Raw genomic sequence first — 50,272 nt, 5'->3', positions numbered from 1 at the left:
AGTATTATAATTATATCCTCTTAAAATAAATTTAGTAAAGAAAAGCAACTATACTTTAAATAAATATTTTAATTTTTCAGTATAACTTAATTTTCTTTTAACTTTTTTTCTATTGGTAACTTTTATAGTCATCAAATTAGAATCTATATCACAACATTGTTGAGGTTGAGTTGGATTATCACCAAAAAATTCTAATAAATAACGACGTCTACATTGATCTAGGGATGTATAACCGATCATTCTTTGATAACCTAATTTTTTTCGAATTAATGAATTATCAAAAATTGTTTTGAGTACGTTGGATGAATATCTTTGGCTCAATATGGTTAGTATTTCTTGCTTTTGAGGAGGTAAAAAAGCACCTATATCAAAAGCATCGATGTCTTCAGTAGTTATCGCATCACTAAACAATAATGTCTCTAATATATAGCTATCGTCTGGTTGATATAGACTAATTGCTTGGCTTTGCAAATTATCTCTCCCGGCTCTACCAATTTCTTGTAAGTAATTTGAAGGACTTGTTGATAAATGAAAATGGATGACTGTTCTAATGTCTTTTTTATTAACGCCCATGCCAAAAGCACTAGTAGCCACGATGACGGGTATAAAGTTCTCCATAAATTGATTTTGTACAGTATGTCGTTCTTGATAAGATAAATCACCATGATAAATACCGGTTAAATAACCATGGTGGTATATCATATTGGCTAATTCTAAACAGACCTTTTTAGATGAAACATAAATAATAGTTGGCCCAGATTGATCTAAAAAGTTTAACAGCCACTTAATTTTCTCAGCATCATTTTCAAAATTGAGATGAGAAAAAGATATATTCTCTCTATTCATTGAAGTCTTAATTACATTTAATTTCCTAGATAAGATAAGATTTAAGTCATTTTCTAAATGAGGTGGTGCTGTAGCTGTTAAAGCCAGTATCGATGCATTTTTATAATGAGATGTTATCTCCCCTATTAATGCATAATGAGGTCGGAAATCATAACCCCATTCAGATAAACAATGCGCCTCATCAAGTACAATTAATCCGAAGTCAATATTCCTAATTAATTTAAAGTTTTGTGTTTGTAAAATAAATTCTGGACTTAAAAAAACAAAGCGACTTTTGTGTAACGAATTTATATTTTGTTGTTTTTCATTTTCATCCATGCCTGAATGAATAGAAGTAACAAATTTCTCACCTTGAGCTTTCAATTGCATCACTTGGTCATCCATAAGAGAAATTAAGGGAGATATTATTAATGTTGGCTTTCCTTTCATATAGGTTGGCATTTGGTAACATAAGCTTTTACCACTCCCCGTAGGAAGAATACCTAGAGTATCTTTCTTATTAACTACACTTTCGATTATTTCTTTTTGACCAGGATTAAATGATGAGAATCCGAACCATTCTTTCAATTTTTCTTCAAGCAATCAATTCACCTCTTTCAATACCGACTATTAACAATTTAATTTGAAAATAAGTTAATCGATCAAATTCTTCTTTATATAATTTTAATCTTTGTCCTCTGTTTTGATCATAAAATGCTATAAATTCACTTGTTTGTGGGCCATTAACAAAGGTTTGGTATTCTGAAAAATATCCTTTTATAAATAATTCAAGAACGTGATCTTCGATTGTGTTAATTTTAACATTTTGGGTCACTGCAACCTCATCCATAGAAAGCCCTTTGAGTAATTGATGATACGTAATTGTCGTTTTATTTAACAAAGTCGGTAATATGATGGTTTGAGTTAATATAGGAAATTGTTTATCATTTTCTAATGCGAACATCATCTGCACTAAATTATTGAGTTCAAGTACAAATAACTTAGTTACAGGTATACCTTCTATTAATGAAACCTGCTGTCGCGTATACATAGGTTCTTCATAACCTTGTAGGTAATAATGGATTAAACAGTTGTTACTACATTTTTCATCAATAAAATGAAAGATTTGCTCGATTTCTTTTTCAAAATCATCAACTAAATTTTGTTCCAGTATTTTTGAATAGATTTGTTTCACTCTACTTTGAACAGTTATTTGTTGTGTAATTGGTATAAAGTTCAAGTGGTTGTTTTTAAAATGGGTTATAGTTTGTATTAGTAATTGAATACAACTAAAAGTTTGAATCATACTATCGTATGTATATCTTGGATGTATTGAAATGTCAGTATTTTGATTATCATAGGTATCTAAAAATCGCTCAAAAGACGGATATTTTAATTTAGGTAAACTATGATATAATGATAAAAGTTGTTGGGAACATGCATCAAAAAATGTTTGATGTGATTTTTTTCCATTCAAAATGTTATAAATACTTTTATTGGTTTTATAATCGAATGAATGATTTGATGCATATGTAATAATTGAATGCATTAATGAATCCTCACTTTATATAACTAATAGAATAGTAAATAAATTAATCGAAGTGTTATTAAACATTTGTTATACTAGTGTAGCATTTTTATCAAAGGAGGCGAAGAATTTGGCAAAGTATACAATCGTTGATATGGATACATGTATTGCTTGTGGAGCATGTGGTGCTGCCGCACCTGACATTTACGATTATGACGACGAAGGTATTGCTTTCGTAATCCTTGATGATAATCAAGGTACTGCAGAAGTACCAGAAGAATTATATGAAGATATGGAAGATGCACTTGAAGGTTGTCCAACTGATTCAATTAAGATTGAAGAAGAACCATTTGATGGTGATGCTCTTAAATTTGAATAGTCACTTATTATGAGTGAATCAATAATGAAACCTCCTAATGTTGAATAATAAGTTCAACATTAGGAGGTTTTTTATGATAATACGCGTTTTAATCTTCTGTATAAAAGCGCAAATATAATTGAAATCACGATACCTTTTATAATATTGAAAGGTATAACACCTGATAAAATGATAATTTTTAGATTATTAAAGACATCACCTAAATTAAAAATCATTCCATATAATGGAAGTAAAACAAAGTAATTCAGTATACTAAGTACGATAGTCATCACTATAGTACCTATTGCTAGCCCCACAACCAATGAACGTGGTGTATCTCCCTGACGCTTAGTTACATAATAAGCGGATAACAAGAAACTAACACCTGCTAAAAAATTGGCAACTGGACCAACCGGATCTCCCATATTGAATAAAAAATTAAGTATATTTTTGATAAGTGCTACTAAAATACCAGCAACGGGACCTAAAAGAAATGTTGCTAATAAAGTTGGAACATCACTAAAGTCTAATGTTAAGTATGGTGGTAAAAAAGGTAGCGGAAATTTAATGAATGTTAAAATAAACGCTATGGCACTTAACATGCTAATAGTGATAAGACGTTTGTTTTGTTGCATATTTAATTTTCTCCTTCCATTCATCTTACATAGAATAGGAGATAATTTTGCACAACAAAAAAACCTCCATCTTCTTCCATCCAGACTATACTGTCGGCTTCAGATTTCCACTGAATCAGCCACTTCAAAGAAGCGGGTCGCAGGCTTAATTTACTGCCGGTTGGGAATTGCACCCTACCCCGAAGATGAATTATATAATTGATTAATTTAATTTTTATATTACCTTATATGAAAGCATTGCGCAATAATGGTGCTTAGACTTATTTAAAAAAGAGCAATACACCATTCTTAAGTTGATGATGTTTGCTCTTAGTTAAAATAAACATATTAATAGGCATATTAATTTTTAGGCTTTGGTAACTTAATTATGAATGTTGTACCTTTGTTTACTTTACTTTCAACTTTAATAGTACCACCATGTTCTTCGATTATCATTTTACAGATAAATAGTCCTAAACCAGTTCCCTGTTTACCTCTAGTTCTTGAAGCCTCTACTTTATAAAATCTGTCGAATACGAGTTCAAGATGCTCTGGAGATATGCCACTACCAGTATCTTTAATGTACAACGTTTGATAGGAATCATCCGTAGTTGTTGTAATTGATATTGAATCACCTGGTTGAGTATAACGTGTGGCATTGTCAATTAAATTTGTTAGAACTTGGTCTATGCGATCGGCATCGTATTCCCACAATTCATCATCGATGTTTGGTTCTAATGACATATTCAATTCTAAATCCTCAGCCTGTTGTCTATATTTCATTTGCATTTTAGATAGTAAAGGTTTAATAGGTTGTTTTTCTTTATTAACAGTTAAACCCTCTGCATCCATGCGAGCCACATTTAATAATTCATTTACTAATCGATTTAAACGTTTCGTTTCATCTAATACAATTGATAAAGAATCTCGAATTTCTTCTGGTTCAGTGACAATACCATCTACAATTGATTCAGTGTAACCTTGTAATAACGAAATAGGTGTACGTAATTCATGTGAAACATTGGCAATGAAATCTTTCTTCATCTGATCTAAATTATGTTCATTAGTCATATCTCTTATAATGACTACAATTCCACTACGGCCATCTTGTTGAATTCTCTCTACATAACTCATGATAATGACGTAATATTTATTGTTAATCTCATATTCTTGGAATTCGGTGTCTTTTGAAACAAATGTAGCTTCAATTTGCTTTTCAATTTCTTTATATACAGTTTTGTCTATTGATTTAATAATATCGTCAGCCATTTTATTTGAAAGAATAACTTCCCTCTTATCATTTAGACCCAATACACCTTCAATCATAGAATTAATCAAACTATCTCTTATATTTTTTTGAGTTGAAAGTGCCTCTATATTCTCTTGTATTTCAGAACTCATATTATTAAACGTATGTGATAATTCGCCTATCTCATCTTTAGTTGAGACACTTGTCTGTTTTGAATAATCACCTTTAGAAATATTAATAGCTTGAGTTCTAAGTTGTCGTAAAGGTTTAGTAATTCTATTTGATAAAAAGAATGCAAATACTGTTGAAACAGCGATAAATATAATGGCGGTGATTAAAATGATAATGGTAATTGCATTATTAGTATCTTCAATAGACTTTAAATCTTGATAAATGAATACTGCACTATATTTTGAATTTGCATTTTCTTGAGCTTTCATAGGATAGCCTAACAAAATATAAGAATGGGAATTACCATTATTACTTATTGTTATATTTTGAGTGGTAGACTTTCCTTGAGAAAAGACGCGTTGGAATTGCGAATTCTTGTGTATCTCTTCAAGCATTTTGTCTTTAGTATTGCTATTTGAACTTTTAATACTTGAAGACTTATTAGCCATTATAATAACGCCACCTGATCCATCTATTAATTGTTGGCTGTGTTCTATGGCTAAAGTTTTATTATCAGCTTGTTCAACTAAGTGGCTGATTCTAGACGCATCTTCTCTTATAGCATTTTCAGTTTGTTGTGTGTAGTAGTATTGTATAAAAGTAATTAATGCCGCACTTAATAAAATTAAAACTGTCGTTACTATAAAAAGTATAGTTAACCACAGTTTTATTACCACACTATTTAGTCGGTTCGTCATTAGACTTTACCTCGAATTTGTAACCAACACCCCAAACAGTTTGAATCATATGTGCAGCATCTTCTGATACACGATTTAGTTTCTCACGCAGGCGTTTAACATGAGTGTCTACTGTTCTTAAATCACCATAAAATTCATAATGCCATACTTCTTTTAAAAGTTGTTCACGATCAAACACTTTATTAGGTGTCTTAGCTAAATAAATAAGTAATTCGTACTCTTTAGGAGTTAAATTAACTTGTTGGTTATCTGCTAATACACGATGCGCATCATTATCAATAATTAAATGATTAAATTCAATAACATCTCTTGCATGAGGTTCACTTTGTTCAGGTTTAGAAGATTGCGTTCTACGTAATAATGCTTTTACTCTTAAAACAACCTCTCTTGGTGAGAATGGTTTGACGATATAATCATCTGCACCAGACTCAAATCCTTCTACCCTATTCGTTTCTTCGCCTTTAGCTGTAAGCATAATAATAGGTGTGTCTTTATGTTCACGTAACTTGGATGCTACTTCAATACCATCCATTTCTGGTAACATCAAGTCTAAAAGTATGCACGCATAGTCATTTTCTATAGCAAGATTATAAGCTTCTTTGCCATTACTTGCTTCATGAATCGTAAACGATTCTCTCTTTAGGTATAGTTTTAATAATCTTCTGATTCTATCCTCATCGTCTACAATTAATATTTCATTTGTCATTTTGTTTATACCTCCTACACATGCTCAATACACTCATTATTATAGCATACAGCATGATTGAAAGCTTTACTTTAAAGTTAACTTTGTGAAAAAAATAGCAAGAGAAATTAATATCATTTAATTTCTCTTGCTATTGTAAAATATACTTCATTTATTTTCCATTTTCTGCCATATGTCTTAGTACTTTAACTTCATGAGGTGTCAGTACTCTGCCCTCACCTGCATTTAATCCTTTAAGGTTCAAGTTGCCGAACTCAATTCTTGTTAATTTATCAACTTGATGTCCAAAATGCTCGAACATACGACGAACTTGTCGATTTCGTCCTTCACTAATAGTGATTTCTACAAGTGTAATATTTTTATCTTTATCTTGCTTTTTTACTTTGACTTGAGCTGGTTGCGTAAAACCATCTTCAAGTTCAATCCCATTTTCTAAAGCTTTAACTTCTTCTCTCATGAGGTAACCTTTTAATTTAGCCACATATTTTTTTTGAATATGATATCTTGGGTGAGTCATTAAGTTTGTAAATTCACCATCATTAGTAAGTAACAATAATCCTGATGTATCATAGTCTAATCTACCAACAGGATAAATTCTTGTCTCTAAATCTTTAAAGTAGTCAGTAACTACAGTTCGTCCTCTATCGTCAGACACACTTGTAATAACTTGAGTTGGTTTATAGAACAAAATATACATTTTGTCTTCTTGTTCAATTTTAATTCCTTCAACCTCAACTGTATCAGAACTTTTTACTTTAGTACCTAATTCAGTAACGGTTTGCCCATTAACTTTAACTTTGCCTTCGGTAATTAAAGTTTCAGCTTTTCTTCGTGATGTGTATCCACTATTAGCAATTCGTTTTTGAAGCCTTTCTAATTCTTTACTCATTTTGTATCTCCTTTTTGATTCACTAAATTACTAAAGAAATCATCCATTTCTTCTTCATCTTCTTCAGTTGTTGGTAAATCCTCAATTTTTTCTATTCCAAATACATTTAAAAACAAATCCGTTGTTTGTAAAGCATGACTACGAGAATTTTCTACATCTTTAGCTTCAATTAATCCACGTGCAATTAATGTTCTAACTGCACCATCAGAATTAATTCCTCTAATTAATTCTATGTCACTACGACTCAATGGCTGATTATATGCAATAATTGATAATGTTTCCATTGCGGCTTGAGATAATTTCATATTAGATTTTTGTTCAATTAATTGTTCAATATAAGGTGAAGCTTCTTTTTTTGAAGTTAAAATATATGTTGAACCAAATTTTTGAATTATTAAACCACTAGAGGTGTATGATGAAATTAATTCAGATAGTTTAGCTTGATTAATCTCGAGAATTTCTAATAACTGTTTTTCGTCAAGCCCTTCATCCCCAGCTGTGTATAGTAATGATTCTATGATTCCGTGTTTATCCAATATTAAAATTCACTCCTCTAATGATACGTATATCATCAAAACTTCTAACCTGTTCAATGTTGATTACTCCTGATTTAGACATTTCCAATATAGCTAAAAAGTGAGTAACCACCTGTTCTATTGGCTCGCTAAAAGTAAATAAACTGAAGAAGTTAAAAGATGTATGATGCCTTAATTGTGTCGTTACCTTTTCAGTAGCTTGTTGAATAGTGAAGCTTTCTTTAATTATTTCAACTGTCTTAGGCTTATTAAGAGCTAATCTGCTTTTAACACGTTGATAAGCAACAATTAAATCCGTTAAATCTAAGGTTTGGCATTCATCCCATGTGACGTTTTTCTCAAGATGGGATAAGTCAGTTGGGTGTTTAGTAAAATAGTGCTCTCGCTCTTCTTTTTTCTCAGTTAACAATTGTGTGTATTCTTTATAATTTTGATATTCAATTAATCGACCTACCAAATCTTCACGTGGATCTTCTTCAAGATTATCGTCTACATCATGTTGAGGGAGTAATAATTTACTTTTTATCATTAATAGCTCTGAAGCCATAACTAAATATTCACTAGCTACATTAATTTCTAGTTGCTTCATAGCGTGGACATATTGCATATATTGTTCTGTTAATGATTTCATTGGTATATCATAAATATCAATTTCATATTTTTGAATTAAGTGGAGTAGCAAATCTAACGGGCCATTAAAGGCATCTAATTTTACTTCATACATATTAATCGTCCTCATTTTGAATCTCTATCGTGCATAATTTACTAAAATATTATAGCATGAATAATACAAACATTAAATTAAGGATGAGATGGATTGGACAGAGCCTTAATCGATTTTTATTATTATTTTCACAAACAGCAACATTATTTCTTATGTCATGATATTTTGGAAGAAGCATGGAAATCAAATATAAATTTTTCTAAAAAGGATGGCATAGTGAGTTTAATTTTATTTTCAACTGCTATGTATCATTATAGAAGAGGTAATACAAAAGGTGCACTTGTAACTTTGAAAAAGTCATTGAGCACGTTTGAAAAAGCAAGGGATAAAGCGTTGTTGCAACTTAATGAGCAAGATTATAAAATATTAATTTTAAGTCAAATTAAATCCATTGAAGATTCAAAATCATTTAAACCTGTATACATACCGGTAAATAATGTTTTTGAAAAACAGATTATTAATACTTATCCAGATTACAAATTTACAACACTTTCAACTCAAGATGAATATATAGTTAATCATCATAAAAATCGAGATAGAAGTGATGTAATCAGTGCAAGACATCAAGCGATGATTAAAAAACAAAATATTAGGAGTGGAAAAGATTTAAAATAAAATGTAGTGTAGCTCTACTTACATTAATTATAAAATATCTTTTGGAAACTTTTATGAAAGTACTCTTAATCCACTCCCAATTTAAGAGTATTTATTTGTGTACTAGGCTCTTGGATGAAATTGGTTATACATCTGTCTGATTTGAGTTTTAGAAACATGTGTATATAACTGAGTGGTAGAAATATCAGAATGACCTAACATCTCCTGAACTGCTCGTAAATCTGCGCCATTTTCTAGTAAATGTGTAGCAAACGAGTGTCTTAATGTGTGTGGGGTCAAAGTTTTATTAATATTCGCTCTTAAACCATATTGTTTAATTAGCTTCCATATACCTTGACGTGTCAAAGGTCGACCATGCAAGTTCAAAAACAGTACATTCGTTACCGTTTTTTTAAGTAATTGAGATCTAACATTATTGATATAAGTATCTAAATATTCAATGACAGTGTCACCTAATGGAATGATTCTCTCTTTGTTCCCTTTACCGAAAACTTTAACAAATCCCATAATTAAGTTGACATCATCTATCTCGATTTGTATTAATTCAGTAACACGCATGCCTGTTGCGTATAATAACTCTAAAATTGTACGATCGCGATACCCATTATTTTTAGTTAAATCCGGTGTTTCTAGTAACTGAATTACTTCTTCAACATCTAAAACATCTGGAAGTTTTTTCTCGTACTTAGGTGTTTCAATTAAAACGGTAGGATCTTTAGCAGCATATTTTTCGCGTAAAGCAAATTGATGAAAACTACGTATTGTTGAAATAAATCTTGCAATGGATTTTGCGGAAGCACCTTGATCTATTAGAGAACCAAGGCATTCTTGTATTGTTTGTCTATCTATAAAATCAATATGAGCAATTTTTTGTTCTTGCATATATAATTGATATTTTTTCAAATCTCTGCGATAAGCGCCAATCGTATTTTCACTTAACCCTTTTTCAATTTGTATAAATTTTAAATATTCCTCGATAATTGTTTCCATGACAACACCTCTATTTGAATAAACTCAAATCATTTTCATGTAATAGTATTAAGAAAGACTAAGACAATGATTTAAAATTGTCCTAGCCTATTAGTTAATCTATTTTCCTTTAGCTTGGCATTCAGCGCAAACGCCGTGAAAAGTTAATCTGTGATCAAGAATTTTAAAGTTATATTCTGTTTCTACTCTTTCTTCAACTTGAGGTAATAAGTCTTCATGAATTTCATCAACTTTACCACATTCCATACACACTAAATGGTGATGGAAGTGTTTAGCACCCTCTTTTCTTAAATCAAAGCGTGCAACACCATCACCAAAATTAATTTTGTCAACTACTTTTATTTCAGCTAAAAGTTCTAATGTTCTATAAACAGTGGCTAGTCCTATTTCAGGTGCTTTGTCTTTCACTTTTAAATAAACATCTTCCGCGCTTAGGTGATCCTTTTCATTTTCAATTAGAACTCGTACTGTGGCTTCTCTTTGTGGTGTTAATTTATATGAAGATTGTTGTAATTGTTGTTTAACTCGATTTAATCGTTCTTCCATGGGAGCGACACTCCTCTATCAATAATTATAATCATTTTAAATTGAAAATATTTCAATTACTAAACTACCAATATTTTCAATTAAATGCAAGAGATTTACAGCACTTAATTAGAATGATTATAATTTAGTAATATATATTGTAAACCAATTATGGTTTTAGCATCTTCTATTTCATGATTATCAAGCAATGCTTTTATATCTGAAATCGGTACTTTATGCAATTCAACAAATTCATCTTCATCTAGGTTAAGTTGCCCTTCGCTTAGATTATTGCTGAAGTATATAGTGAGTTTTTCATTAGTGAATCCAGGACAACCATACATGTCTGTTATAAATTTTAAATTATTTGCCACATAACCTGTTTCTTCTTCTAATTCTCGTTTGGCAGCCTCTTCACGAACTTCATATTGTTCTAATTTTCCAGCGGGTATTTCTAACAAAGCTTTTTCAACTGGTTTACGAAATTGCTTAACAAGTAATACTTCGTCATTAGACGTTATTGCACAGACTGCCACTGCACCGTTATGGTAGACTAATTCCCTTCTGGATGTATTGCCATCAGGCAACTCCACATCATGAATTTCTAAATCTATAATTTTGCCATTATAAATTACTGTTCTATCAAACGTCTTTTCATTAAATTCCATTAAATTCACGTCCCTTTTAATTCATTATATAAATTGGTAAGATGAATGCGTTACCTAAAGTGTATCGAAAGGAGATTGGACATGCAAAAGAATATTTTAAAGAGTGGCATCGAAATTTCAGAATTAGGGTTAGGTTGTATGAGTTTAGGTACAGAGTATGCTAATGCTGAACCTATCATTGAAAAAGCAATCGAAAGTGGTATCACTTATTTTGATACTGCTGATATTTATGATAAAGGGACTAATGAAGAAATTGTGGGCAAAGCTTTAAAAAAATATCAAAATCGTGATGATATTGTAATTGGAACAAAAGTTGGAAATCGCCCTACTGAAGATGGAGGTACAACATGGGACCCTTCTAAGAAATATATTAAAGAAAGTGTAAAGGGATCATTAAAACGATTAGGACTAAATCATATAGATCTATATCAATTGCATGGTGGTACAATAGATGATCCATTGGATGAAACGATTAGTGCATTTAATGAATTAAAGCAAGAAGGTATCATTAAGGCATATGGTATTTCTTCAATACGCCCAAATGTTATTGATTATTATTTAAAACATAGTGAAATCGAGACAATTATGTCACAATTTAATTTAATTGATAATCGTCCAGAACAATTATTGAATGACATCCATGCGAAAGGCGTTAAAGTGTTAGCACGCGGACCTGTATTTAAAGGGTTGTTAACTTCCAATAGTATTGATGCTTTAGATCATAAATTTAGTGAGGGCATATTTGAGTATACACATCATGATTTAGGAGAAACTATTGCCTCTGTTAAAGAAATAGAAAGTAATCTTAGTGCTTTATCTTTTGAATATTTAAAATCTCATGATGCACTTGGCGCAATTATCGTTGGCGCTAGTTCGCCACAACAATTAGAAGAAAACGTTAATAATTACAATAAAAAAGTAAGTCTTGATCAAGTGAAGGCAGCTCGAGAAAGAGTTAAGAACTTAGAATATACTCAACATTTAAAATAGATAACATGCTTAATTAATTTTTAAATAATCACTTAGGTGTTTGGGACATTAAATTAAAAACTTGTCCTAAACACCTTTTTGTTTCAATTTGAATTAATTTAATACTGCTTTAAATATCTATGTTTATCATGTTCACTTTCTTCTTTAATGACTACATTCATGATTTCCCCTCTTAATATTAGTTCATGAAATTTAAAATCTATAAATGATTGTTCGGCAGAATCTAATGAATCATAATAGTCTTGCCCTAATAAATCTGTAATAGTAAAAATTGATTGTGGTGATAGTGCATTCACATTCTCAATACATTGTTTAACATCTCGGTTCACACAACATAACATACCATCACTCCTATTTACTGTTTGTTTTTAAATAAAAATGGAAAAAGCGATTCAATAAATCTAGGAAATATTTGATAAAATTTTAAAGTGGAGTGCATCCATTTAGGTTGATTGATTTCACATTTACGTTTAATAATACCGTCAATAATATCTTTAGCTAATAAAGTTGGATCTAACATCATTGCGTCATACTTGTGTGCATATGCAAGACTTGGGTCTGCTTTTTCGTGAAAAGGCGTTCGAACAGGTCCGGGATTAACTGACATGACATGGTAAGATGGATGTTCTAAACGAAGTGCATTTAGAACTGCATTAAAAGCCGCTTTAGATGCACCATAATGAGCCGCATTTGCTTGTGTGATGAATGCTGCTTGACTCGAAATTCCTACAATACTCGCATGTTTGGATAAATATGGCAGTAAAGCATGCAGTAATAAATTAAAACCGATGATATTAACTTCGTAAGTTTCTAACATTTCATTAGTGGAATGTTGACTTATCGATTTAAAATACCCAAGCCCAGCACTATAAATGATACCGTCAATTTGAGTATCGATATATTGTGGTAACATGCTAATAGCATTTTTATCTTGCAAATCACAAGTTAGCATTTGTACTCTCTTTTCAAATGGTTTGAAGTTGATTTGTTTATACTTTTCTTTGTTCCTAGCAAGAATTGTAACATGAGCCCCTTTTTTGATAAGTCGCTTAGTGATTTCAAGCCCTAATCCACTAGTGCCTCCAGTAACGATATAATGTTTACCTAACATAGTAATACCCTCTTTAATTATGATTAAGATTATAATAACTTAAATCATTTCATTCATAAAGTTATCTATTGATATAAAAAGAAGTGCCCAGGGACCACCTGAGCTAAAGCTCATGCGTATAGTAGCACTAACTTTTATAAAAAGAAGTGCTACTTATATGTTACTATGGTTTTATAAATTAAAAAGTGAGGATGATGTTGTCAATGAAATTAGTATTTTATGGTGCAGGAAATATGGCACAAGCAATCTTCAAAGGTATAATTAATTCAAAAAAATTAAAGTCACATGATATTTACTTAACGAATAAATCGAATGAAGAAGCTTTAAAAAATTTCGCTGAGGAATTAGGTGTTGAATACAGCTACGATGATGAAAAATTATTACAAGACGCAGATTATGTCTTTTTAGGTTCTAAACCTTATGATTTCGAAAAAGTAGCACAAAGAATTCAACCATACATCAATGAAAACAATCGCTTTATTTCTATTATGGCTGGTTTACCTATCAATTATATTCAGGAACAATTACAAGTTGAAAATCCTATCGCTCGAATTATGCCTAATACAAATGCACAAGTTGGTCATTCTGTAACAGGTATTAGCTTTTCAGGAAATTTTGGACCTAAATCAAAAGAAGAGGTTAACGATTTAGTAAATGCTTTTGGTTCAGTAATTGAGGTGGATGAAGACCACTTACATCAAGTAACTGCGATTACAGGAAGCGGTCCTGCATTTTTATATCATGTCTTTGAACAATATGTTAAAGCAGGTACAGATTTAGGTCTTGAGAAAGATCAAGTTGAAGAATCAATTAAAAATTTAATTATTGGTACAAGTAAGATGATTGAAAGATCAGATTTAAGTATGGAACAGTTGCGTAAAAATATTACTTCTAAAGGTGGAACAACTCAAGCGGGTTTAAATGCATTAGCTCAACATGATATTGAAGCAATCTTTAAGGATTGTTTGAATGCGGCAGTTCATCGTAGCGTTGAATTATCTAAAAATGAAGATAATTAAATTTTAATGTAAAAGAGACTAGGATAATGATTTCTATGTGAATTCTAAATCCTAGTCTCTTACTTTGTAATTTTAATTATACTTATTTTAAAAAGTTAAAGTATTAGTAGTATTTAAATTATAAACGTATCAAAATCTTTAACAAATTCAAAATTTGGAACATCCTCATGTGTTTTTAATTGTTGTTTAATAAGTTGAATATTCTCGTGATTATAGCGATTACTTAAATGTGTGATTAAGCATCTTTTAACATTAGCTTGCTTTATTAATTCAAAAACATCTTCAATATGACTATGGTGATAATTATTTGCTAATGTTTTTTCGCCTTCAATGTATGTAGCTTCATGAATCATTACATCAGAATCTTTAGCAATGCTCAATTCTGACTGACATGGTTTTGTATCACCAAAGATGGATATAATTGGTCCGGGTTTAGCTGGTCCTTTAAAATCATCCGAATTATATACTTGTCCTTCATGTTCAAAATTATCATAAGATTTTACTTCTTGATATTTTGGTCCAGGATATAAACCAATTGATTTAAGTGCCTCAACATCAATTGTTCCTGGTGTTGTCGGAGATTCAATGCGATAACCATAAGAAGGGATACCATGATTTAACAAATGTGCACTAATTGAGAATCCTTTATGATGATATGTGAAATGATTATCAATTTCTATATAAGTAATCGGATAGTTTAGATGAGATTCAGATAATCTTAGAGTAGTCTCAATAAATTGTTGTAAACCTCTAGGACCAATAACTGTCAGTGGTTTGTCTTCTCCACCTTGAAAAGAACGGCTTGTTAGTAGTCCAGGCAATCCAAAAATATGATCTCCATGCATATGCGTTATAAAAATATGGTCAACTTTTCCTAGCTTAATTGAATGATGTAATATTTGATGTTGTGTGCCTTCTCCGACATCAAATAGCCATATACTATTCGAAAAAGGCTCAAGGTTTAAAGCTATAGCTTGAGTATTTCTCTCTTTAGTAGGTAACCCAGCACTTGTTCCGAAGAATGTAACTTCCATGCATATGCCTCCTTTTCCTTCATTATATTTTATCATATGTGGTTATTTTTGCTATAAAAAGACATAAATTAAATGCATGAGATACATTTTGAGTTATAATGATATTAAATTGTGCATCATTCCATTATATAAATGCCCTAGCAAAATAAGAAAAATTAGGCAAATAAGTTTGAAGCGGTGCAAATATAATTTATAATAATACAATCATAGTATTAATAGAATTGAGGTTTTGAACTTGAGTAAACATTCTAAACATATTCCTTGTTTAATTACTATTTTCGGTGCTACCGGAGATTTAAGTCATAGAAAATTATTTCCATCACTATTCCACTTATTTCAACAAGATAATTTAGATGAACATATTGCAATAATTGGAATTGGACGTAGAGATTACACGAACGAAGTCTTTCGTGAACAAGTTAAAAGTTCTATCCAAAAGCATGTCAAAGATACGGATCAAATTGATGCATTTATGGAACATGTCTATTATTTTAAACATGATGTAAGTGATGAACAAAGTTATGATTCATTATTGAGTTTTTCAAATGAATTAGATTCACAATATCAGTTAAAAGGAAATCGCTTGTTTTATTTAGCAATGGCACCTCAATTCTTTGGTATTATTTCGGATTACTTAAAATCATCTGGTTTAACCGATACTACTGGTTTTAAACGATTAGTTATTGAAAAACCATTTGGCAGTGATTTAAAATCGGCTGAGCAATTAAACAATCAATTAAGACGCTCATTTAAAGAAGAAGAAATATACAGAATTGATCATTATTTAGGTAAAGATATGGTTCAAAATATAGAAGTCTTGCGCTTTTCAAATGCGATGTTTGAACCATTATGGAATAATAAATACATTTCAAACATTCAAGTAACGTCTTCAGAAGTATTAGGTGTTGAGGACCGTGGAGGTTATTATGAATCTAGTGGCGCATTAAAAGATATGGTACAAAATCATATGTTACAAATGGTTGCCCTTTTAGCTATGGAAGCGCCAATCAGCTTAAATAGTGAAGATATACGTGCTGAGAAAGTTAAAGTATTGAAATCACTTAGACAGCTTGATCCTCAAGAAGTAAAACAAAATTTTGTACGTGGACAGTATGATGAAGGATTTGTTGAAGGTGAAAAAGTCATTGCTTATCGAGATGAAGATCGAGTAGCCGAAGATTCAAATACTCCAACTTTTGTATCAGGCCGACTAACAATTGATAACTTCCGTTGGGCTGGCGTACCTTTTTATATTAGAACGGGAAAACGTATGAAATCTAAATCGATTCAAGTTGTAGTTGAGTTCAAAGAAGTACCAATGAACTTATACTATCAGACCGATAAATTGTTGGATTCAAACTTATTAGTTATTAATATTCAACCCAATGAGGGTATATCACTTCATTTAAACGCGAAAAAGAACATCCAAGGTATTGATACAGAACCCGTTCAATTATCATATGCAATGAGTGCTCAAGATAAGATGAACACTGTTGATGCCTATGAAAATTTACTATTCGATTGTTTAAAAGGTGATGCTACAAACTTTACACATTGGGAAGAATTAAAATCTACATGGAAGTTTGTTGATGTTATACAAGATGAATGGACAATGAATGAACCTAACTTCCCTAACTATGAGTCAGGTACAAATGGACCATTAGAAAGTGATTTACTATTAAGTAGAGATGGTAATCATTGGTGGGATGATATTCAGTAAACAGAGAATTGATAAGCCTATAGTGAAGCCTTTTGGACTAAAGTAATATTTTGAGTTAGTATTATTTTAATAGTCGCTACCTAAATTGAGCATGTGCTCATAGCCATCCTCTATCAACTATATTCATTCTTATGGTGGTGGGACAATGAATTGATTTTAAATTCTGTCCTACCACCCTTTTTTATTAAAAAATTTTCAATATGGCACATGTTAAGATGTATATTTTCTAAAAATAAGGTAAAATAAAAGTTAATGATTGTAAATTTATTGGGGTGAGAGTTTTGGACGTTATCAAGCAGATACAACAGGCAATTGTATTTATCGAAGATCGTTTATTAGAGCCGTTTAATTTGCAAGATTTGAGTGATTACGTTGGTCTTTCTCCTTACCATCTTGATCAATCATTTAAAATGATTGTTGGACAATCACCTGAACAGTACGCACACGCAAGAAAAATGACTGCAGCTGCTAAAGAAATGGTTCAAAGTTCTTCGAGGTTAGTAGATGTCGCAAAAAAGTATAACTATCATAGTTCAAATGATTTTGCGAATGATTTTAGTGATTTTCATGGGATTTCACCAATTCAAGCATCTACGAAAAAAGATGAATTAAAATTACAAGAACGTTTATATATAAAGTTGACAACTACTGAACGAGCACCTTATCCATATAGACTAGATACCACGGAAGATATAGCATTAGTAGGTTATGTACGTTATATTGAATCAAATAATTTATCTAATCCTTATAAAGTTCCTGATTTTTTAGAAGATTTAATTCTTGATGGTAAAATTAAAGATTTAAAAAGGTATAATAATATAAGTCCATATGAGTTATTTGTAATCACTTGTCCATTAGATAATGGATTGGAATTATTTATTGGTGTTCCAAGTGATAGATATCCATCTCATTTAGAAAGTAGAATATTACCTGGAAGACATTATGCGAAATTTAATCTCCAAGGTGAAATAGACTATGCGGTTAATGAAGCTTGGTATTATATCGAATCAAGTTTACAACTTACTTTACCTTATGAAAGAGATAGCTTATATGTTGAAATATATCCCTTTGATATCTCATTTGAGGACCCATTCACTAAAATTCAATTATGGTTGCCAATTGAACAAGAAAATTATGATTTGTAAAAAATCAAAGAAATACATTCTCTAATCAAAACACCATATCTTTTTGCAAATCTATAACGATAAATGTTATAATTTAACTAACAAGAATATCTGCATTTTATGCACCAATCCCCTCACTATGCCAGTAGTGAGGGGATTTTTTGGTGTGGCTTGTCGCCTATTTACTTATTGTTACGGTTTCGAAGCCAATACGAAAATAACGTAACAATACAACCACTTGTTACTGTGGCTATGATGTGCACAAGAATATCTGCCATTTTAGCACCCCCTCCCTGCGTATAGATAAACGCCTGAGAGATAGGCGACTTATTTATTATATCATCTCTAATATATGAGTCATGTAATTATTTATGGCTGTAAAATGATTTTTTATTCTTCCAATGAAAAAGAGGTTAGGACAAAAATAGTATGTCCTAACTTTGCTTATAAATTATATTTCTGCTACAAATGCTTCGAATGGCTTAAGTGATGTTGCATCTAATTGACTATTGTAGTTATGTAATTTGATTGCATCCTCTTCGATATCAAAAGGTAATGTTAATGAACTTTGTTTATCAGTTAAATTACCTGCAACCACTACAGTTTTGCCTTCTAATTGTCTAGTATAAGCAAACACATTTTCATTTTCTGCATCAATTAAATCAAACTGTCCATACATATATATATCATGCGATTTTTTTAATTGAATCAATTTTTTGTAAAAATTAAGTACAGAATGCTCGTCTTCTAATTGATGAGCTACATTAATATCTTTATAATTTGGATTAACTGGGAACCAAGGTTTTCCCTCTGTGAAGCCACCATTTGTAGAATTATTCCATTGCATAGGTGTACGAGAATTATCACGATTTTCCATTCTATACTTATCTAATAATTGATCAACGTCTCCACCTTGTTCTTTTACAATTTGATATTCATTTCTAACCGCAACATCATTAAACGTTTCAATACTTTCAAAAGGATAATTGGTCATACCAATTTCTTGTCCTTGATAGATAAACGGTGTACCTTGCTGTAAGAAATACACAACGGCGTGGCTTGTAGCAGATTCAAACCAGTAATCTTTATCGTTACCCCAAGTTGATACACGACGAGGTTGATCATGGTTTTCTATGAAAAGTGCATTCCAACCAATTCCTTCTAGTCTCTTTTGCCAGCGGTTTAACACCTCTTTATATGATTTAACGTCAAATTGAGAATCACCTGTACTCCATAAACCTAAATGTTCAAATTGGAAGATCATATTGAATTTACCTTTATCTTCTCCAACCCACTCTTCTGCATTATCTGGATTTACACCATTCGCTTCTCCAACAGTCATAATATCATATTGGCTTAGTGACTCATCTTTCATTTCTTGTAGCCAATTCTGAATACCAGGTTGATTCATATCTACATCAAAGGCTGGAGCATATTTTTTTCCTTCTGGTGCAGGTAGGTCACCAGCTTCAAATGTTTTCTTAATATGGGTTATAGCATCGACACGGAATCCATCAATACCCTTTTCAAACCACCAATTCATCATGTTAAATACTGATTCACGTACTTCAGGATTATCCCAATTTAAATCTGGTTGTTTTTTACTAAATAAATGGAAGTAATATTGATTAGTGGTTTCATCAAATTGCCATGTTGAACCATTAAAAATGCTCTCCCAATTATTTGGTTCAGAACCATCATCCTTAGGGTCTGCCCATATGTACCAGTCTCTTTTTGGGTTATCTTTACTAGATTTTGATTCAATAAACCAGGGATGCTCATCAGATGTATGGTTAACGACTAAATCTAATATTAGTTTCATACCACGGTCATGTACACCTTTTAATAGACAATCAAAATCTTCCATTGTACCAAATTCATCCATAATATCTTGATAATCACTGATATCATATCCATTATCATCATTAGGTGATTTATACATTGGACTTAGCCAAATAACATCAATACCTAAGTCTTTAAAATAGTCTAATTTTTCGATTACACCTGGTAAATCACCAATACCATCATTATTACTATCATTAAAACTTCTTGGATAAACTTGATACGCTACTACTTCTTTCCACCAATTTTTATTCATAATTATGCTCCTTTATATTTTTGTAGTTGATACCCTTTCAACTATTTGTGTTGAAATCAATTTTTCTCTAAAAGAAATAGTTTCATTTCTTAATACATCAATGATTGTATTCCCTGCTGTGAAGCCTAATACATCTGGGTTAATGTTTACGCTTGTTTGAGATGGTGTTGCATTTTCAGTGAGAAAAGATGTATTAAACGTGGCAGTTTGTATATCCTCTGGAATGCGTAGTTGATATTCATAAAGCACATTTAATAATTGCATATTTAACATAACATCAGACGTTATAATCACTGAAGGCATATGACTAGCATCAATACAATATTGCTTTATAAAATCACGTAAATCATTCATGGACTTTATTACGACACAGTCATTTGAAATTTTAACGTCGTCGCAGTATTGTTTAAATCCTACTGATCTGTCTTCTGTAACTGCATAATGTCCAGATTCTTGTAAAAATAATATATGTCGGTGTCCTAAATGATATAAATATTGTGTTAATTGATAAGCTGCATCGATATTATCATTATCAATATGTATTATATTTTCGTAGTTCAAAGATTTCCCAACTATAAGATAAGGAACTTTAAACTCATTAAGTAGGTGCTCAATAGGATCATCTTTCAGTGAATATAAAAGAATAAATCCATCCACACTTTTAGATTGAATCATTGTTTTTACTTCATGATATAAGTCCCCGCTATTTTCCGACACAGTCATTCTAGTTGAATAGCCTCTTACATTACATGCCTGATTAATACCATTAAGAACATCACTATTAAATGGATTTTGACGTATTTCAGGGGCGGAACTTTTCTGTATTAATCCAATGGTCAATGTTTTATTTGTTATTAATGTTCTTGCAGCTTGATTAGGTATGTATCCTAATTTGGACATAGCTGCTTTGACTTTATTTGAAGTTGACTCACTAATTTTCGCATTGTTCCGTATCACCCTCGATACTGTTGATGTAGCTACATTTGCCTCTTTGGCAACATCTTTAATTGTAACCGTTGCATATCACCTCAATCTTAAAACTTTAGTAAACGCTTTCAATTAACTTATATTTTCATGGTATAGAATTCATATTAGGAAGTCAATCATTTAATGCAATCGTTTGCATAATTTTTTAAAAAAGAAGTAAACCATTGAATTGGTTTACTTCTGTAACTAGTATGCGATTACTCTTCAACCCATTGAGTATGGAAGATACCTTCTTTATCTTTACGTTCATACGTATGTGCACCGAAATAGTCACGTTGTGCTTGAATTAAGTTCGCTGGTAAATTTTCAGAGCGGTAACTATCATAGTAGTTTACGCTGGCAGAGAATCCAGGTGTTGGTACGCCGTTACGTACACCTGTTGCTACTACATCTCTCAATGCATCTTGATATTCTGTAACAATACCTTTGAAATAAGGATCTAATAAAAGGTTTTGTAATTCTGAGTTGTTATCATAAGCGTCTTTAATTTTTTGTAAGAATTGAGCACGAATAATACAACCTTCACGCCATATCATTGCTAAATCGCCTAATTTTAAATTCCATTCATTTTCTTCACTAGCTTTACGCATTTGCGCAAATCCTTGTGCGTATGAACAAATTTTACTCATATATAAAGCTTTACGGATTTTTTCTAAGAATTCCTCTTTATTACCAGTAAATTCTGCTTTAGGACCGTTTAATTCCTTAGAAGCATTCACACGTTCTTGTTTAATTGATGAAATGAAACGAGCAAATACTGATTCAGTAATAATCGTTAAAGGAATACCTAATTCTAAGGCATTGATAGAAGTCCATTTACCTGTACCTTTTTGACCCGCAGTGTCTAAAATCTTTTCGACAAGTGCTTCATTGTCATCATCTAATTTAGTAAAGATATCACCAGTGATTTCAATTAAATAACTTTCTAACTCACCAGCATTCCATTCTTTAAATGTCTTAGAAATGTCTTCATGTGACATACCTAATAAATCTTTCATCATCGCATAGCTCTCTGCAATAAGTTGCATATCTGCATATTCAATGCCATTATGAACCATTTTAACGTAATGTCCAGCACCATTTGGTCCAATATATTCTACACATGATGCACCATCTTTTGCTTTAGCAGCAATTGCATCTAATATATCGCTCACTTTATTATAAGCTGCTTCTTGACCACCTGGCATTAATGAAGGACCAGTAAGGGCACCTACTTCACCACCAGATACACCCATGCCAATAAAGTTAATACCACTTTCAGCTAAGGCTTTATTACGACGGATAGTATCTTGATAATTAGTGTTACCACCATCAATTAAAATGTCATCATCGTCTAACAATGGAAGTAAACTGTCAATTGTTGCATCTGTTGCAGGACCTGCTTTAACCATTAATAAAATTTTACGTGGTTTTTCTAATGAATTAACAAATTCTTCCAAAGAATATGTTGGGTGGATTTGTTTACCTTTAGATTCATTAACCATTTCATCTGTTTTTTCGCTTGAACGGTTATATACAGAAACGCTATAACCGCGTGATTCAATATTCCAAGCGAGGTTTTTACCCATTACTGCTAAACCTACTACACCTATTTGTTGAGTCATATTACTTACCTCTCTCATTCAATTTTTCAATAGTATTGTATCATAAAACTTGAAAGTACTTCACTAAACTAAATTACGATTTAGCTACTAAGTCAATAATTTTGACAATTTGTTTAGCCAATTGATTAAGTGAATTTACTGAAATACGTTCAGATGTCGTGTGAATATGTTCGTAGCCCACACCTAAAATGACTGTAGGGATTCCAAATGTATTAATAATACTGCCATCTGAGCCGCCTCCAGCAATAACAGTATCCCCTGCTAATCCAAGTTCTCTAGCACTATTGATAGCAAATTGAGTTACTTTGTCATCATTTTCTAATTTAAAACCAGGGTAGCTCTTCTCAATGATAACTTTTGCTTCACCACCTAATTCTTGTGCGGTAGTCTCGAATGTTTCCTTCATATGAATAACTTGTTGTTCAATACTTTGATTATCATGTGAGCGTGCCTCAGCTTCTAAAACTACTTCATCAGCAACGATATTTGTAGCAGAGCCGCCATGAAATTTACCTATATTAGCAGTAGTATAGTCATCAATTTGTCCTAACTTCATGCGACTAATAGCTTTTGCAGCAATGTTTATTGCACTAATTCCTTCTGAAGGTGTACTAGCATGAGCTGTTTTCCCTAAAATAGTCGTGTTTATGACCATTTGAGTTGGTGCTCCTACTACTGTTGTGCCAACGGGTTGACTAGCATCAACTGCATAACCAAACTCAGCGTCAATGTATGTTGAATCTAGTTCTTTAACCCCTTTAAGACCAGATTCCTCACCAACAGTAATTATAAATTGGATTTGGCCATGTGGAATTTCATTTTCATTAAGATATTGAATGGTTTCAATTATTGCTGCTAATCCCGCCTTATCATCAGCACCTAGAATGGTACTACCATCAGAATAAATATAACCATCCTCTTTAATTTGAGGTTTAATATTTATTCCAGGTACAACAGTGTCCATGTGACTTGTGAAGTAAATTTTAGACACATCTTCTTTCGCACTAGTGGCTGGTAAAGTACAGATAAGATTATTAGCACCTAACCATGACTTTTCTGATGCATGATCTTCAGTTACATTTAAACCTAGTTCTTCAAATTTCTTTTTTAAAATGGGTTGAATGACTTCCTCATGTCCTGTTTCAGAATTTATTTGGACTAATTCTAAAAATGTTTCAAGTAATCGTTGACTGTTTATCATTATGACAAAACCCCTTTCTCATTTGATTTCTATTTTAACTAATTTTCTACAATATCAAAAATAAATTGATTGCCATTTGTATAAAAATCATTTATGGTTAATTTATATATTAAGTAAAGTGTATTATGTAAGTGTTTTTAAATAAGGAGCGTTAAATAGTGAATAATAAAGTATTAAGAATTATAATAATTGTAATGTTGATTGCAATTGTTGCAGCATTACTACTCACAAGTTTAGTGCCACTAATGCATTAATCTTCGCAATAAAAAAGAGTTCAGGACATAAATTTCCAGGATAAGTAAATAAAGACAATTTCTATTGGAATTATATAGAAATTGTCTTTTTTATAATGTTTTTGATTAATTTCAGCTCGTTGAGCTGCTACTTTTCTTATAGTAAGTGCCATTAGCGCAAATCCTAGTTCTCTTTTGGCTTTATTTATCCCTCGAACGGACATTCGAGTGAAACCCAAAATAGCTTTCATAAATCCAAAAACAGGCTCCACATCAATTTTTCTTTGACTGTAGATGGTTTTTGTTTTTGGTTCTGAAAGCTTTTTATTAATTTGGGCTTTAAAATATTCCCAATTATAATTCTTCATTATTTTTTTATTTGTTTTTGAATTGAAGTTCATACATTGATGTTTCAGAGGACATTCTGAACAATCATCACATTCATATAATTTGAAGTCTCGCTTAAAACCATACTTATCATGGCGATAGGCATATCTTTTAAAACCTAGTCGTTTATTGTTCGGACAAATGAATTCATCGAATTCAGTTTCAGGAATTGTTTCAACAATATCATTTACATGTCGTGAAATATCATTTGTGGGGATAAGAACTGAAGTTTCCATTGGTAGAGTAAGTTGAGTCATGTTATAATCTTTATACATAAGGCACCTCGTTAATTTAGTTTAGTGATATTTATTAAATTATACGAAAGTGCCTTATTTTTTTAAAGTATTTCAATGTAAAATTACATATAAATACAAAGTATTTTGGCGAGACTCTTGAGGGAACAGGACAAGCTGAAGACTACAGGCTGAAGCTGTCCCCTAAGAAAGCGAGCCAACAATACGTAGTATTGTAAATAAAGAAGCCAGTAAATGAATTTATAATAAACTCATTTACTGGCTATTTTGTTAGGAATTATGTCCTAGCCTCTTTTTATTTAAGTACTAATTATATTTCATTGTGTAATCGTAGTGATCCAAATTGAGATTTAATGTTTAAATACTCTTCTAGTTCATTTAATATTTGCATCATACTTGAACGTGATTTTAAAGATTGATGAGATTTAGGAAGTGGTAATTCGTCTAGTGATAAACGGATTTCATACAGTGAATGTAATCGTAAAGCAGTATAATCATTACTATTTACGTTATTACCAATTTCTGACATTAAATGAGATACATCAGTCAATAATGGGTCATCGACAGTGACTTGATTTAATAACGGTTTAATTCTACGCAATAATTCAAGTTGTTCTTGTCTCATATCAAAATAGTGATAATATGAATTTTCATTTCTAATAAAATGATTTTTAACATCTCTAAATGCGATAGATTTGGCCTTTCGAATGTCTAATTGAAGTTTTTCGAAAGATAAAGTAAAATCATTATTATAATTTGAGCAAGCTTCGCTATATGTCATAAAGATTTCTTTAAAGCCTTTTTCTATATCTTTCTTAAAAGAAACTAATGTTTTGTCTAAACTTGGCATAATTAAATTCATAATGAATGCGATTCCTAATCCAATAGTTAATAAGAGTAATTCATTAATGATTAAATGTAAATTAATCGTTGTTGCATTGAAAACATGTAATAATATAACACAACTAGTTACAACACCCTCTTGAACTTTCAACATAACAGTTATCGGAATAAATAATAATACAATCAATCCCAAAACAAGCGCATTCTGACCTAATAAGCTAAAAACCAATGAACCAAACAGTAGAATTAGTATACAAGATACAAATCTTGATACGATAGCTTGTACTGAGTGAACTTTAGTATGTTTAATACATAATACAATGAGGATAGCACTTGATGCATAATTATCAAGCCCTATCCATTTAGCTAAAATAACACCTAATGTGATACCTACTGCTGTTTTAAGCGTTCTAAATCCAATCTTATAAGGATTTAACTTTAACATTAGTAAATCCTCTTATCTTTCGTCGCAATATTTATCAAATAGGCCTTGTAACTGATTAATAACATCCATTACATCATGGCCTTCAATTTGATGACGTTCAATCATTTCAGTGATTTTACCATCTTTAATTAATGCAAATGATGGACTTGAAGGTGCATAACCCTCAAAATAGTCTCTAGCCTGTTGCGTAGCCTCTTTATCTTGTCCAGCAAATACTGTAACAAGTCTATCAGGTAGTTTATCATAGTGTAACGCATGTGATGCTGCTGGACGTGCAATTCCTCCCGCACATCCACAAACTGAATTAACCATTACTAATGAAGTTCCATTTTGTTGTAATACTTTGTCAACTTCATCTGCAGTTGTTAACTGTTCATATCCCGCATTTTCAATTTCATTACGAGCTTGTTCAACCACGCCATTCATATATAAATCAAAATTTAAATCCATTTAAATCACCTTTCAATCTTTTATTTATTCAATGCTATTCTACTAAATATAAGTGTTAGAGTTCAAATAGCTTGTCCAGGGAATATGATATATCATTTTAAACTAGTAAATACTTGTATTTTCTATTGTGAATTGTTCAATACGTTCTTTAACTTGAGACATGAAGCGCCCTGTTTGAACACCATCAAGTATTCTATGATCAATCGAAATACACAAATTAACCATGCTTCTAATTGCAATCATATCATCAATAACGACTGGTTTTTTTACAATAGATTCTACTTGTAAAATCGCTGCTTGTGGATGATTTATAATTCCCATTGATGAAACGGACCCAAATGTACCGGTATTATTAACAGTAAATGTTCCACCAGACATATCTTCTTGTGATAATTGTTTATTTCTTGCTTTAAGTGCTAGTTCATTTATCTCTCGAGCAATCCCTTTGATTGATTTTTCATCAGCGTGTTTAATAACAGGCACATATAATTTATCTTCATCTGCTACAGCAATTGAAATATTAATATCTTTATGAAGAATAATTTCTTCTCCATCCCAACTACTATTTAATAGTGGGTTTGATTTTAATGCTTCAGCAACAGCTTTTACAAAGAATGCAAAGAAAGTTAAATTATAACCTTCGTTCTCTTTGAACGAATTTTTATGATGATTTCTAGTTTTTACTAAGTTAGTTGCATCTACTTCAAGCATCATCCAACCATGAGGGATTTCAGTTACACTTGTCACCATGTTTTGAGCTATTGCTTTACGAACACCTTTGACTGGTATAGATTGACCAATCTGACTCTGAGTAGAATACACGTTGGATTTCGTATGTTCAAAATTAGATTGTGAATTGTTATTTATTTTCGGTTTCTGATGACTTGAATTAATATAATTTTCAATATCTTTTTTAGTCACACGTCCTTCGAAACCCGTGCCAGGAACTGATGATAAATCAATATCATTTTCAGATGCAATTTTAAAAACTACTGGTGAATATCGACCGTTATTAAGTAATGATGCTTGTGTATGTGCATTTGATTTAACAGAATGACTTACTTCTTTATCAGAAGTATTTTTTGAAGCTGATGCTGACGTTTCGACTGTTAAAGTATCATTACCATTTATATTTAAATCTGTTGAATCCTTAACGGTTTCAATATCGGTATTTTTAGTGTTGGTAGAATTATCTGTTTCAGAAGTTTCAATTTTACAAATAACATGATCTATTTGAACTGTTTCACCTTCTGAAACTAAAATTTCAGTGATAGTACCAGATACAGTTGAAGGTACTTCAGCAGTTACTTTATCAGTAATTACCTCACATAAGGGTTCATATTCATCAACATAGTCACCAACTGAAATAAGCCATTGCTCAATAGTACCTTCATGAACACTTTCGCCTAGTTTTGGCATTTTTATATCCATAACTTTTCCTCCTTAAAATTGTGCAAGTTCTCGCATTTTTTCTAAGATTTTATCAGGATTCATCATAACTTCATTTTCAAGATTAGGAGAAAATGGCATTGAAGGAACATCTGGTCCTGCTAATCTCATAATAGGTGCATCAAGTTCAAATAAACAGTTTTCAGCTATGATAGCAGAGACTTCTGACATGACACTGCCCTCAAGATTATCTTCAGTTATTAATAAAATCTTGCCATTCATTTTAGCACGTTCAATAATTGTTTCTTTATCTAGAGGATAAACAGTTCTCAAATCAACTATTTCAACACTAATACCATCTGCTGCTAAAATATCAGCAGCTTGCATACAATAATTTACACACAATCCATATGTAAATACAGTTATGTCCTTCCCTTCACGTTTTACATCAGCTTTTCCGAGAGGAACTGTATAATAATCTTCTGGCACTTCTTCTTTCAAGAAGCGATATGCTTTTTTATGTTCAAAGAATAATACTGGATCGTTTGACTCAATAGAGGATAATAATAATCCTTTAGCATCATAAGGGGATGAAGGTATGACAATAGTTAACCCCGGTGTAGACGCAAAGATGCTCTCGATACTTTGAGAATGATATAAACCACCATGTACCCCACCACCAAAGGGTGCTCTGATTGTGATAGGACATTGCCAGTCATTATTTGAACGATAGCGCATTTTAGCTGCTTCACTAATAATTTGATTAACTGCAGGAAGTATAAAATCTGCGAATTGAATTTCTGCAATTGGTCGTTTACCAATCATTGCTGCTCCAATAGCAGTTCCTACAATATTAGATTCAGCCAAAGGTGTATCTATTACTCTTTCAACACCATATTTGTCTTGAAGACCTCTAGTTGCACCAAAAACGCCACCTTTACGTCCTACATCTTCACCTAATATAAATACGTTATTATCATGTTCCATGGCTAGGTCTTGCGCTTGTTGTATTGCTTCAATATAACTCATTTTACTCATTGCCCATACCTCCTTCTGGATCATAAACAAATTGATATGTTTCTTCTACAGATGGATATGGCGCTTTTTCTGCATCTTTAGTGGCTTTATTAATAATTTCTTTATGCTCTTGCTCTATATTGTCTAACCATTCTTGATTAATAATCTCTTTTTCTAATAAATAATCTTTAAACTTAAGATTACAATCATAAGTTTTTAATGCTTCTCTTTCTTCTTTCGTACGATATGTATCATCATCATCTGAAGAATGTGGCGTCATACGATGTGTGATAGCTTCAATTAGAGTGGCACCCTCACCATTTAGTGCACGTTCTCTAGCTTCTTTCATAGCTTTATACATTGCTATCGGATCATCCCCATCTACTGTCTCACCATATATGCCATATCCTAAGGCTCTATCAGAAAGTTTTTCTGCAGCGTATTGTAAAGTATTAGGCACAGATATCGCATATTTATTATTGATGATGACACAAACAAATGGTAATTTATGAACGCCTGCAAAGTTTAAACCCTCATGAAAATCTCCTTGATTTGAACTTCCCTCTCCGACAGTTGCCGTAGCAATATTTGGTTTTTTATCCATTTTTAAAGCTAATGCAGCTCCAACTGAGTGTGGTATTTGTGTAGCAACTGGAGAACTTTGTGATAATATGCCCTTTTCACGATGACTAAAGTGGGAAGGCATTTGTTTTCCTCCGGAATTAATATCATCTTTTTTTCCAAATGAAGCTAGCATTGTATCATATGGGGAAATCCCCATAAAAGTAACAAATGCTAAATCTCTATAATATGGAGATGAAATATCTCCTTCTTTCATAGCGTAAGCCATTCCTATTTGAGTAGCCTCTTGTCCTTGTCCACTAACAACAAATGGAATTTTACCAGCGCGGTTTAATAACCATAATCGTTCATCTACTTTTCTACCTAAATCCATCCATTTATAGATTTCTTTAAGGTCTTCTTCTGAAAGTCCGACAGATTTATAATCAATCATCTTTTATGTTCCTCCTGTTAAACGTGTATTGCTCTATTTTCTACTTTCAATCCCAATTCCATAAGTACTTCTGATATAGAAGGATGTGCATGTGTTGTCAGACCTAACTCAATTGCTGAACCATTCATAAATTGCAATAATGAGGCTTCGTTGATTAATTCAGTAACCTGAGGGCCTATCATATTAATACCGATAATTTCATTAGTTTCATCATTAATTATCATTTCACAAAATCCTCTATCATTAGTAGTTTCCTCTATTACTGCTTTACCAATTGCATTAAAGCTTACTTTAAATGATTTGGTCTTAATGTTTTTGGCTTCGGCTGATTCTTTATTATAACCAATTGAAGCAACTTCTGGGTGTGTATATATGCATTTCGGCATCTTGTCATAATTTAGAGGTAGTCCATTGCCATTAAACATGTGTTCAACAGCAAGTATTGCCTCTTTAGAAGATACATGTGCTAATTGAAGCTTACCTATGCAATCACCTGCAGCATAAATATGCTTATCTTCGGTTTGTAAAAAGTCATTAACAAGTATATTACCATTATCATCAGTTTTAATTTTAGTATTATTTAATCCTATATCATCAGTATTAGGCTTGCGACCAATTGATACTAAAACTTTTTCAACTTCTATAGTTTTATCTTTATTTACTTGAATAGTTACAGAATTAGAGTTGACTTTAACTGCAGATTCATTTAATGCGCAATTTTCATAGAACGTTACTCCTCTTGCTATAAGTGATGTTTTTAGAAAATTTGCAATTTGAGCACTCTCATTAGGCAAGATTCGTTCACCAGCCTCTATCACACTAACATTTACACCTAAGTCAATTAATAAAGAAGCAAATTCAAGACCTATCACTCCACCGCCAATGATTGCTATGCTTGCAGGTAAATCAGTGAGTTGCAATATGTCATTACTAGATAGAACTGTATTGTGATTGAAAGGCAAGAATGGTAATTGAGTTGGTAGTGAACCTGTAGCTATCAGTACATTCTGATTAGGTAATAATTCAGATTCTACATTATCATATTCAACTGAAATGGTACCACTTTGAGGTGAGAAAATAGATGTCCCCATAATTCTACCTGTGCCATTAAATATATCTATGTGATTTTTCTGCATTAAACTTTCAATACCTTGATGCATTTGATTAACAATTTTGTCTTTACGTTTCATCATGGATTTTAAGTCAAATGAATATTGACCAACATTCACTCCGAAATGAACTGAATCTTTAACTGTTCTTAAAACTTCAGCAGATTTTAATAAAGCTTTTGTAGGAATACATCCTTTGTGAAGACAAGTGCCACCTAACAAAGATTTCTCTACTATAGCTACTTTATTACCTAATTGAGATGCTCGAATTGCCGCTACATAACCAGCGGTTCCTCCACCTAAGATGACTAGGTCATATTGATTTTCACTCATAATTTTACTCCTAACTTGCTTTGCGATTGGATTTAATAACGTTAATGTGTAAGTGACTTTAAATTTTAAATGCATTTAGTAACTTAATGAGTAGGTTACATATAAAATTAAAATATTCATTTTATAATGTTAATAATTATTTTACAGCAAAAATAATTATTAATAAATTCAATGAATTACTTACTACTTTTTCTTTGATTTTGGCTAATCATTTCTTTTGCATTTTCTCTAGTTAATTCAGTAACACTAGCACCAGAAATCATTCGTGCGATTTCATCAATTTTATCATCATTTTCTAATTCTTTAACTTGAGTTGTTGTGCGATCATCATTGGATGCTTTACTAATTAATAAATGATGATCACTCATAGATGCAACTTGTGGTAAGTGCGAAATACATATTACTTGAATATATTCAGCTATATCTCTCATTTTTTCAGCCATTTTTTGAGCAGCTTGTCCTGACACTCCTGAATCTACCTCATCAAATAAAATTGCAGTTTGTCCCCTTGATTGTACAAAAATACTTTTTAAAGCGAGCATAATACGAGATAGTTCACCGCCAGATGCAATTTTATTTAAACTTTTGAGTGGTTCACCTTTATTCGGACTGATTAAAAACTCTACAAATTCTATACCATCAATTGTTGGTTTATCTAATAATTGGAATGAGATTTCTAAATTAGCATCTTTCATTTGTAAATTTTGTATTTCAGAAACGATATGGTCTCTTAATGTTCGAGCTACTGTGCGACGCTCTTTAGATAACAATTTGCCTTTTGACATCACTTCATCATATAATTGACTAATTTCCTCACGTAATTGTGATGTACTTTCTTCATAATTTTCGATTTTGTCTATTTCATTTTGAAGCTTATCTTTGTAAGTAATTAATTCATTAATGTCTTTGCCATATTTCCTTTTAAGATTGTTTAATAAATTCATTCGAGATTCTAGCTCATTTAGCATTTGCTCATCAAATTCAGTGTTTGACATTTCATCATATAACTCGTGCTTAGCATCTTCAAGCGTGTAATAAAATTGATCAATATCCTCTTTTAATTTACTAAATTTATCAGGCAAAATATCATCTATGGATTGTAAATGATTACTTAATTCATATAGTCTATCTGTAATTGCATGCTCATCAGTCAAAGTGACATGCGCATTATTAAGCGCCATGCTTAGTTTTTCGGAATTTTGAATTCTACGTATATCGACTTCTAATTGCTCAATTTCGCCCTCTTTTAAAGAAGCTTCTTCTAATTCTTCATATTGAAATTTCATTAAATCCAAACGTTGAAGTAATGCTTGGTCGGCAGACTCTAATTCTTCTAATTCCTTTGTTTTACTTTTATACTGATTAAACACATTTTTATATTTTTCTTTAGTTGATAAATACTTGTCTTCTGCATAATCATCTAATAATTTTAAATGATACTTTTGTTTAAGAAGTGTCTGTGTTTCATGTTGACCATGAATATCTAATAGTTCTTGCATAACTTTTCGCAAATCTTGAAGCGTAACAATTTGATTATTCAACCTACAAATACTTTTACCAGTGCTAAATATTTCTCTTTTTACTAATAAGAAGTCCTCGTCGATCTCTATATCAAGGTTATGAAGTATATGAATAACATCTTTACTTTCATCTATATCAAATATGCCTTCAATAATCGCTTTCTTTTCACCATGTCGAACATAATCTGATGATGCACGCATTCCAATTAACTGGCCAATCGCATCTATGATGATTGATTTACCTGAACCCGTTTCACCACTTAGAACTGTTAATCCATCTGAAAAATGAATTTCTAATTCATCAATAATTGCAAATTGTTTTATTGATAAGGTTTGTAACATGAATTCATCGCATCCTTATAATAAATTGAAAATTCTTGTTTTAATTGTATTACTTGCGTCTTCATCTTTACAAATTAAAAGGCAAGTATCATCACCACATATAGTACCGAGAACTTCATCCCAATCGATTTGGTCTAAAATAGCGCCGATAGATTGAGCGTTACCAGGTAAGGTTTTTAACACAAGTAGATTACCTGTACCTTCTATATTTACAAATGAGTCCATGAGATAACGACCCAATTTTTCTAATGGATGGTATTTTCGATCATTAGGCAAGCTATATACATACTGACCTGATGGTGCAGGAACTTTGATTAATTGTAATTCTTTAATATCACGTGATACGGTAGCTTGCGTAACATTAAGGTCGTATTCATTAAGACGTTTTACTAGTTCGTCTTGAGTTTCTATTTGTTCGCTTGAGATAATTTCTCTAATCTTTATGTGTCTCACAGATTTTTTTGCCATTATGAACACTCCTAGTTTCGAATAATTATACAATGATTTTAACACATCATTTTTTTTACTACTACTATTGTTATTATGCATACGTAACTGATAACTCAATAATCGTAAATTGTTTTATTTAAATACTAATAGGTACAATTAGTTAATTTGTATTGTAAAAATGTATAAACAAATAAATAAATATGTAAATTAAAATTATGATATAAATGTATTGCCTCAATTTAAAATAGTGTACTAAAACACCCTTCAACGCCAGTTTTTAAACAGTAGCTTTGAAGGGTTAATACTAATGATAATTAATGATCACGTGTGTAGAAAAGCTCAACGATATCTAATAGAGGTTTAATATCATAGTGTGAAGAAAGTTGTTCTATTGATTTTATGGCAGCATCTTTATGGAAATTTAATTTATCTTCAGCTCCATCTTTACCTAATAAAGAAACATACGTACTTTTGTGATTTTCGATGTCACTACCAACTTTTTTTCCTAATTTAGATTCATCACCATATACGTCGAGCAAATCATCTTTAATTTGGAACATCAAACCCATATGATTACTAAAATCTTCAAGAGCTTGTGATGTAGACTTATCTACTTTAGCAATATCAGCTGCACTTAATACTGCGAATTGAAGTAATGCTCCTGTTTTAGCTTTATGTATCTGTTCAAGCGTATCCAAATCAACAGGTTTATCTTCACTTTGCATGTCTAATGTTTGTCCTCCGACCATGCCTAAGTGACCACTATTATGCGCTAATCTGGAAAGTATTTTAACTTTAACGTCAGATTCTAATAATTCATCATCAGCAATGATTTCAAATGCCTTAGTTAGTAGTGCATCACCTGCTAAAATAGCTTTCCATTCACCATAGACTTTGTGATTGGTAAGTTTACCACGACGGTAATCATCATTATCCATCGCAGGAAGATCATCATGAATTAAAGAATACGTGTGAATCATTTCCAATGCCAATGCAGTTTTTTTACCTTTTTTATAATCTTGATTTAATACATCTAATGTTAAAAATACAAGAAGTGGTCTTATTCTTTTACCACCCGCATTGAGAGAATATTGCATACTTTCTTCTAGATTCGTATTTAGTGGTGAAGTTTCGATTACACCGTCAAGAGCGCTATTAATTTGATTAATTAATTCATTCATTGACTTCTTTGCCATTTTCTTCATCCTCTGCTTCATCTTTAATAAGTTGATTGACTTTCTTTTCAGCATCTTTAAGTGTTGCATCACATGTTGCTGAAAGTTTCATACCACGTTGATATAACTCTAATGATTCTTCTAATGATACAGTCTCATTATCTAACTTTTGAACGATATTTTCTAATTCTTGCATCATTTCTTCAAAACTTTGTTGATCTTTACTCATGTTCACACCTAACCTTTTTAACGATGGCATCTACGTTACCATCTTTCATTGCTAATGTAATTTCATCATCTTTACTTAAATCCTGTGTACTTGTAATGACTTTATCATCTTTATTAATAATAGAATAGCCTCTCAACATAGTATTAGTAGGACTTAAATTATTTAATAGTTCAACTTTATTTTTGAGCTCTAATTTATTATTATGAATGTTTTTCATTGTTAGATTTGATAAACGATTTTTAACATTCATTAGTTGCCTTTTATTTTGTAATATAGTTTGATTTAATGTTTTTACATTAAAATTCTGATGAAGAACTTTTAATTGATATTTTTTATTCTCAATTTTGGATAATAATAATTGAGTTAGTTGTCTTTCTAAGTCATCTTTGCGTTGTATCTGTTGATCGTATAATAATGAGGGTTGTTTAAACTTATAATAAGATGCTAAATGATCTAGTTGTTTATATTGTTTTTCAAGATACTGTTTAATATACCTTGATAATGAAAATTGGTATTGCTTAATTTGTTGCATCAATTCATACTGATCTGGAGTCGCCATAACTGCAGCTTGTGTTGGTGTTGCTGCTCTGACATCTGCTACGAAATCACTGAGAGTAAAATCGGTTTCATGTCCAACAGCTGAAATAATGGGTGTTTGACACTCAAAAATCGCTTTAACAACATCTTCTTCATTAAAGTTCCATAAATCTTCTATAGATCCACCACCACGGCCTACAATAATAGTATCAACGCCAAGTGAATCAGCATATTTAATATTTTTTATAATATCCTCTTTGGCTTGTGTACCTTGTACTAAAGTACTTATTTGGATTTTTTCGGCCAAAGGATATCTACTATTTATTGTAGATTGAATATCTCTAATTGCGGCACCAGTACTAGCAGTTAAGATTGCGATTTTTTTAGGGAATCGAGGAATAGGCTTTTTATGTTCATTATTAAAAAAGCCTTCTTTTTTTAATTTTTGCTTTAATTGTTCTAACTTTTGATACAAGTTCCCTATACCATCTAATTCCATTTTATTCACATAAATTTGATAATTTCCACGTCGTTCATATACTGAAACACGTGCTTCTAAAAGGACTTCATCACCTTCTTTTGGCTCAAAAGTAAGCTGGTTCGCATTACCTTTAAACATCATTGCACTTATCACACTATCCTTATCTTTAACGTTGAAATAAAGATGTCCACTTGAATGTTTTTTAAAGTTAGAAAGCTCACCTTTTAGTAAGATAGATTGCAAATGTGGGTCCTGATCAAATTTATATTTAATATATTTCGTTAAAGTTGTAACGCTTAAGTATTCAGACATTGTCATCACTCAAATTAATTATTTTATGTTACTCAACACACCATTTATAAATTTATAATGCTCATCGTCGCTAAATTGCTTTGCTAATTCTACAGCTTCATTAATGATTACTTTTGGTGGTGTATCACTATGCAATAATTCAAATGTAGCCATTCGTAATATTATTCGGTCTGTTTTTAATAAACGTTGAAGTGACCAATCTTTAAGATGTGGCTTAATAGTATCATCTAGAACTGGCTCATGATCTTTAACACCTGTTACTAACCAATGTATAAAATCAAAGTCTAATTCAGGCTCATCATCTTTTATGAAATTAATGGCTTCATTGATTGTTAATTCTGTGTCTTTCATTTCTAACTGAAACAAAGTTTGAAATGCTTGCATTCTTGATTCTTTACGACTCATAAATAACTCCTTGTTAAATGTAATCTATATATTATTCGACAGTAATATGCATGATGTGAACGTTAATTTCTTTTGGCTCAATAGCAGTCATTGTTTTAATTGAGTTGAAAATAGATGTTTGAATTTTACTTGCAAATTTTGAAATATTTATACCGTGCTTAATAGAGCAATATACATCAATTTGAATGCCATCTTCTTTAACATCAATTTTTAAATTTCTATTGAGGTTTTTACGACTTATTTTTTCAATGTTACTATTTTTCAATTCTGAAAAATGTCCAGTTACCCCTTCTACCTCTGAAACAGCTATACTTGCAACTACAGAAATAACTTCAGGTGCAATTTCAATTTTACCTAAGTTTGAATTTGAATAATCTGCTACTTTAACCATTTGGTTTAACCTCCTACTCCTCGTCATCCATAATATTATATTGTTCTAAGAAGTTAGTATTAAAAGATCCACTTCTAAATATATCATTATTCATAAGTTTTAAATGGAAAGGAATTGTTGTATCGATTCCTAAAATTAAATACTCACTTAATGCTCTAAGACCAGTCATAATTGCTTCATCACGCGTTGGTTCATGAACAATGAGTTTAGCTACCATAGAATCATAATATGGAGGAATTGTATAATTTGTATAACAAGCTGATTCAATTCTTACACCATATCCGCCTGGAGCTAGGTATTGTGTGATTTTACCAGGAGATGGCATGAAGTTCTTATATGGATTTTCAGCATTTATACGGTATTCTATTGCATGACCATTGATAGTAATATCTTCTTGAGTGTATGGGAGTGCTTCACCCATCGCAACTTTTAGTTGTAATTTTACTAAATCAATGCCAGTAACCATTTCAGTGACAGGATGTTCAACTTGAATACGTGTATTCATTTCCATAAAATAAAATTGATTATCATTTAAATCATATATAAATTCAATAGTACCTGCATTTTCATAATTAACTGCTTTTGCAGCTCTTATAGCTGCATTACCCATCTCTTCACGTTGTTCATCAGATAAAATAGGAGATGGAGATTCTTCGACTAACTTTTGCATGCGTCTTTGAATCGTACAATCTCTTTCTCCGAGATGAATGACATTTCCATGTTGATCTCCAATAATTTGAATTTCAATGTGACGGAAGTTCTCAATAAATTTTTCAAGGTAAAGACCGCCATTACCAAAAGCAGTTTCTGCTTCTTGTTGAGTCATACGATAGCCATTCTCAAGCTCTTTCTCTGTTCTAGCCACTCGTATACCTTTTCCACCACCACCTGCAGTAGCTTTAATAATTACTGGATATCCAATTTCTTTAGCAATTTGTTTTGCATCCGAAATGGTTGTAACTAGCCCATCACTACCTGGAACAACTGGGACATTAGCTGCAATCATTTCTGCTTTTGCAATGTCTTTGATGCCCATTTTTTGGATAGACTCATAGCTAGGACCGATAAATTTCAATTGGCATGCTTCACACAGCTCTGCAAAATCACCATTCTCAGCTAAAAAGCCATAACCTGGATGAATACCATCACAACCAGTTGAAGTCGCAATTGATAATATATTTGGAATGTTCAAATAAGAATCTTTAGACTGAGTTGGACCAACGCAATATGCTTCATCAGCAATTTGAGTATGTAACGCGTCTTTGTCTCCCTCAGAATAAATGGCAACAGTTTGTATGCCTAAATCATGACAAGCTCTAATGATTCTAACCGCAATTTCTCCACGATTAGCGATTAAGATTTTTTTCATTATTTCACCTTAAATAACGGTTGGCCATACTCTACCATTTGTCCGTCTTCTACTAATATTTCAACTATTTCTCCAGAAACTTCAGCTTGTATTTCATTAAATAATTTCATTGCTTCTAAGATGCACACTGTAGATTCATTGGTAACTTTATCTCCGACTTGAACATATGCATCTTCTTCTGGAGATGGCGATTTATAAAATGTACCCACCATAGGTGCATTGATTGTTTGATATGATGAATCATCTTTATCGATTTGATCATTATTTTGTGGAACAGGTGATTCTGTTGCACTTTGATTTGGTGTTGCCATCGTTGATGTTGCTGGTGCTAATGGTGCTTGTTGTGTATATTGTGGTGTGATTATTTCTGTCTCTTTCTGTTTTTTTAGGTTGACTACACTACCTTTGTTATCTTCAATATTAATTTCAGTTAAACTTGATTGATCAAGAATTTCGATTAATTCTTTTATTTCTTTAAAATTCATAAGTTACTGACTCCTCGAATTAGTTTTCATCTACCAATCTATTTTACTTGACTGAACTTGCCAATTCAAGCATGTGTCATTTTAGGGAATTACATCTTACTATTTAATGCTTATTATTATTGATAAATGGACTTTTGTAATTTATATAAAATAATGATTTAGATATTAAAAAAAGTCTTTCCAATTAGTAATTAGAAAGACTTTAGCTACTGTTAACTAAGCTCTTGAGATATAGCTTCCGTCGCTAGTGTTGATAACTAATACATCACCTTCATTAACGAATAAAGGTACATTTAAAGTATAACCTGTTTCAACTGTAGCTGATTTAGTTGCTCCAGTGGCAGTATCACCTTTGATACCTGGCTCAGTTTCAGTAACTTCTAATTCAACAGTTTTAGGTAGTTCAACTCCGATTGTTTCACCTTCATATGATTGGATTTGAACTTCCATGTTAGCTTTTAAATATTTTAATTCATCTTTTAAATAATCAGCTGATAATTCAGTTTGATCAAACGTCTCATTATCCATGAATACATGATTATCTCCATCAGCATATAAATATTGCATACGACGATTTTCAATCATTGCTTGTTCAACTTTTTCCCCAGCTCTAAATGTCTTCTCTTGAATTGCACCTGTTCTTAAATTACGTAATTTAGAACGTACAAATGCAGAACCTTTACCTGGTTTTACATGTTGGAAATCGATAACTTTCCAAATGCCATTATCTACTGAAATTGTTAAACCTGTTTTAAAATCATTAACCGAAATCATTCAGTTTCCTCCTCAAATATGCGCTTTCTATAAAATAATAAGGTCTTTTGTACATTTAGTAAAGACTTCACAACCATTTTCAGTTATTAAAATATCATCTTCTATACGTACGCCACCAAGACCATCAACATAAATACCTGGTTCAATAGTAACACAATTATTTACTTGTATTATACCCTTTGCATTTTTAGATAATAATGGTCCTTCATGAATGTCTAATCCAATTCCATGTCCAAGAGAGTGACCGAATGCCTCCCGATAACCATGAGATTCAATATAGTCTCTTGATAACGCGTCAGCCTCAGCTACAGTCATTCCAGCTTTTATTTCGTTGATTGCTTTAATTTGGGAATTGAGAACAATGTTATAAATATCTTTCATCTTAGAGTCAGGTTCCCCTATAGCAAATGTTCTTGTTATATCAGAGCAATATCCTCTATAGTATGCCCCAAAATCAAGCGTAATCATATCGCCTTGCTCTATGACTTTATCACTTGCTACACCATGAGGTAAAGCGCCTCTATAACCAGATGCTACAATTGTGTCAAATGAAGGGCCATCTGCGCCTAATTCTAACATTTTAGCTTCTAATTTACTTTTTAATTCTCTTTCAGTCATTCCAACCTTTGCAATATCTAATACATAGTTATATGTATCATCAACTATTTTAGCAGCGTATTTAATCTTTTCTATCTCTTCGGGTGTCTTTATTTCTCTGATTTTTTCAATCTCATTTCCAATAGAGATTAATTTAGCTTTCGATTGATCTAATGTTTGGTATGTATCATAACTCACTAAGTGTCCTTCAAAACCAACATGATTAAATTGTTCATGATTAATAATTTCTACAATCGCTTCAATTAAACCACCACTGCGTTTGATGATGTTAAATTTAGTTGCTTGATTAGTTGCTTGTTCAATATATCGAAAATCAGTAATTAATTGATAGTTATTTTTTGAAATTATTAATGCACCACTTGTACCAGTGAAATCTGATAAATATCTACGATTATAATCTGATAAAATAACTAAAGCATCCAATTGTTGAACATCTAGTAAGTCTTGAACTTTTGCTAATTTATTCATACAAATCACTCCTAGTATAACGTTTGTACATTTGCTCTATTTACATTAAAATAATAGCATAATTATTTTAGAAATAAAGAGATTTTGGTTTAGGGAGATTTTAATGAAAAAATTAATCGTTATTATTGGAGCTTCATGTTTATTGGTTGGTTGTGGCTCTCAAAATTTAGGACCATTGGAAGATAAGACAACCAAATTAAGAGATCAAAACCATAACTTGAAGTTAGATATTCAACAGCTAAATCAAGATATAAGTAATCAAAAAGCACAAGTTGAGGCTCTTAATAAAGATAAAAAAAATGTTTCCAAAACAGTTGATAATAATAAAGAAGCTAAATTTTTAGATGCTTCGTCTAAATATTATCAAGATATTACTAAAGTTATTAGTAATTATAATCAGTTGGATTTGTCTAAAAATAAGAAAGAAGACAAAAAGCAAAATCTTGAAAAATTAAATACTATTGCTAATGGTATTGATGATGCTTATGGTAAGTATAAGGGTGCCGTGACTAAAAAAGATTTATCTAGTGCAAATAAAAATGAAGATAAAAATATTAGACAAATTAACAAAGAGTTACAATCGGCATTTAAAGATATTAAGAGCGGATATGAAAATAATAATACGAATAAGTTGAATAAAGGCAAGACTAAACTATCTCAAGTGAACATGTCTAACAATTCATAATAGGAGTTTTTGATTTGAAAAATATATTGTTTTATTTAGTAATTTTAATTGCTGCAATTGGCTTGATTTTGAATTTAAATGTATTTATGATGTCTTTTGCTAAAACGATTTTCACCTTTTTAATCATTGCGTTAATTATTTATTTAATATACTATTTCTTTTTCTTAACTGAAGATCAACGTAAATATAGAAGAGCAGCAAGAAAATATAAAAAGAGAAATAGAAAATAAAAAAAATCATAGGATGACCAAATATTAGCCATCCTATGATTTTTTATTTTTTATATAACCATTCATCAGAACGATATTTTTCTTCTAATTCTTTTACTTCTTTTATTTGTTCATCTGATAAAGTAAGTGGTTTGAATTCTATGTTTAACCCCTTTTTAAATCCTTCTTCAAATGCTTTTTCCATTTCTTCAATTGATATATGTCTATCAGAAATATCATTAATCGCTACAGCTTTATCAACAAACGCTTTTTTCATCTTATCTTTTAGACGATCATTTTTAAAAATGAACATATCGAAAAGCTCATCAACGTTAACATCTTGTAATAAGGAACCATGTTGTAAAATAACGCCTTTTTGTCTAGTTTGAGCGCTTCCTGCAATTTTTCTACCTTCAACAACTAATTCATACCAACTAGGTGCATCAAAACAAACAGCACTTCGAGGTTGTTTTAATTTTTCTCGTTCTTCTTTGGAACGTGGAATCGCAAAATATGCTTCAAAACCTAATAATTTAAATCCTTCAAGTAATCCTTCTGAAATGACACGATATGCTTCAGTTACGGTAGAAGGCATATTAGGATGTTCTTCCGAAACAATAACACTATATGTTAATTCTTTATCATGAAGAACCCCTCTACCACCAGTTTGTCTTCTTACTAATCCAAATCCTTTTTCATTAACTTTATCAATGTCAATTTCTTTCTTTAATCTTTGAAAATACCCTACAGATAACGTTGCAGGATTCCAAGTGTAAAATCTGACAACAGGGTCAATTTCCCCTCTTGATACGAAGTTTAAGAGTGCTTCATCCATTGCCATATTATAATATGGATCATGGCTTCCTGTATTTATAAAATTCCATGTCTCTGTCATAAAATAATCTCCAATCACAACATATAATTATCTATAGAAAAATATTAAATTTTACATATAAATCTTTGATAAAAATAGCCAATAAAAAATTTTGATAAATTTAGCTAACAGCCTTATAATTATAATATCGGTTAATTAGGGAGGATGCAATATGAATGTATCTTTGATTATAGCTTTAGCTATTATAGTCATAATTATTTTATATATGCTTGGAAATTGGTTTATGAATAAACGAGCAGTCACTGAACTTGAGCAGAATGAATTTCACAAAGGTTTAAGAAAAGCTCAAGTGATTGATGTTCGTGAGAAAGTAGACTATGATTACGGACATATTAATGGCGCTCGTAACATTCCAATATCAATGTTTAGTCAAAGATATCAAGGTTTACGTAAAGATCAACCTATTTATCTTTGTGATGCAAACGGTGTCGCAGGGTATCGTGCAGCACGTATCCTTAAAAAAAATGGCTATAAAGATATTTATATGTTAAAAGGTGGATACAAAAAATGGACAGGTAAGATTAAAACTAAAAAATAATCTCTTGTCTGCTTACTAACTCTTAAAGATGTTCTTTAAGAGTTTTTTAATTATTTATGTGAAAATCATTTAGAAACGTTTTCTAAAAATAGAATAAACATAAAATATTTCACTTAAGTTTAAAATAGGGAAGACCCTGTAATCAATTAAATTGGTTACAGGGTCAAAGTTTTAAATTATTCTTTTTCTTCATGTAGATTATCAAATTTTAAAACAGGTTTACGCGCTGCGGTAGTTTCATCTAATCTATCAATTATTGTACTATGTGGTGCTTCTAATACTTTATCTGGATCATTTTTAGCTTCTTCAGCAATTTGAATCATAGCATCGATAAAGTAATCTAACGTTTCTTTAGATTCTGTTTCAGTTGGTTCAATCATCATACCTTCCTCAACGTTAAGTGGGAAATAAATTGTTGGTGGATGAACACCAAAGTCTAATAAACGTTTTGCCATATCTAAGGTACGGACTCCATGTTCTTTTTGTTTAGAACCACTTAATACGAATTCATGTTTACAATATTGCTCATATGGAATTTCATAGTGGTCTTTTAAGCTAGCTTTAATATAATTAGCATTAAGAACTGCTGCTTCAGAAACCTCTCTTAAACCTTCAGCACCCATAGTTCTTATATATGTGTATGCTCTTAAGTAAATACCAAAATTACCGTAGAATGGTTTTACACGTCCAATTGAGTTTTTAATATCATTATCGTATTTAAAAGTATCTCCATCTTTGATTACCATTGGTTTTGGTAAATAACTAGCTAATTCTTTTTTTACACCAACTGGACCTGAACCTGGACCACCGCCACCGTGAGGACCAGTGAATGTTTTGTGTAAGTTTAAATGAACCGCATCAAATCCCATATCTCCAGGACGTACTTTATCCATAATGGCATTTAAGTTTGCACCGTCATAGTATAATAATCCGCCTGCTTCATGTACAATTTCACGGATTTCCATGATGTTTTTCTCGAAAATACCTAAAGTGTTAGGATTAGTTAACATAATTGCAGCAGTATTTTCATTAACAACGCGTTTTAAGTCTTCAATATCAACTTCACCACGTTCATTTGATTTAACTGTAACAGCTTTAAAACCAGCAAACGACGCAGATGCAGGGTTTGTACCATGAGCTGAGTCAGGAACAATAACTTCATCACGATGACCTTCACCATTATCTAAGTGATACGCTTTGAAAATCATTAAAGCAGTCCACTCACCATGAGCACCTGCAGCTGGTTGTAATGTAACTTCATCCATACCAGTAATTTCTTTAAGTTCTTCTTGTAAACTATACACAATTTCTAAAGAACCTTGAACTTGCTCTTCTTCTTGTAAAGGATGTGACTCTGCAAATCCAGGTATGCGAGCAACTTTTTCATTGATTTTAGGATTATATTTCATAGTACATGATCCGAGTGGATAAAACCCTGAATCTACACCAAAGTTTTTATTTGATAATTCAGTATAATGACGAACTAAATCTAATTCTGCAACTTCAGGAAACTCTGCTTTATTTTTACGAATAAATTTATCATCAAGAATACTTTCAACTGAATCTGTTTTTATATCGCTTTGAGGTAATGAGTATGCATATCTACCTTCTCTAGATCTTTCAAAAATTAATGGACTTGACTTACTTACTACCATTTAGCTCACCAGCTTTCTTAACAAATGTATCAATTTCATCTTTAGTTCTTAATTCAGTAACAGCAATTAACATATGATTTTCGAAATCTGCTGAGGCTTCACCTAAATCAAAGCCTCCAATAAATCCATGTTCTGCTAATTTTTTATTTATATCTTTGATTGGTTGATCGAATTTGACAACAAATTCATTGAATGAAGTACCATCAAGCACTTCAAAACCATTGTCTTTAAATTGATTTTTAGCATAATTTGCGTGTTCTAAGTTTTGAACTGCAATGTCGTAAATACCTTGTTTACCAAGAGCTGACATAGCAATTGATGATGCAAGTGCGTTTAATGCTTGGTTTGAACAGATATTAGAAGTGGCTTTATCACGACGAATATGTTGTTCACGGGCTTGTAAAGTTAGAACGAATCCACGGTTACCTTCATCATCTTGTGTTTGTCCTACTAATCTACCAGGCACTTTACGCATTAATTTTTTTGTAGTTGCGAAATAACCACAGTGTGGTCCACCAAATTGTGTTGGTATACCAAATGGTTGTGTGTCTCCTACTACAATATCAGCACCAAATGAACCTGGAGGTGTCAATAGGCCTAATGCTAATGGATTAGCATAAACGATAAATAATGCTTTTTTGCCTTCAATAAATGATTGGATTTTTTCTAAGTCTTCCACTGAACCATAGAAGTTAGGATATTGAACTGCTACTGCAGCAGTTTCATCGTCTACAGCCTGTTCTAATTTTTCTAAGTCTGTAATTGTTCCATCTAAATCAACTTCAACAATTTCAAATTCTTCTCTAACTTTAACGTAAGTTTTTAACACTTGAAGTGCTTGATAATGAAGACCTTTAGATACTACAATTTTATTTTTCTTAGTATGATTGAATGCTAAGATACAAGCTTCAGCAAAACTAGTAATACCATCATACATAGATGAGTTAGCTACATCCATATCTGTTAATTCACAAATCAATGTTTGGAATTCAAAAATCGCTTGTAATTCACCTTGTGAAATTTCTGGTTGATACGGTGTATATGCTGTATAGAATTCAGAACGTGAAATCATTGCATCTACAATAGCTGGAGCATAATGGTCATAAACGCCAGCACCTAGGAAAGATGCATGAGTTTCTTTAGTTACGTTTTTATTTGCAACTGTATTAAGTCTTCTTAATAAAGAAGTTTCAGCTTCACCACTAGCAATATTTAAATCTCTATTTAATAAAATATCTTTAGGCACATCTCCGAACAATTCATTAATTGAACTTGCGCCAATTTTATCTAGCATTTCTTTTTTATCTTTTTCAGTTAATGGTATATAACGATGACTCACAATACACACCCCTTAATTATTTTTCAATTTGGTTTTTCTTAACAATTTTAGCTTTAAGCTGTCTTTTACGTACTTGAACTAATAATTCACGTCCCATTTCAAATTCATCTCGCTTAATAATTGCCATAGCGATTGATTTACCTGAAGATGGTGCTTGTGTTCCTGAAGTAACTTCCCCAATTTCATTACCATCAAGGTCTAAAACAGGATAACCAGTTCTTGCAATACCTTTATCAAGTAACTCTAAGCCAACAGTTCTACGTTCTGAACCATTTTCTTTTTGGTCTTTTAACACTGATTTACCGATGAAGTCTTCTTCAATCAGTGGTTTAGCAGCAAAAGCAATTCCGCCTTCATATGGTGTGATAGATTCTGTTAAATCTTGACCATGTAATGGTAGGCCAGCTTCTAATCTTAATGTATCACGTGCACCGAGACCGCATGGAACTACATTATGTTCAATGAAGCCGTTCCAAATGTCTACTGTGTCTTTTGCTTCACAATAGATTTCAAATCCGTCTTCACCTGTATAACCAGATTGAGATAAGATAACATTTTTTCCAAATAGAGTAACGTTTTGTTGGAAATCAAATGGTTTCATTTCACTTACATCTATATCAACTAACCCGCTTACCAAATCTCTTGCTTTAGGACCTTGAACAGCTAACTGACCGAATTGATTAGATACATTTGATACTTCAACATCAAATTTAGGTGCATGTTTTTGTACCCAAGCAAAATCTTTATCTGTATTTGCAGCGTTAACAATTAATAGATAATCATTGTCGCCAATTTTGTATGTTACTAAGTCATCAATAATACCGCCTTCTTCGTTACATAAAGCAGTATATTGAGCTTTAGTATCAGTAAGGTTGTTAGTATCGTTTGAAAGTAAGTATTGGACAAATTTACTTGCATCATTGCCTTTTATAGAGATTTCTCCCATATGGCTTACATCGAACATACCTACTTCATATCTAACAGCATTATGTTCTTCTTTGATACTTGTAAATTGAACAGGCATTGCCCATCCACCGAATTCTACTATTTTTGCACCACTGTCAACATAATTTTGATACAATGGTGTTTTTTTTAATTCGCTTGTCATTAGAAAACCCCCTATAATTTTTATAAAAAACAGAGTAGCAAATAGCTACCCTGTTTATACACTTAATCCAGGAATGCGTAGCAGTATTATCCTTTTGCCTGAGAGTTTAGTAGTTAACTTGCACCTTCGGCGATAAAAATCATTGTACTTAAATTTAAGTACAATATTTTTATTCTCTCTAATACTGATCAACCGCAAGTAAGATAATTTATAATCTCATTATAAATTTCTCTGATTGTTTTATCACTATTCACTTTCATGAATGCGATTTCATTATATCTTGAAATCCTTGATAAATACAAGTTATTTAACTGTTTTTTGGATTTATCAATTGCATTTGGTCTATGTTTGTCGTTTGTTACTCTCTTAACGATGACATCTATGTCACAATCTAGCCAAAAAATGTATTTATACTGTTTCAAATAATTTAGTGATTCAATATATTCGATAACGCCACCACCTGTTGCAATAACATCGTATTTTTTTGTGCATTCAGTTAAATAGTTATATTCTATCTTCCTAAAACCGATTTCTCCAACTTCTTCAAAGATTTCTGGTATTGTTTTATTTTCCTTTATTTCTATGTATACATCTAAATCTATGAAACTTAATTGTTTTTCTAATGATAAGTATTCTCCAATAGTACTTTTACCTGTGCCCATAAAGCCGATAAGAATTATTGGCGAATTTTTTTTGTTCAATAGCATCACCCTTTTTCAAATAGTTGATTTATCTTCAAATCATAATAACTATTAATGTTATGAATTGTCTTCAATTTTAAACTATATTGAGTTGTATAAAAAGAGATGATTGATAAATATATGATAAATATGAGCATAGTATATATGCTTATAAAACCTTTATAATTATAAGTAAAGTGATTTGTCATAGTAATTCTCCCTACTTCCAATCCTTAGAAACACTCCTATAATTCCTTTATGATTGGAAATGAACTTCGCATTTAAAACATTATTTAGTAGTGTAATATTTCCTCTATTGTTACTTACAAAAATAATTTTATGATTTTGATATTTAATGAAACTATTTTGATTTTGTTGTTTGAGTAAAATTGAATGTTCATCAATTAATTTTAAAGATATTGCTTTAGAATTGGTCATTTTATTAAGGTCCAATTGAAAAAATGAATATTCTAATTGGTCAAATTCATAGGCCGCACTTAAGTAAGTATCAGTCAAACGAAATAGATGGGGTATTATAGTTAAAATAATTATAGTAATTAATAAGGATATTAGCATTTCTATAAATGTAAATCCTTTAGTTACTGAGCTGAACACAGACCTTATTCTTAGATAAACTATTATTATTGCATATCGTATTTTTATAAATTTTAATTTCATATTTTCCTATAGTTATCCCCTTCTTTAATTCTTTAATACTATAATGTTTTTGGCTTGTGATAATAGCACTTTTCATATCTAAAATTTCGTATTGATTACGTAAATTGAAATTTAATTGTTGTAATAGAGGTAAGAATATTAAAGTAATAAAAGTTAGAATCAAAAAGCCTAATAAACTATCAATTAATAAACTTCCCCTAATTTGATAATTTAACAAATCTTATCCTTCCTTTATCAATGTTAAAAATTACTCTGTAAATATTCTCTTTAGCTTTCAAAATGATTGATCCAAAACGATTGATTTTACCTTCATTATTGAATGTTATGGTGTGTACTTTTGCAACTGAAATAATTTTAGTGCCAAATAATCCTAATTTGTATTTATTTCCATTTTGTTCAATAATATTCATTTCTGTGGCTTGTTTGCTAAATACAATTGTAATTGATTGGTTCTCAGCGATTGCTTTTGATTTTATATACTCTAATTGGGTGATAATATTTTTTACTTTTAATTCACTTTCGATTAAATCTAATTTAGTTTTTGTATAAATGCTTGGGGAAATCATAATAATTATTATTAAAATTAATAAGGTAAGCAATGTTTCAAGAAGAGTAAACGCATTAATTTTACTAGTTCGCAATAGCCTCACCATTAGATATTGTAATTGTTTCTCCCGATCTGCATTGTTTTTGTCCTTCTTTTATAAGGCCATCATTTATAAGATCATTTATATTAGAAGGTGTTCGATTATGTTTTAATGTATATGCTTCTATTTGACTATTTATCATTTTGACTTGAGCTTCACAACCTGTGGACTGGATATGAGCTGTTTGTTTTGCAATGTTTGGAATAATTAATATTAGTAATACGCTGATAATTAGTAATACTAATAACATTTCTATTAGAGTAAAGGCTTTTAACTTTTTTAAATTTTCAAAGTGATTCTTCATATTAAACTCCTTATCATTTAATATTTTGCATTAACTGAAACATTGGTAACATAATTACTAAATACAAACTAACAATGAACAAGCCTAGAAACAGAAAAATAATTGGTTGAATGATTTTTGTATGAAGAAGTGATTTTTCTTTAAATCTATTAATTAAAATACTTGAGTAAATTTTAAGTTCTATATCTAATTTGGCACTTTTTTCTCCCTGCTTTATAAATTTAATTAAGTCTTTTTGAAAACACGGCATCATAGCTAAACTATTTGCTAAAGTTTCACCTCTATTAGTTTTATCCATTAAAAATTCTCCTAGAAACCTTAAATATTCATTATCATTTTGTTTAATATATGTTGTAACAATGTCCTGTAAACTTACGCCATTTTTATAAAATAGACTTAAATCATTAGATATTTGATAAGTTTTAAAAATTTTATAATAGCTATTAAACAAAGGTATTGATGATAAAATAATTATTTTTTTAGAAGTTTCTATTCGTAATAATACTATGGTTAAAATTA

The 50,272-nt window shown here is 31.2% G+C and carries 55 protein-coding genes, 1 pseudogene and 2 riboswitches; of the genes and pseudogenes, 10 read left to right on the top strand and 46 right to left on the bottom strand.

The window, feature by feature from the left end; all coding sequences use genetic code 11:
* Positions 1 to 48 precede the first annotated feature (48 nt).
* Both NR218_RS07635 and NR218_RS07630 read right to left on the bottom strand, forming a co-directional pair.
* Complete coding sequence (locus NR218_RS07635; RefSeq protein ID WP_016931095.1) at positions 49 to 1,428, bottom strand: RecQ family ATP-dependent DNA helicase; 1,380 nt, start codon at positions 1,426 to 1,428, stop codon at positions 49 to 51.
* Complete coding sequence (locus NR218_RS07630; RefSeq protein WP_037558731.1) at positions 1,421 to 2,374, bottom strand: helix-turn-helix domain-containing protein; 954 nt, start codon at positions 2,372 to 2,374, stop codon at positions 1,421 to 1,423. Before NR218_RS07630 ends, NR218_RS07635 begins: the two co-directional genes overlap by 8 nt.
* Positions 2,375 to 2,483: 109 nt before the next feature.
* On the opposite strand from NR218_RS07630, the gene NR218_RS07625 reads away from it, so the two are divergent.
* Complete coding sequence (locus tag NR218_RS07625; RefSeq protein WP_002449743.1) at positions 2,484 to 2,732, top strand: ferredoxin; 249 nt, start codon at positions 2,484 to 2,486, stop codon at positions 2,730 to 2,732.
* Between the two features lie 71 nt (positions 2,733 to 2,803).
* Here NR218_RS07625 and NR218_RS07620 read toward each other — a convergent pair whose 3' ends face one another.
* The 6 genes from NR218_RS07620 to NR218_RS07595 form a co-directional block, all read right to left on the bottom strand.
* Positions 2,804 to 3,346, bottom strand: coding sequence for an ECF transporter S component (locus tag NR218_RS07620; RefSeq protein WP_016931096.1), 543 nt, complete (start codon positions 3,344 to 3,346; stop codon positions 2,804 to 2,806).
* Between the two features lie 64 nt (positions 3,347 to 3,410).
* A riboswitch (FMN riboswitch) is annotated at positions 3,411 to 3,537 on the bottom strand.
* 148 nt (positions 3,538 to 3,685) lie between these two features.
* Positions 3,686 to 5,443 (bottom strand): ATP-binding protein, encoded by a 1,758-nt coding sequence (locus tag NR218_RS07615; RefSeq protein ID WP_037558727.1) that lies wholly within the window; start codon positions 5,441 to 5,443, stop codon positions 3,686 to 3,688.
* Positions 5,424 to 6,149, bottom strand: a complete 726-nt coding sequence (locus NR218_RS07610; protein WP_011275720.1) for a response regulator — start codon at positions 6,147 to 6,149, stop codon at positions 5,424 to 5,426. Before NR218_RS07610 ends, NR218_RS07615 begins: the two co-directional genes overlap by 20 nt.
* A 151-nt stretch (positions 6,150 to 6,300) precedes the next feature.
* Positions 6,301 to 7,038: a pseudouridine synthase gene (locus tag NR218_RS07605; RefSeq protein ID WP_011275719.1), complete on the bottom strand. Its 738-nt coding sequence runs from the start codon at positions 7,036 to 7,038 to the stop codon at positions 6,301 to 6,303.
* Positions 7,035 to 7,574 (bottom strand): SMC-Scp complex subunit ScpB, encoded by a 540-nt coding sequence (gene scpB / locus NR218_RS07600; RefSeq protein ID WP_011275718.1) that lies wholly within the window; start codon positions 7,572 to 7,574, stop codon positions 7,035 to 7,037. The genes NR218_RS07605 and scpB overlap by 4 nt, the downstream gene beginning before the upstream one ends.
* The gene (locus NR218_RS07595) at positions 7,567 to 8,298 is read right to left on the bottom strand and encodes a segregation and condensation protein A (RefSeq protein WP_011275717.1); all 732 of its coding nucleotides are present in this window, start codon (positions 8,296 to 8,298) and stop codon (positions 7,567 to 7,569) included. The genes scpB and NR218_RS07595 overlap by 8 nt, the downstream gene beginning before the upstream one ends.
* A gap of 93 nt (positions 8,299 to 8,391) precedes the next feature.
* On the opposite strand from NR218_RS07595, the gene NR218_RS07590 reads away from it, so the two are divergent.
* Complete coding sequence (locus tag NR218_RS07590) at positions 8,392 to 8,913, top strand: DUF309 domain-containing protein (protein WP_033079845.1); 522 nt, start codon at positions 8,392 to 8,394, stop codon at positions 8,911 to 8,913.
* 102 nt (positions 8,914 to 9,015) lie between these two features.
* On the opposite strand, the gene xerD is transcribed toward NR218_RS07590, so the two are convergent.
* From xerD to NR218_RS07575, 3 genes are all read right to left on the bottom strand, one after another.
* Positions 9,016 to 9,903, bottom strand: coding sequence for a site-specific tyrosine recombinase XerD (xerD, locus tag NR218_RS07585; protein ID WP_011275715.1), 888 nt, complete (start codon positions 9,901 to 9,903; stop codon positions 9,016 to 9,018).
* A 99-nt stretch (positions 9,904 to 10,002) separates the two neighbouring features.
* Positions 10,003 to 10,449, bottom strand: a complete 447-nt coding sequence (locus NR218_RS07580) for a Fur family transcriptional regulator (protein WP_011275714.1) — start codon at positions 10,447 to 10,449, stop codon at positions 10,003 to 10,005.
* A 104-nt stretch (positions 10,450 to 10,553) separates the two neighbouring features.
* On the bottom strand, positions 10,554 to 11,096 hold the full coding sequence (locus NR218_RS07575) for an NUDIX domain-containing protein (protein ID WP_011275713.1): 543 nt from the start codon (positions 11,094 to 11,096) through the stop codon (positions 10,554 to 10,556).
* 81 nt (positions 11,097 to 11,177) lie between these two features.
* On the opposite strand from NR218_RS07575, the gene NR218_RS07570 reads away from it, so the two are divergent.
* The gene (locus tag NR218_RS07570; protein ID WP_016931103.1) at positions 11,178 to 12,086 is read left to right on the top strand and encodes an aldo/keto reductase; all 909 of its coding nucleotides are present in this window, start codon (positions 11,178 to 11,180) and stop codon (positions 12,084 to 12,086) included.
* Positions 12,087 to 12,184: 98 nt separating this feature from the next.
* Here NR218_RS07570 and NR218_RS07565 read toward each other — a convergent pair whose 3' ends face one another.
* A complete protein-coding gene (locus tag NR218_RS07565; RefSeq protein ID WP_011275711.1) occupies positions 12,185 to 12,427 on the bottom strand; it encodes a hypothetical protein in 243 nt (80 codons plus the stop codon).
* A 14-nt stretch (positions 12,428 to 12,441) separates the two neighbouring features.
* Positions 12,442 to 13,197 (bottom strand): SDR family NAD(P)-dependent oxidoreductase, encoded by a 756-nt coding sequence (locus NR218_RS07560; RefSeq protein WP_011275710.1) that lies wholly within the window; start codon positions 13,195 to 13,197, stop codon positions 12,442 to 12,444.
* Between the two features lie 203 nt (positions 13,198 to 13,400).
* Here NR218_RS07560 and proC point away from each other — a divergent pair, with 203 nt between their 5' ends.
* Positions 13,401 to 14,216, top strand: a complete 816-nt coding sequence (proC, locus tag NR218_RS07555) for a pyrroline-5-carboxylate reductase (RefSeq protein ID WP_011275709.1) — start codon at positions 13,401 to 13,403, stop codon at positions 14,214 to 14,216.
* 113 nt (positions 14,217 to 14,329) lie between these two features.
* On the opposite strand, the gene rnz is transcribed toward proC, so the two are convergent.
* Entirely contained in the window at positions 14,330 to 15,250 is a 921-nt protein-coding gene (gene rnz, locus NR218_RS07550; protein WP_011275708.1) for a ribonuclease Z, read from the bottom strand.
* Positions 15,251 to 15,485: 235 nt separating this feature from the next.
* Between rnz and zwf the strand changes: the two genes are divergently transcribed.
* Both zwf and NR218_RS07540 read left to right on the top strand, forming a co-directional pair.
* Positions 15,486 to 16,970: a glucose-6-phosphate dehydrogenase gene (zwf, locus tag NR218_RS07545; protein ID WP_011275707.1), complete on the top strand. Its 1,485-nt coding sequence runs from the start codon at positions 15,486 to 15,488 to the stop codon at positions 16,968 to 16,970.
* Between the two features lie 281 nt (positions 16,971 to 17,251).
* Positions 17,252 to 18,115 (top strand): AraC family transcriptional regulator, encoded by an 864-nt coding sequence (locus NR218_RS07540; RefSeq protein WP_011275706.1) that lies wholly within the window; start codon positions 17,252 to 17,254, stop codon positions 18,113 to 18,115.
* A gap of 161 nt (positions 18,116 to 18,276) precedes the next feature.
* On the opposite strand, the gene NR218_RS07535 is transcribed toward NR218_RS07540, so the two are convergent.
* The 5 genes from NR218_RS07535 to NR218_RS07515 all read right to left on the bottom strand — a co-directional run bounded on the left by NR218_RS07535 (position 18,277) and on the right by NR218_RS07515 (position 23,984).
* Positions 18,277 to 18,372: a type I toxin-antitoxin system Fst family toxin gene (locus tag NR218_RS07535; protein WP_011275705.1), complete on the bottom strand. Its 96-nt coding sequence runs from the start codon at positions 18,370 to 18,372 to the stop codon at positions 18,277 to 18,279.
* Positions 18,373 to 18,545: 173 nt separating this feature from the next.
* On the bottom strand, positions 18,546 to 20,192 hold the full coding sequence (locus NR218_RS07530; RefSeq protein ID WP_011275704.1) for a glycoside hydrolase family 13 protein: 1,647 nt from the start codon (positions 20,190 to 20,192) through the stop codon (positions 18,546 to 18,548).
* A gap of 12 nt (positions 20,193 to 20,204) precedes the next feature.
* Positions 20,205 to 21,200: a LacI family DNA-binding transcriptional regulator gene (locus tag NR218_RS07525; protein WP_029376657.1), complete on the bottom strand. Its 996-nt coding sequence runs from the start codon at positions 21,198 to 21,200 to the stop codon at positions 20,205 to 20,207.
* Positions 21,201 to 21,376: 176 nt separating this feature from the next.
* Positions 21,377 to 22,783 (bottom strand): NADP-dependent phosphogluconate dehydrogenase, encoded by a 1,407-nt coding sequence (gene gndA / locus NR218_RS07520; protein WP_011275702.1) that lies wholly within the window; start codon positions 22,781 to 22,783, stop codon positions 21,377 to 21,379.
* Positions 22,784 to 22,856: 73 nt separating this feature from the next.
* Entirely contained in the window at positions 22,857 to 23,984 is a 1,128-nt protein-coding gene (locus NR218_RS07515; protein ID WP_011275701.1) for a M20/M25/M40 family metallo-hydrolase, read from the bottom strand.
* Between the two features lie 158 nt (positions 23,985 to 24,142).
* On the opposite strand from NR218_RS07515, the gene prli42 reads away from it, so the two are divergent.
* The gene (gene prli42 / locus NR218_RS07510; RefSeq protein WP_011275700.1) at positions 24,143 to 24,238 is read left to right on the top strand and encodes a stressosome-associated protein Prli42; all 96 of its coding nucleotides are present in this window, start codon (positions 24,143 to 24,145) and stop codon (positions 24,236 to 24,238) included.
* A gap of 20 nt (positions 24,239 to 24,258) precedes the next feature.
* Here the strand turns inward: prli42 and NR218_RS07505 are convergent.
* The 18 genes and pseudogenes from NR218_RS07505 to NR218_RS07420 all read right to left on the bottom strand — a co-directional run.
* Positions 24,259 to 24,756: pseudogene (locus NR218_RS07505) on the bottom strand (transposase); the annotation flags it as partial.
* A gap of 412 nt (positions 24,757 to 25,168) precedes the next feature.
* The gene (locus NR218_RS07500) at positions 25,169 to 26,146 is read right to left on the bottom strand and encodes an aromatic acid exporter family protein (RefSeq protein WP_011275698.1); all 978 of its coding nucleotides are present in this window, start codon (positions 26,144 to 26,146) and stop codon (positions 25,169 to 25,171) included.
* Between the two features lie 12 nt (positions 26,147 to 26,158).
* Positions 26,159 to 26,596, bottom strand: a complete 438-nt coding sequence (gene brxB, locus NR218_RS07495) for a bacilliredoxin BrxB (protein WP_011275697.1) — start codon at positions 26,594 to 26,596, stop codon at positions 26,159 to 26,161.
* 102 nt (positions 26,597 to 26,698) lie between these two features.
* Complete coding sequence (locus tag NR218_RS07490; protein WP_011275696.1) at positions 26,699 to 28,027, bottom strand: dihydrolipoamide acetyltransferase family protein; 1,329 nt, start codon at positions 28,025 to 28,027, stop codon at positions 26,699 to 26,701.
* 12 nt (positions 28,028 to 28,039) lie between these two features.
* Entirely contained in the window at positions 28,040 to 29,023 is a 984-nt protein-coding gene (locus NR218_RS07485) for an alpha-ketoacid dehydrogenase subunit beta (protein WP_011275695.1), read from the bottom strand.
* Entirely contained in the window at positions 29,016 to 30,017 is a 1,002-nt protein-coding gene (locus NR218_RS07480) for a thiamine pyrophosphate-dependent dehydrogenase E1 component subunit alpha (RefSeq protein WP_011275694.1), read from the bottom strand. Before NR218_RS07480 ends, NR218_RS07485 begins: the two co-directional genes overlap by 8 nt.
* Positions 30,018 to 30,034: 17 nt before the next feature.
* Positions 30,035 to 31,459, bottom strand: coding sequence for a dihydrolipoyl dehydrogenase (lpdA, locus tag NR218_RS07475; protein ID WP_011275693.1), 1,425 nt, complete (start codon positions 31,457 to 31,459; stop codon positions 30,035 to 30,037).
* A gap of 176 nt (positions 31,460 to 31,635) precedes the next feature.
* A complete protein-coding gene (recN, locus tag NR218_RS07470; RefSeq protein ID WP_011275692.1) occupies positions 31,636 to 33,321 on the bottom strand; it encodes a DNA repair protein RecN in 1,686 nt (561 codons plus the stop codon).
* Between the two features lie 15 nt (positions 33,322 to 33,336).
* Positions 33,337 to 33,789, bottom strand: coding sequence for a transcriptional regulator AhrC/ArgR (gene ahrC, locus NR218_RS07465; RefSeq protein WP_011275691.1), 453 nt, complete (start codon positions 33,787 to 33,789; stop codon positions 33,337 to 33,339).
* Between the two features lie 296 nt (positions 33,790 to 34,085).
* A complete protein-coding gene (locus NR218_RS07460) occupies positions 34,086 to 34,967 on the bottom strand; it encodes a polyprenyl synthetase family protein (protein WP_011275690.1) in 882 nt (293 codons plus the stop codon).
* Entirely contained in the window at positions 34,945 to 35,175 is a 231-nt protein-coding gene (locus NR218_RS07455; protein ID WP_011275689.1) for an exodeoxyribonuclease VII small subunit, read from the bottom strand. The genes NR218_RS07460 and NR218_RS07455 overlap by 23 nt, the downstream gene beginning before the upstream one ends.
* Positions 35,168 to 36,505, bottom strand: coding sequence for an exodeoxyribonuclease VII large subunit (gene xseA, locus NR218_RS07450; RefSeq protein WP_037558207.1), 1,338 nt, complete (start codon positions 36,503 to 36,505; stop codon positions 35,168 to 35,170). The genes NR218_RS07455 and xseA overlap by 8 nt, the downstream gene beginning before the upstream one ends.
* Before the next feature lie 18 nt (positions 36,506 to 36,523).
* Positions 36,524 to 36,910 carry a transcription antitermination factor NusB gene (gene nusB, locus NR218_RS07445; RefSeq protein ID WP_011275687.1) on the bottom strand — a complete coding sequence of 129 codons (387 nt, stop codon included), beginning with the start codon at positions 36,908 to 36,910 and terminating at the stop codon, positions 36,524 to 36,526.
* A 31-nt stretch (positions 36,911 to 36,941) separates the two neighbouring features.
* Entirely contained in the window at positions 36,942 to 37,301 is a 360-nt protein-coding gene (locus NR218_RS07440) for an Asp23/Gls24 family envelope stress response protein (RefSeq protein ID WP_011275686.1), read from the bottom strand.
* Between the two features lie 13 nt (positions 37,302 to 37,314).
* A complete protein-coding gene (accC, locus tag NR218_RS07435) occupies positions 37,315 to 38,670 on the bottom strand; it encodes an acetyl-CoA carboxylase biotin carboxylase subunit (RefSeq protein WP_011275685.1) in 1,356 nt (451 codons plus the stop codon).
* A complete protein-coding gene (gene accB / locus NR218_RS07430) occupies positions 38,670 to 39,155 on the bottom strand; it encodes an acetyl-CoA carboxylase biotin carboxyl carrier protein (protein ID WP_011275684.1) in 486 nt (161 codons plus the stop codon). The genes accC and accB overlap by 1 nt, the downstream gene beginning before the upstream one ends.
* Before the next feature lie 216 nt (positions 39,156 to 39,371).
* Positions 39,372 to 39,929 (bottom strand): elongation factor P, encoded by a 558-nt coding sequence (gene efp, locus NR218_RS07425; RefSeq protein WP_011275683.1) that lies wholly within the window; start codon positions 39,927 to 39,929, stop codon positions 39,372 to 39,374.
* Positions 39,930 to 39,956: 27 nt separating this feature from the next.
* Positions 39,957 to 41,015: a M24 family metallopeptidase gene (locus NR218_RS07420; protein ID WP_011275682.1), complete on the bottom strand. Its 1,059-nt coding sequence runs from the start codon at positions 41,013 to 41,015 to the stop codon at positions 39,957 to 39,959.
* A 103-nt stretch (positions 41,016 to 41,118) separates the two neighbouring features.
* Between NR218_RS07420 and NR218_RS07415 the strand changes: the two genes are divergently transcribed.
* On the top strand, positions 41,119 to 41,700 hold the full coding sequence (locus tag NR218_RS07415) for a hypothetical protein (protein WP_011275681.1): 582 nt from the start codon (positions 41,119 to 41,121) through the stop codon (positions 41,698 to 41,700).
* Between the two features lie 14 nt (positions 41,701 to 41,714).
* Positions 41,715 to 41,930, top strand: a complete 216-nt coding sequence (locus tag NR218_RS07410; RefSeq protein WP_011275680.1) for an SA1362 family protein — start codon at positions 41,715 to 41,717, stop codon at positions 41,928 to 41,930.
* Between the two features lie 43 nt (positions 41,931 to 41,973).
* Here the strand turns inward: NR218_RS07410 and NR218_RS07405 are convergent, their stop codons facing one another.
* Entirely contained in the window at positions 41,974 to 42,804 is an 831-nt protein-coding gene (locus NR218_RS07405; RefSeq protein ID WP_011275679.1) for a lipoate--protein ligase family protein, read from the bottom strand.
* A 151-nt stretch (positions 42,805 to 42,955) separates the two neighbouring features.
* Between NR218_RS07405 and NR218_RS07400 the strand changes: the two genes are divergently transcribed.
* Entirely contained in the window at positions 42,956 to 43,342 is a 387-nt protein-coding gene (locus NR218_RS07400) for a rhodanese-like domain-containing protein (RefSeq protein WP_011275678.1), read from the top strand.
* A gap of 176 nt (positions 43,343 to 43,518) precedes the next feature.
* On the opposite strand, the gene gcvPB is transcribed toward NR218_RS07400, so the two are convergent.
* From gcvPB to NR218_RS07365, 8 genes are all read right to left on the bottom strand, one after another.
* The gene (gcvPB, locus tag NR218_RS07395) at positions 43,519 to 44,997 is read right to left on the bottom strand and encodes an aminomethyl-transferring glycine dehydrogenase subunit GcvPB (RefSeq protein ID WP_037536554.1); all 1,479 of its coding nucleotides are present in this window, start codon (positions 44,995 to 44,997) and stop codon (positions 43,519 to 43,521) included.
* A complete protein-coding gene (gene gcvPA / locus NR218_RS07390; protein WP_037558205.1) occupies positions 44,984 to 46,336 on the bottom strand; it encodes an aminomethyl-transferring glycine dehydrogenase subunit GcvPA in 1,353 nt (450 codons plus the stop codon). Before gcvPA ends, gcvPB begins: the two co-directional genes overlap by 14 nt.
* A 16-nt stretch (positions 46,337 to 46,352) precedes the next feature.
* A complete protein-coding gene (gene gcvT / locus NR218_RS07385; RefSeq protein WP_011275675.1) occupies positions 46,353 to 47,444 on the bottom strand; it encodes a glycine cleavage system aminomethyltransferase GcvT in 1,092 nt (363 codons plus the stop codon).
* A gap of 76 nt (positions 47,445 to 47,520) precedes the next feature.
* Positions 47,521 to 47,636: riboswitch (glycine riboswitch) on the bottom strand.
* Positions 47,633 to 48,151 carry a shikimate kinase gene (locus NR218_RS07380; protein ID WP_037558203.1) on the bottom strand — a complete coding sequence of 173 codons (519 nt, stop codon included), beginning with the start codon at positions 48,149 to 48,151 and terminating at the stop codon, positions 47,633 to 47,635. (Overlaps the previous riboswitch by 4 nt.)
* Before the next feature lie 159 nt (positions 48,152 to 48,310).
* Positions 48,311 to 48,802: a prepilin-type N-terminal cleavage/methylation domain-containing protein gene (locus NR218_RS12735; RefSeq protein ID WP_011275673.1), complete on the bottom strand. Its 492-nt coding sequence runs from the start codon at positions 48,800 to 48,802 to the stop codon at positions 48,311 to 48,313.
* 197 nt (positions 48,803 to 48,999) lie between these two features.
* On the bottom strand, positions 49,000 to 49,368 hold the full coding sequence (comGD, locus tag NR218_RS07375) for a competence type IV pilus minor pilin ComGD (RefSeq protein ID WP_123955564.1): 369 nt from the start codon (positions 49,366 to 49,368) through the stop codon (positions 49,000 to 49,002).
* 64 nt (positions 49,369 to 49,432) lie between these two features.
* Entirely contained in the window at positions 49,433 to 49,753 is a 321-nt protein-coding gene (gene comGC, locus NR218_RS07370) for a competence type IV pilus major pilin ComGC (protein WP_011275670.1), read from the bottom strand.
* A gap of 13 nt (positions 49,754 to 49,766) precedes the next feature.
* Positions 49,767 to 50,272, bottom strand: a 506-nt coding sequence (locus tag NR218_RS07365) for a type II secretion system F family protein (RefSeq protein ID WP_265848481.1), incomplete at its 5' end; no start/stop codon positions are given.

It is taken from the genome of Staphylococcus sp. SUC_1.2 (assembly GCF_026222585.1).
This window is presented reverse-complemented; position numbering and strand designations above follow the sequence as displayed.

Excerpts from the sequence above, each read along its gene's own strand:
- NR218_RS07460 (WP_011275690.1), bottom strand. The coding sequence starts at position 34,967 with ATGGCAAAGAAGTCAATGAATGAATTAATTAATCAAATTAATAGCGCT.
- accC (WP_011275685.1), bottom strand. The coding sequence starts at position 38,670 with ATGAAAAAAATCTTAATCGCTAATCGTGGAGAAATTGCGGTTAGAATC.
- gcvT (WP_011275675.1), bottom strand. The coding sequence starts at position 47,444 with ATGACAAGCGAATTAAAAAAAACACCATTGTATCAAAATTATGTTGAC.
- NR218_RS07560 (WP_011275710.1), bottom strand. The coding sequence starts at position 13,197 with ATGTTAGGTAAACATTATATCGTTACTGGAGGCACTAGTGGATTAGGG.
- NR218_RS07515 (WP_011275701.1), bottom strand. The coding sequence starts at position 23,984 with ATGATAAACAGTCAACGATTACTTGAAACATTTTTAGAATTAGTCCAA.
- lpdA (WP_011275693.1), bottom strand. The coding sequence starts at position 31,459 with ATGAGTGAAAATCAATATGACCTAGTCATCTTAGGTGGAGGAACCGCT.
- NR218_RS07455 (WP_011275689.1), bottom strand. The coding sequence starts at position 35,175 with ATGAGTAAAGATCAACAAAGTTTTGAAGAAATGATGCAAGAATTAGAA.
- gndA (WP_011275702.1), bottom strand. The coding sequence starts at position 22,783 with ATGACTCAACAAATAGGTGTAGTAGGTTTAGCAGTAATGGGTAAAAAC.
- NR218_RS07570 (WP_016931103.1), top strand. The coding sequence starts at position 11,178 with ATGCAAAAGAATATTTTAAAGAGTGGCATCGAAATTTCAGAATTAGGG.
- NR218_RS07605 (WP_011275719.1), bottom strand. The coding sequence starts at position 7,038 with ATGAGTAAAGAATTAGAAAGGCTTCAAAAACGAATTGCTAATAGTGGA.
- ahrC (WP_011275691.1), bottom strand. The coding sequence starts at position 33,789 with ATGGCAAAAAAATCTGTGAGACACATAAAGATTAGAGAAATTATCTCA.
- gcvPB (WP_037536554.1), bottom strand. The coding sequence starts at position 44,997 with ATGGTAGTAAGTAAGTCAAGTCCATTAATTTTTGAAAGATCTAGAGAA.
- NR218_RS07595 (WP_011275717.1), bottom strand. The coding sequence starts at position 8,298 with ATGTATGAAGTAAAATTAGATGCCTTTAATGGCCCGTTAGATTTGCTA.
- NR218_RS07565 (WP_011275711.1), bottom strand. The coding sequence starts at position 12,427 with ATGTTATGTTGTGTGAACCGAGATGTTAAACAATGTATTGAGAATGTG.
- xseA (WP_037558207.1), bottom strand. The coding sequence starts at position 36,505 with ATGTCTGAATACTTAAGCGTTACAACTTTAACGAAATATATTAAATAT.
- NR218_RS07610 (WP_011275720.1), bottom strand. The coding sequence starts at position 6,149 with ATGACAAATGAAATATTAATTGTAGACGATGAGGATAGAATCAGAAGA.
- NR218_RS12735 (WP_011275673.1), bottom strand. The coding sequence starts at position 48,802 with ATGAAATTAAAATTTATAAAAATACGATATGCAATAATAATAGTTTAT.
- NR218_RS07575 (WP_011275713.1), bottom strand. The coding sequence starts at position 11,096 with ATGGAATTTAATGAAAAGACGTTTGATAGAACAGTAATTTATAATGGC.
- xerD (WP_011275715.1), bottom strand. The coding sequence starts at position 9,903 with ATGGAAACAATTATCGAGGAATATTTAAAATTTATACAAATTGAAAAA.
- brxB (WP_011275697.1), bottom strand. The coding sequence starts at position 26,596 with ATGGATTTAAATTTTGATTTATATATGAATGGCGTGGTTGAACAAGCT.
- NR218_RS07620 (WP_016931096.1), bottom strand. The coding sequence starts at position 3,346 with ATGCAACAAAACAAACGTCTTATCACTATTAGCATGTTAAGTGCCATA.
- recN (WP_011275692.1), bottom strand. The coding sequence starts at position 33,321 with ATGTTACAAACCTTATCAATAAAACAATTTGCAATTATTGATGAATTA.
- comGC (WP_011275670.1), bottom strand. The coding sequence starts at position 49,753 with ATGAAGAATCACTTTGAAAATTTAAAAAAGTTAAAAGCCTTTACTCTA.
- NR218_RS07500 (WP_011275698.1), bottom strand. The coding sequence starts at position 26,146 with ATGTTAAAGTTAAATCCTTATAAGATTGGATTTAGAACGCTTAAAACA.
- NR218_RS07530 (WP_011275704.1), bottom strand. The coding sequence starts at position 20,192 with ATGAATAAAAATTGGTGGAAAGAAGTAGTAGCGTATCAAGTTTATCCA.
- NR218_RS07480 (WP_011275694.1), bottom strand. The coding sequence starts at position 30,017 with ATGATTGATTATAAATCTGTCGGACTTTCAGAAGAAGACCTTAAAGAA.
- NR218_RS07400 (WP_011275678.1), top strand. The coding sequence starts at position 42,956 with ATGAATGTATCTTTGATTATAGCTTTAGCTATTATAGTCATAATTATT.
- NR218_RS07630 (WP_037558731.1), bottom strand. The coding sequence starts at position 2,374 with ATGCATTCAATTATTACATATGCATCAAATCATTCATTCGATTATAAA.
- accB (WP_011275684.1), bottom strand. The coding sequence starts at position 39,155 with ATGAATTTTAAAGAAATAAAAGAATTAATCGAAATTCTTGATCAATCA.
- rnz (WP_011275708.1), bottom strand. The coding sequence starts at position 15,250 with ATGGAAGTTACATTCTTCGGAACAAGTGCTGGGTTACCTACTAAAGAG.
- NR218_RS07440 (WP_011275686.1), bottom strand. The coding sequence starts at position 37,301 with ATGGTTAAAGTAGCAGATTATTCAAATTCAAACTTAGGTAAAATTGAA.
- NR218_RS07380 (WP_037558203.1), bottom strand. The coding sequence starts at position 48,151 with ATGCTATTGAACAAAAAAAATTCGCCAATAATTCTTATCGGCTTTATG.
- NR218_RS07415 (WP_011275681.1), top strand. The coding sequence starts at position 41,119 with ATGAAAAAATTAATCGTTATTATTGGAGCTTCATGTTTATTGGTTGGT.
- comGD (WP_123955564.1), bottom strand. The coding sequence starts at position 49,368 with ATGATTTCCCCAAGCATTTATACAAAAACTAAATTAGATTTAATCGAA.
- efp (WP_011275683.1), bottom strand. The coding sequence starts at position 39,929 with ATGATTTCGGTTAATGATTTTAAAACAGGTTTAACAATTTCAGTAGAT.
- NR218_RS07485 (WP_011275695.1), bottom strand. The coding sequence starts at position 29,023 with ATGAGTAAAATGAGTTATATTGAAGCAATACAACAAGCGCAAGACCTA.
- NR218_RS07490 (WP_011275696.1), bottom strand. The coding sequence starts at position 28,027 with ATGGATATAAAAATGCCAAAACTAGGCGAAAGTGTTCATGAAGGTACT.
- NR218_RS07535 (WP_011275705.1), bottom strand. The coding sequence starts at position 18,372 with ATGGCAGATATTCTTGTGCACATCATAGCCACAGTAACAAGTGGTTGT.
- NR218_RS07580 (WP_011275714.1), bottom strand. The coding sequence starts at position 10,449 with ATGGAAGAACGATTAAATCGAGTTAAACAACAATTACAACAATCTTCA.
- proC (WP_011275709.1), top strand. The coding sequence starts at position 13,401 with ATGAAATTAGTATTTTATGGTGCAGGAAATATGGCACAAGCAATCTTC.
- NR218_RS07615 (WP_037558727.1), bottom strand. The coding sequence starts at position 5,443 with ATGACGAACCGACTAAATAGTGTGGTAATAAAACTGTGGTTAACTATA.
- nusB (WP_011275687.1), bottom strand. The coding sequence starts at position 36,910 with ATGAGTCGTAAAGAATCAAGAATGCAAGCATTTCAAACTTTGTTTCAG.
- NR218_RS07405 (WP_011275679.1), bottom strand. The coding sequence starts at position 42,804 with ATGACAGAGACATGGAATTTTATAAATACAGGAAGCCATGATCCATAT.
- NR218_RS07420 (WP_011275682.1), bottom strand. The coding sequence starts at position 41,015 with ATGAATAAATTAGCAAAAGTTCAAGACTTACTAGATGTTCAACAATTG.